The sequence below is a fragment of the Bradyrhizobium sp. Ses1 genome, from assembly GCF_059512365.1.
Genome location: NZ_JCAMOQ010000008.1, coordinates 168290 through 224084 on the forward strand (window position 1 = coordinate 168290; position 55795 = coordinate 224084).

Here is a 55795-nt window from a genome sequence, read left to right on the forward strand (position 1 = left end):
GATCTGTTCACGCTCGACAAGCCGCTGGTCGAGGCGGTGGCCGCCAATGGCGGCGGCTCGGCACAGGGCGAGCTCGCACAATTCGGCAAGCAGTGGGGCTCGGCGGCGATGGCGGAGCGGGGGCGCATCGCCAATGAGAACACGCCGAAACTGCGCACCTTCGATTCCCGCGGCAACCGCCGTGATGTGGTCGAGTTTCATCCGGCCTATCACGAACTGATGGCGCATAGCGCCCATGCCGGTGTGCACAACTCGACCTGGACCGCGCAGGGCAAGCCCGCGGGCGGCGCGGCGGAGGTGGTGCGCGCGGCGAAATTCTACATCGCTGCACAGGTCGAGACCGGACATCTCTGCCCGATCACCATGACCCGCGCCGCCGTCGCGGCGCTGGCGTCGCAGCCGGATCTCCTCGCAAGGACGATGCCGGTGATCGCCACGCGTTCCTATGATCCGAGTTTCGTGCCCTGGTGGGAGAAGCGCGGCATGACGCTCGGCATGGGCATGACCGAGAAGCAGGGCGGCACCGACGTGCGGGCCAACATGACGCGCGCGGCGCGCGATGGCGATGCGTATCGCATCACCGGACACAAATGGTTCATGTCGGCGCCGATGTGCGACGCGTTCCTGGTGCTGGCGCAGGCCGAGGAGGGCCTGAGCTGCTTCTTCATGCCGCGCTTTGCGCCGGACGGGTCCGTGAACGCCATCCGCTTCCAACGCCTGAAGGACAAGCTCGGCAACCGCTCGAATGCGTCGTCGGAGGTGGAATTCCACGGCGCCTATGCCGAGCGCATCGGCGAGGAGGGCAAGGGCATCCGCACCATCATCCAGATGGTGCAACTGACCCGGCAGGATTGCGCGATCGCCTCTGCCGGCCTGATGCGCTCGGGGCTTGCCCACGCGCTGCATCACGCGCGCCATCGCCGCGTGTTCCAGAAGCATCTCGCCGACCAGCCGCTGATGCAGGCGGTGCTGTCGGACATGGCGCTGCATGTCGAGGCGACAGTTGCGCTGGTGATGCGGCTCTGCCGCGCGTTCGACCGCACACCGGATGAGCCTAAGGAAGCCGCCTATATGCGGCTGCTCACGCCCGCGATCAAATACTGGACCTGCAAGAGCGCGCCCGGCTTCCTCTACGAGGCGATGGAGTGCCTCGGCGGCAACGGCTATGTCGAGGAAGGCATTCTGGCGCGGCATTACCGGGAGTCGCCGGTCAATGCGATCTGGGAAGGCTCGGGCAATGTGATGTGCCTCGACGTGCTGCGCGCGCTGTCGCGCGAGGCGGATGCTGCATCGGCGATCCTGCAGGAATTGGCCGGGCAGACGCAGGGCCTGCCCGGCGCAAGCGAGGCGGTGGCCTTCATCGGCAAGGCGTTCCGCAGACCGGATAGCGAGCGCGTCGCGCGGCTTGCAGTCGAAAAACTGGCGCTGCTTGCCGCGAGCGCCGCGCTCAATGCCGTGATGCCGCGTCACGCCGAACTGTTCGCGGCGACACGGCTCGCGACCACGCATGCGGGCATGTACGGCGCGGTGGACATTGCCGAGAGCGACATGCGCGCGCTGCTGGAGCGGGCGCTGCCACATTGAATGACACACACTCCGTCATGCCCGGGCTTGACCCGGGCATCCACGCCTCTCGTGCGACGCAGAGAAAAAGGGACGTGGATGGCCGGGACGAGCCCGGCCATGACGTTGTGGAGGCGACAGGCGCGCAATCGATCGAGAGTTAGCTGATGGATGTCCTCAGTCCCGATAATCCTCCGCTGACCACCGCTCCACCGCCGCCGCGGATCTGGAAATTCTGGGGTACGACGCTGTGGGGATTGTTCGTGTTCGGCGGCATGTTCCTCGGGCAGCTCGCCGTCGTCATCTACTTCATGCAGAAGCAGGACGCCCCCAATATCGCATCGGTCATCCAGACGATCGGCGGGGGCTTGACGATTGCGCTCTCGGTCATCACGGGATTGCCGGGAGTGCTGCTGACGCTCTGGATCGCGATCCGTCCGAGCCGGAGTTCTTTTGCCGATTACCTCGCGCTGCGCTGGACGTCGTGGAAGAACTTCGCCCTCGGCGTAGTCGCGCTGGCGGTATTGGTTGGTGTGTGGGATCTGGTCTCGCGCGCGCTCGGCCGCGAAGTCTCAGTGGGCTTCATGGGCGAGGTGATGAAATCGGCGCAGGCCGAAGGCGCGCTTTGGGTGCTCGTCATCGCGTTCTGCATCGCCGCTCCAGTGTCGGAAGAGCTTCTCGCACGCGGCTTCCTCTATCGCGGCTGGTCAGAGACGTTCCTGCGGCCGGCAGGCGCGATCCTGCTGTCGTCGCTCGTCTGGACCCTGCTGCATCTGCAGTATGACTGGTTCTTCCTGAGCGAGGTGTTTTCGATCGGGCTCGTGTTCGGGTATCTGCGCTACCGCTTTAACTCGACCTGGCTCACGATCGTGCTGCACGGGCTGAACAATCTTGCGGCGACGCTGCAGACATTGTGGCTGGCCGGGCAGTCGTAGCTCCTCGCACCCCACTGGCAGGATGATCGCCGGACGTGCTAGGTAGAGGCTCAGCCCACCTTCGCTGCGACGTTGTCGCGGAAAAATCGATATGTCGGACTTCGAAAAAGCCAAGTCGCCGGCCTCGGTCTCGCCACGGCCGCCGCGAACCTGGGACTTCATGGAGACGACGTTCGTCAGCCTGATCGCTTACGGCGCTTTTATTTTCGCATCGGACTTTTCCTTCAGTATCATATCGGACCTAGCCGGCAAGATATTGTCACCTGCGCAACTTCGAACAGGGGTGATCCAGAATAGTTTGGAAAGCGCCGCCAGCATTCTGGCAAGTCCACCTGCGATCGCGGTGCTTGGGATCGCCATCTGGATGGCCCGCCGGGAGTTCGCCGAATATCTTGCGTTGAAGTGGCCAAATCCAATTGAACTCCGACGTGCTCTCGTAATCACGACCATATTCTTGATGGTGGAGAGTGTGGTCGTTGGTGCCACCAGGGACGCTCCTGTCGATTCTGATTTCCGGGCCGCGGGAGCCGACGGTTTGTTCATTTATTTGATCTCCGCCTGCATTGCCGCGCCGCTAATGGAAGAATTTCTCTTTCGTGGTTTTATGTTTCGTGGCTGGTCGCAATCCTTCCTCGGCCCGACCGGCGCGATTGTTCTGACATCAATAGTATGGGCGATACTCCACACTCAATATGATTGGCTTGGGCGTTTCTGTCTCTTCGTCTCCGGTATTTTTCTCGGTTACTTCCGCTGGCGCAGCAACTCGACTTTGTTGGCAGTGATGGCTCATTCAGCCATGAATATATTCGCCCTCTTCATTTGGATATTATTGTGAGCCTAGCGCCCGCTTGCCGCGAGCGCGATGATAACGGGCATCGTGATCGCAGCCAGTATCGTCTGCAGCGTGATGATCTGCGCCAGCAGCGGTGCGTCGCCGCCCATCTGGCGGGCGAGCACATAAGCTGAAGAGGAAGTGGGGACCGCCGAGCCGACGGCGACGATGACCAGGCTCGGACCGGATAGGCCGAACGCGAGCCCGAGCGTCACGGTGAGTATGGGCATGGCGATCAGTTTCAGGAACACCGTGATGCTGGCGGCGAGGTTCGGACGGAACATGCCTTCGAGATGCAGGCCGGCGCCGGTGACGAGCAGGCCGATCGCAAGCGAGGAGCGGCCGAGCGCGTCTGCGACGTCATGCCAGAGCTTTGGCAGCGGGAAGTGGGTCACGTTCAGAAGGAGCCCGACGACGCAGGCCCAGATCAGCGGGTTCTTCACCACCGTCATGACGATGGCGCCCGCCGACTGCTTTTGCGGCGCGGCGTAGTGCGCGAGCACGGAGACGCTGAACACATTGACCAGTGGAATGATCGCGACCATCGCCACCGAAGCGAGCGCGAGTCCGACATCGCCGTAGAGGGCACCGGACACCGCGAGCGCGACATAGGTCTGCCAGCGGGTGGCGCCCTGGAACACCGAGGTGAAGGCAGGACCGTCGACGCCGCTGCGCGCGAGTAGTGGGCGCAGTGCGAGGCACAGTAGCGACATCGCCAGCGCCGAGAGGAACAGCGCGCCGCCGACACCGGCGATCGGCACCTTTGTCAGGTCGGCCTTCACCAGCGTCTGGATCAAGAGCACGGGGAACAGCACGTAATAGGTCAGCCGTTCCAGGCCCTGCCATTGCATCTCGGGCTTGAGCAGCGTCCGCTTCAGGATGAAGCCGAGCGCGATCAAGAGGAATGTCGGCAAGAGCGCCGCGATGACGACGGCCATGCTTCAGCGCTCGCCCCGCAATTTTGCCAGCCGATCCAGCGCACCTTGCAGGATGAAGATCGCGGCGTGCTCGTCGATCACCTCGGCGCGCTTGGCGCGGCTGACATCCAGGCCGATCAATTCGCGCTCGACGGCCGCCGTCGAGAGCCGCTCGTCCCAGAGCCCGATCGCGAGCGTGGTCAGGTTGGAGAGGTTGCGCGCGAAGGCGCGGGTCGATTGCGCTCGCGGCCCCTCGCTGCCGTCCATGTTGATGGGAAGCCCAAGCACGAAGCCGACCACGTTGCGTTCGCCGGCGATCACCAGCAACCGCGCCGCGTCAGCCTTGAACGCCTTGCGCTGGATGGTTTCGACGCCGGTCGCCAGCCGCCGATCGGGATCGGAGACGGCAACGCCGATGGTCTTGGTTCCGAGATCGAGCCCGATCAACGCGCCGCGCTCGGGCCAGTGCGCGACGGCTTCGATCAGGGGGAGGACAGGGGCGGGCATGAGGATGCGATTAACATGTGGTGCACCGTGGAAGCAAAGCGCTCTCTTCACCTCTCCCCAGCGGGGAGAGGTCGGATCGCATCGCTAGATGCGATCCGGGTGAGGGGGCGCAGGTGCCCATGAGAGACCGTGACCCCTCACCCGGCGCTGTGCGCCGACCTCTCCCGATGGGAGAGGTGAAACCGGCAGCGTGCCTCGGGGCTACCGGATCGCGATGGGGTTGATCATGCTCTGCACGCCGCCGCGCCAGCGCGGCTGTCCGAGCACGAACAGGAACTCATACCCCTTGTCCTTGGCGAGTTCGGCGGTGTCCATGTTCTCCAGGATGTAGGTGCCGTTCTTGGCAAGCAGGATCTGGTGCACCTCGAACACGTTCGGGCTTTCGAACGGGATGGTCTCGACCGCCCAGGTATCGGCACCGACGGCCACCACGCCCTTGCCGGTGAGATAATTGGCGCCCTCGACCCCGAGGCCGGGTTCGCCGGCGGAATAGCGCTTGTCGTCCTTGCCGATCAGGCTGAGCCAACCGGTGTGGAAGATCACGACGTCGCCCTGGCGGATCTCGACACCCTGTTTCTTCGCGACTTCCTCGATCTCCTTGACGTTGAAGGCGGTGCCTTCCTTGACCACGTCGGTGTTGTAGTAGGCGGCCATGTCGAGCAGCACGCCGCGGGCGACCATCGGCGGCACCTTCTCGATGCCGAGCTTCTTCAACCCGGTGGGATCGGCAAAATCGGCGAGCTTGTTGCCGTTGTAGTAGACATGCTCGATGCCGAGATGGCCGAGCCCGTCGAGCTGGCTGCCGATGCCGACCCAGGTATCGATGATATCGTCATTGTAGGTTGCCTTGTTCGGACCGATGCCGGAGCTGCCGGCCTGTCCGGGCTGGACGATGGTGATCTTGAAGCTGCGCGGCGGATAGGCCGGCGTCTTGGTGTCGACGGGAATGCCGAGCGCGTAGGTCTTGCCGGTTTTTACCAATGACGCGGCTTTGACGACGAGCTCGGGCGTCATGTAGTTGGCGGCGCCGATCTCGTCGTTCGGCCCCCATTTCGACTTGGTCCAGTCTTGTGCGCTTGCCGTTCCGACCGTAGCCAACAAGGCAACAGAACAGCACAACACGAATGCGGTGCGCATCGCAGTCCCTCCCAGATGTTGACGTTATGGTTGTTGGTAGAAAGCGCCACATACTAACGTAGACGCGCACAACGATCCAAAAATTTTTGATGACGTGTGCTCGCACCATGCGGGTGCCTGCGCGCGTCAGAGAAACAAGGCTTTGCGAATTTCGCGGAGCGGAACGAGCGGTCAGGCCGCGATGACCTGATCATCCTTGTCGAGACAGGCGGCAAAACTCTGCAGGGCGCTGTATTGATGGGCGCTGCGGCGCTGGATGAAGATGGTTTCGGCCCGCGCATAGGATGGGTCGAGCGTGTGGATGCTGACGCTGGCATGCAACGCGTTGCGTTCGACGACGACGCGCGGCAATAGCGTCACGCCCATATCGGCGGCGACACAGCCCACCATGCCGTCGAGCGTGCCGAGCTCGAACCGTGCGGCCGAGGGCCAGCCGAAGTCGATGAAGATCTGCTCGAGCCGCTGGCGATAGGTGCAGCCGGTGCGGAACACCAGCGCGGTCGGTCCGGATTCCGATGTGCCCGCGCGCAAGGCGGCGAGGCTGGCCCAGCGGCGCGCGGTGATCAGCACCAGCTCTTCGCGGAAGGCGAGGGTGGACGTGAGCTCGGCGTGATCGATCGGGCCGGCCACGAAGGCGCCGTCCAGCGTGCCATCAAGCACGGCGGTCACGAGATCGGTCGTGGTCGCGGTCTTCAGGGTGAGGCGTACCGCCGGAAAGCGGCGATGGAAATCGGCAAGCAGCACCGGCAGGCGGACGGCGGCCGTCGTTTCCATGGAGCCGATCGCGAGCGGTCCCTTCGGCTCGCCATCATCGCGGGCGGCGAGCAACGCTTCGCGCGAGAGTGCGGCCATGCGTTGCGCATAAGGGAGCAGCCGCCGTCCGGCGCCGGTCAACGTCATGCCGCGGCTGTGCCGCTCGAACAGCGCCGTGCCGATCTCGGCCTCGAGCGCTTTGATCCTCTGGGTGACGTTGGACTGCACGGTGTGCAGCTCATCGGCGGCGCGGGTGATGCCGCCGAGACGGGCGACCGTGGCGAAGGTCTGGAGATCGGTGAGTTCCATGATCGCAGCCCGCGTTTCATTATTGAGATGGCAGCGTTCTCGAGTATTCATTTCGAGAGAATGGTAGCTCTGTCTAGTGTGGCTGTCGAGATGGGGTCCCGGGGCAATATCCTACGTTTGCTTTCGTGCTGAATTCATCACGGCTCGATGCTGCCGGTTGATGCGCCCTCGCCCCTTGTGGGAGAGGGCAGCTCCGGCGGGTGCGACCGAACTCGCTTGGGTGAGGGGTTCTCTCCACGAACACGTGCGCCCGTGGAGAGAACCCCTCATCCGGCGCGGATTGCATCCGCGCCACCTTCTCCCACAAGGGGAGAAGGTGTGTTCGACGCATCTCGCCTTGTCCCGTTGTGGGAGAAGGTTACAAGCAACGAGTCAACAAGAGGGCTGAATCATGTGGCCGGACCGCAGAATTATTGATCTGTTCAAGACCGAGTTTCCGATCGTACTGGCGCCGATGGCCGGCGTGATGGATGCAGATCTCGTGATCGCCGCCGCGCAAGGCGGTGCGCTCGGCTCATTGCCCTGTGCGATGCTCACCGCGGAGAAGGCGCGCGAGCAGGTCAACATCATCCGCCAGCGCGTCTCCGCGCCGATCAACATGAACTTCTTCTGCCACCAGCCGGACGATCCGGATCCGCAGCACGAGGCGCGCTGGAAGGCGCGGCTTGCGGCGTATTACAAAGAGCTTGGGCTGGATCCCGCGGCGCCCGTCAACGCCGCCAACCGTGCGCCGTTCGATGACGCGATGTGCGAAGTGGTCGAGGAACTGAAGCTGGAAGTCGTCAGCTTCCATTTCGGCCTGCCGGAGGAGCGGCTGCTGAAGCGGGTGAAGGATGCCGGCGCGATCGTGATGGCGTCGGCGACCATCGTGAAGGAAGCGGTCTGGCTCGAGCAGCACGGCGCCGATGTCATCATCGCGCAGGGCGCCGAGGCGGGCGGCCATCGCGGCATGTTCCTGACCGACAATATCGCCGAGCAGCCCGGGCTCTTCGCGCTGCTGCCGCAGGTGGTCGATGCGGTGAAAGTGCCGGTGATCGCGGCCGGCGGGATCGCGGACGGGCGCGGGATCGCGGCGGCGTTCGCACTGGGCGCCTCCGGCGTGCAGATCGGGAGCGCCTATCTGCGCTGCCCGGAATCCAGGGTGGGGCCGGCGGCGCGTGCCGCGCTGGCGCAGGCGAAGGACGATTCAACCGTGATCACCAATGTGATGACCGGGCGGCCGGCGCGCGGGGTCGCCAACCGCGCGATGTCCGAGATCGGGCCGATCTCGCCGGACGCGCCTGCCTTTCCGCATGCCGCAACCGCGCTGGCGCCGCTGAAGGTGGCTGCCGAAAAACTCGGCAGGGTCGATTTCACCAATATGTGGGCCGGACAGGCGCTGCCATTGGGCCGCGAACTGCCGGCGGACGAGCTGACCCGGACATTGGCCAGCGAGGCGCTGGCGCGGATGGGGGCCTTGGGCCGCTAGCTTCTTTACCTCTCCCCGGCGGGGAGAGGTCGATTTGCGCAGCAAATCGGGTGAGGGGCCGCGGCTCTAATGAGGGACCGTAGCCCCTCACCCGCGCTTTGCGCGACCTCTCCCTTCGGGAGAGGTGAACGGCTGCGGGTTGCGGCTCAAAACCGGCGTCTGCTATACGGCGGGCTGATCTTGCTGCCCAAAGGCCATATATAATGTCAGTCGACGCCACGACCGTCCGCCGCATCGCGCAACTTGCGCGGATCGCGGTCTCCGAGGCTGAAGTTCCCCATCTGCAGGGCGAGCTGAACGCGATGCTCGCCTTCGTCGAGCAGCTTTCGGAGGTGAATGTCGAGGGCGTCGAGCCGATGACCTCGGTGACGCCCATGGAGATGAAGAAGCGCGCCGACGTGGTCAATGACGGCGAGATTGCGGATGATATCGTCCGCAATGCGCCGGCCACCGAGAATCACTTCTTCCTGGTGCCGAAGGTCGTCGAGTAAGCTCCTCTCTCTACTTGTTTTGCGGGAAGTCCGATGTGTCTGCTCTGCGACGATGAAAAGGCCTATCAGGCCTACATGAACTATCTCGACGTGATGGAGCGGCAGGGCAAGGCCGCCGATCCGAATGCGGTGATGCAAACCGTGCTCGATCAGCTCGAGGCCGCCGACAAGGCGCGCGCCAAGAAAGACGATCCCGCCGACGACAAGACCCTGTCTCCGTTCTTCTGTAGCCCGATCAATAAATGACCGATTTGACATCGCTGACGATCGCCGAGGCCCGCGAGGGCCTGACGAACAAGTCCTTCACCGCGCGCGAGCTCACCGATGCGCATCTTGCTGCGATCGAGGCGGCGCGCGTGCTCAACGCCTATGTGCTGGAGACGCCGGATCGCGCGCGCGAGATGGCTGACGCCGCGGACAAGCAGATCGGCAAGGGCGAGGGCGGTCCGCTCGCCGGCATCCCGCTCGGCATCAAGGACCTGTTCGCGACACGCGATATCCGCACCACCGCCTGCTCGAAGATCCTCGGCAATTTCGTGCCGCCTTACGAATCGACCGTGACCTCGCAGCTCTGGCGCGACGGCGCGATCCTGCTCGGCAAGCTCAACAATGACGAGTTCGCGATGGGCTCGTCGAACGAGACCTCCTGCTTCGGCCCGGTGGTCAATCCATGGCGGCGCGAGGGCTCCAACACGCATCTGGTGCCGGGCGGCTCCTCGGGCGGTTCGGCATCCGCCGTCGCGGCATTGCTGTGCATGGGCGCAACCGCAACCGATACCGGCGGCTCGATCCGCCAGCCGGCCGCGTTCACTGCCACCGTCGGCGTGAAGCCGACCTATGGCCGCTGCTCGCGCTGGGGCATCGTTGCATTCGCATCCTCGCTCGACCAGGCTGGTCCGATCGCGCGCACGGTGCGCGATTCCGCGATCCTGATGCGCTCGATGGCGGGGCATGATCCGAAGGACACGACTTCGGTCAATATCGGCGTGCCCGATTACGAGGCTGCGATCGGCAAGTCGGTGAAGGGGATGAAGATCGGCATCCCCAAGGAGTACCGCCTCGACGGCATGCCGGCCGAGATCGAGAAGCTCTGGAGCGATGGCGCGGCATGGTTGAAGGCGGCAGGTGCCGAGCTGGTCGAAGTGTCGCTGCCGCACACCAAATACGCACTGCCGGCATATTACATCGTGGCGCCGGCGGAAGCCTCGTCGAACCTGGCGCGCTATGACGGTGTACGCTACGGCCTGCGCGTGCCCGGCCGCAGCATCGGCGAGATGTATGAGAACACTCGCGCCGATGGGTTTGGCGACGAGGTGCGTCGCCGCGTCATGATCGGTACCTATGTGCTCTCGGCCGGCTATTACGACGCCTATTACCTGCGCGCGCAGAAGGTGCGCACGCTGATCAAGAAGGATTTCGAGGACTGCTTCGCCAAGGGCGTGAACGCGATCCTGACGCCGGCAACGCCGTCGGCGGCGTTTGGCGTCGGCGAGAAGGGCGGCGCTGATCCGGTCGAGATGTATCTCAACGACATCTTCACGGTGACCGTGAATATGGCGGGCCTGCCCGGCATCGCGGTGCCCGCCGGCAAGGATGCGCAAGGCTTGCCGCTCGGCCTGCAACTGATCGGGCGCGCTTTCGATGAAGAGACGCTGTTCTCGCTCGGCGAAGTGATCGAGCAGGCGGCCGGACACTTCACGCCGCCGAGATGGTGGTGAGATGGCGGATTTCCGCGCCAGCCTGAACGACGCCGCGCCGGAGGCTTCGCTGCCGCCGCCGCTGGCGGCGCTGTGGTGGGCGGCGAAAGGCGATTGGGACCAGGCGCACCGCATCGTGCAGGACGAAAGCACCGCCGAGGCTGCCTGGGTGCACGCCTATCTGCACCGCGTCGAAGGCGACCTCGGCAACGCCGGCTATTGGTACCGCCAGGCGGGCCAGCCGGTCGCCAAGGATAGGCTCGATGCCGAATGGGAGCGGATCGTCACCGCGCTGCTCGACTAACCTCTCCAAGTTGTGAAGGCTTTCCGTGGTTCATTTTGACGCGGTTTCTTTACCGGACCGCGCTTCAATTGGCTCGTATAGACATTGCCCTGTTTCCGTGCCACGCGGGCGCCCAGATTGCCCGCGATAGGCTGAGGGGAAGCGTGGCGGGGGCCTGCGGGCAAGAGGGGGTTTGTGGGTAGATCGGGTATAGGGGCGTGGCTGTCGACGGTACTGGCGGCCAGTTTTGCAGTGGCGCTTGCCGGATGCGCAACGGTCTACAATCTGCCGAGCAACGTGCCGCTTGCCAACGCGCTTGCCGATAGCAATCTCGGGGCTGACATTCCACGCTATGATGACGACGTGCTGGTCGCGCTGTCCTTCTCGGGCGGCGGCACGCGGGCGGCGGCTTTCTCGTTCGGCGTGCTCAAGGAGCTCGATCGCTCTCACGGCGGCTCCGGTCAGGCGAAGACGCTGCTCGATCGCGTCGACTTCGTCTCCGGTGTATCAGGCGGTTCGATCACCACCGCCTATTTCGGTTTGAAGAAGCGCGCCGCGCTCGACGATTTCCGCGAACGCTTCCTGTTGCGCAATGCAGAGGAGGGGCTGAGGACCAATGTCTCGCTCGGCAATATCGGCCGTGCGCTCGCCGGCGGCGTCAACAACAGCCAGCTCACCGAGTGGCTGGACCAGAATCTGTTCGACGGCGCGCGCTTCGATGCGCTGCGCGAGGACCGGCGGCCGAAGGTCTGGATCAACGCCTCCGACATCTATAACCGCACGCCCTTCGTGTTCGGAAAGACCTCCTTCGACGCGCTGTGCAGCGACATCCGCTCCTACCGTGTGTCCGAAGCGGTTGCCGCATCGGCGGCGGTGCCGCTGGCGTTCGCGCCGATCGTGCTGGAGACCTATCCCGGCGGGTGCTCGAAGCCGCTGCCGGCCTGGCTCGAACGCGTGCGGCGCGATCCGAATGCGCAGCCATTGCTGCGCTCGTTCGCCGAGGCCAATGCGCGCTACCGCGACGGCTCCATGCGCTACGTGAAGCTGCTGGACGGCGGTCTTGTCGACAATTTTGGCCTGTCCGGTCTCACCATCGGGCTGTTGGCCGCGGAGCGGCCGTACCAGCCGTTGACGGAGCGGCAGGCGGTGAAGCTCCAGCGGATCCTGTTCATGGTGGTCGATGCCGGGCGCGGCATATCCGGCGATTTCGCACAGCGCCTCGAAGGCCCGAGCGGGGCCGAGCTGGTTGCGGCAGCGGCCGACACCGCCATCGATGCCAGCGTGCGCTCGAGCTACGCGGCATTCTCCGGGCTTGCCACCGAATGGTCGGGCAAGCTGAAGCGGTGGCGGTGTGGACTGTCGGCGGCGGATCGCGCCCGCCTTGGCGTCGGCGGCAACTGGCAATGCGGTGACATCCACATCTATGTCGAGCGGCTCGGCTTCGACCAGTTGGGCGAAGAGCGCGCGGGCATCCTGAACGCGATCCCGACGCGGTTCGCGCTGCCGCCGGAACAGGTCGACCTCCTGATCGCAGGCGGGGCTGACGCGCTCCGCCTGAGCAAGTCCTACCAGGCGTTTCGACGCGGGCTTTGATCGCTCAAAACCCTTTGTTTGAGCATGATCCTTTCCGGATTATGCTCTCCGGCTTGACTGGCGCGGTCGGTTGCGCGAAGCCGAAAGCAGTCCCAGATATCAATTGTCCGGAAACCGAGACCAATGAACGCACCTGTCACATCACACAAGCTCATCAAGGGCGCGACCGGCGACTGGGAGATGGTGATCGGCATGGAGATCCATGCCCAGGTCGTCTCCAATTCAAAGCTGTTCTCGGGCGCCTCGACCGCGTTCGGCGGCGAGCCGAACAGCCATGTCTCGCTGGTGGACGCTGCGATGCCGGGCATGCTTCCCGTGATCAACGAGGAATGCGTGCGGCAGGCGGTGCGCACCGGGCTTGGGCTGAATGCCAGGATCAACCTGCGCTCGGTGTTCGACCGCAAGAACTATTTCTATCCGGACTCGCCGCAGGGCTACCAGATCAGCCAGTACAAATCGCCGATCGTCGGCGAGGGCGAGGTCGAACTCGAACTCGAGGGCGGCCGCAGCGTCACCATCGGCATCGAGCGGCTGCACCTGGAGCAGGACGCCGGCAAGTTGCTGCACGATCAGTCGCCGACGATGTCCTATGTCGACCTCAACCGCTGCGGCGTCGCGCTGATGGAGATCGTCTCCAAGCCTGACATCCGCGATGCCGAGCAGGCAAAGGCCTACGTCGCCAAGCTGCGCTCGATCCTGCGCTATCTCGGCACCTGCGACGGCGACATGGAGAAGGGCAATCTGCGCGCCGACGTCAACGTCTCGGTGCGCCGGCCCGGCGGTCCGCTCGGCACCCGCTGCGAAATCAAGAACATGAACTCGGTCAACTTCATCGGCCAGGCGATCGAGTATGAGGCGCGGCGGCAGATCGAGATCCTCGAGGACGGCGGCACCATCGACCAGGAGACGCGGCTGTTCGATCCGGGCAAGGGCGAAACGCGCTCGATGCGCTCCAAGGAGGAGGCGCACGACTATCGTTATTTCCCCGACCCCGACCTCTTGCCGCTGGAGTTCAGCCAGGCGTTCGTCGACGAGCTGAAGTCCAAGCTGCCCGAGCTGCCTGACCAGAAGAAGGCGCGCTTCATTGCCGACTTGGCGCTGTCACCCTATGACGCCGGCGTGCTGGTGGCCGAGCGCGAGAGCGCGGAGTTCTACGAGGCGGTGCTTGCCCGCCTCGCCGATCGTGCGCGCGACGGCAAGCTCGCCGCCAACTGGGTGATCAACGAACTGTTCGGGCGCCTCAACAAGGAAGGCCGGGATATTACGGGCTCGCCCGTCTCCTCCGAGCAGCTTGCCGCGATCATTGAGCTGATCGGCGAGGGGACGATTTCCGGCAAGATTGCCAAGGACCTGTTCGAGATCGTCTGGCAGGAAGGCGGCGATCCCCGTGCGCTGGTCGAAGCGCGCGGCATGAAGCAGGTCACCGACTTGGGTGCGATCGAGAAGGTGGTCGACGACATCGTCGCCGCCAATCCGGACAAGGTGGCGCAGGCGAAAGCGAAGCCGCAGATGATCGGCTGGTTCGTCGGACAGGTGATGAAGTCGTCCGGCGGCAAGGCCAACCCGCAGGCCGTGAACGATCTCCTGAAGGCGAAGCTCGGCCTCTGACACCTCGCGCGCGGACGCGAACGGCATCGCGGCACGCACTCTGTACGATGCGCGGAGGCGTCCGCGGCTCGCTTCTCGCGGCCTTCGATCACCACGTCGGGATCATCGCTTCACCGAATCGGCCGACCGCGATTCGTCCGGAAAGGCCGTTTCGGCGGGCGGAGATGCCGCTGGCAGGGCTTACCCACGAAATTTTTTTTGGCGCCGGAATTAGCGACTCGACGCCTGCGCGAGGTGTTCTCAGCCCGCTCGGTGAGTCTTGTCGACATGTCAGTCAGATCGCGCGCGAAGAAACGACGATTCAAGAAATGCCTGTGGCACAGGCACTTTTTGCATTCGCGATGAGTGTCGATGTCGATCGACTCTGCATTTCCTGCATCAGTGCGTCAGCGCAACGTCGCGCGTGCGCTCGGCGCGCGCATACTTCTCGCGCCTCGTAACATCAACACTTCCTTAAGCTGGACGCTGTTTTTTTCGATGTGTTGGTGTATTCGGGATGCAGTGCATCTCGATTCCCGAGTGCACGCAGCGAAGTATAGCCATCTCATTGGAGGGCAACATGGCGAAGAAAGCGAAGAAGGCGAAGAAGGCGAAGAGCGCAGTGAAGAAGACTGCGAAGAAGACCAAGAAGGTCGCGAAGAAGAAGAAGTAACTCTCGCCCGAGAGAGGATGCCGGCGGGTTGACGCCGGCCCGTCACCCGGACCTTCGGACGATCTGCTTCCTTGAAGCGATCCACCCAGGCGGCTCCGGTTGACGAAAGAGGGTGTCGGCGAGACATCAGGGTCAAACGGCTGGATCGCCTTTCCAAGAAGGGTTCGCTCTTCGAAGTCGGTCCGGCAGAAGAAACAGGTTTCTTCGTTCGGTGCGGACCACTTATCCGGCTCCGCAATTTCACAGGGCCCAAGGCCCATCGTGAGATCTGATCCTGACGTGTTCGCCGACGCCCTCGTTCCAATAGCCGGCCGTTTGGTGCCGGCTTTTTTGTTGCCTGATCTCCCCACATGACGACCGGTTTGCTTCCGCTGCCGTATGGCGGGCGGCGATGCAGCCGTGTCCGGTTGGCGTTTGCGCGCGATGGTTATCGTTCCGCCAACCGCCAGGGTAAACCGAACTTCACCATCGCGCATAAGTCGTTGTGCTGCAGGCACTTCTCCGATTTCGGGAACTCGCCGCACGCCGGGCGTTTACACGCCGTTCATCGCGATACTTAAACTGCTTTTCAAATTTGGCCGGCATGATCTCCCTCAACAAGCCGGCAAACGGCGAGCGCCTGATCCGCCAAGTGTAGGCGGTTTGGCGATCAGATCAGGCGCTCTTTTCATAAGCGGCGCGCGATCGGACGCAAAACCGGATGCCACTTTTGCTGATCGCGCGCTGGGGAAGTAAGGCGTTAGATGTGGACGGGGGCCGCGCTCGGGGGAGGGCGGCCAACAATAAAAAGGGGAGCTACGAGAATGTTTCAGGGACATATCAATCTGGAGACGGCCATTCCGGTGGACGCGACCGCGATCTCGGACGTGCTGTTCGAGCGTGGCCTCTACTGGGCGAGCGGCCGTTCCGGCGTGGTCAACCTGGTCGCGGCGCACAAATGGTTCAACCTTGCCGCCCTGAAGGGCCGCACGGATGCCATGGCGATGCGGCGCGAGATCGCCGAGCAGATGACGGAAGCTGAGATCGCTGCCGCCCAGCGCGAAGCCCGCGCCTGGATGACCGCGCACTAAGGCGGTGGAAGCGCCGCCGCGATCATCCTTGGCCGCGGCGCTGATCGATCCGTCGTGACCGGCTCTGCCGCCGATCTCAGGCGTGCCCGAGATCCTTAAGGTAGGCGCAGAACATATCGGCCATGGCATCGCCATAGGCATCGATCTCTGCGGACGAGCGAAGGGTCTCCGAGAACTGCCTGCCCACCTCGGTTAGCGTCGTCATGATCAACTCGCCGGCCAATGCGCGAGTTGCCTCTGATGCCTCGGGCAACGCCTTCCGCATGAAGGCCTGAACAATGCGCTCTCCCGACGCCATCGCTTCGTGTGCTTCGGGCGCATCGCGATAGAGTGGGGCGGCGTCATTGAGCGCCACACGCATCGCGGCTTCATCACACTCCGAGCGGAGGAAGGCGTGGATCAGGGTGCGCAGCCGTTCGCGCGGCGGTCTCTGGTCGTCTTCAAGGATTCCGCGCAGCAGGTCGCTCGTCTGCCGCCACTCGTCGCTCTGAAGTCGGAAGAGGATCGCCGCCTTGCTCGGGAAATACTGATAGAGCGACCCGATACTGACTCCGGCCTTCTCGGCGACGCGCGCCGTGGTGAAGCGCTGCGCGCCTTCCTTAGCCAAAACCTGAACAGCAGCATCCAAAATCGCGGCGACGAGCTCCGCCGAGCGCACCTGCTTGGGCTGTTTTCGTGAGGAAATTCGAGTACTTCGCCGATCGGTCATGGGGTGGCCTGGCAATGCGAATAGGAAATGCGACGAATTAGTCGTATTTCTGGTTCAGCGCAAGGACGCGCTCATTTCAGACCGGAGACCTGCATGACCACACTGTCCACCACCCCGCTTGCGCCGTTGCTGGATCGCTTGTTCGAAGAGGCTGATGCGGCTTCGCCCGCGGCCAATTCTGCAGTGGGCGATCTCTCAGGCGAGGAACATTCGCGTCTGATGCGAAGCAAGACCGAATACCGCGACTTCTACGGCCGTCTGAAGGATCTTCCGCTCGCCGTCTCGCGAGAAACCGGCGCGTTGCTCTACATGCTGGCGCGTTGCCGCGGCGCGCGAACGATCGTCGAGTTCGGGACCTCGTTCGGCATCTCGACCCTGCACCTTGCCGCAGCCCTGCGCGACAATGGCGGTGGCCGCCTGATCACCAGCGAGTTCGAGCCGTCCAAGGTGGCGCGGGCCCGCGACAATCTGACCGCCGGCGGTCTCATCGACCTCGTGGAGATCCGTGAAGGAGACGCCCTGCAGACGCTGAGCGTCGATCTCCCTGATACGATCGACCTGCTGCTGCTCGACGGCGCCAAGGGCCTCTATCCCGCGATACTGAGCCTGGTGGAAAGTCGCCTCAGGCCCGGTGCCTTCATTGTCGCCGACAACGCCGACTACAGCCCCGACTATTTGGCGCATGTGCGCTCGCCCGCGAACGGCTACATGTCGACGCCATTCGGTGGGGACGTCGAGCTTTCGATGCGGATCGGCTGAACGGTGTTTGGGACAATGGCGTGGATCGGGGATCGCGGGACGATCTCCGGCCGGCCAGCATAGGAGCGATCTTGCTGTGTCACCGCAGCCGCGCTTCGCGATCCATGCAAAGGTATTCAACCACTTTTGTGTGGACCGAGGCGCTGGTCGCGGCGAGCTTGAACCGGATGACGTGATGTAGTGCTTTACCCAAGCTAGCTATTTCATTTCGTAGCCGACGAGGCGGGCTTGTGAGGGCCTCGGGGAAGCCAACGATGACCAAGCAATGGGAATATCAGGTCCGGATCAATCTCGGGGACGAGCTTGCCGGCGTGGCGCGGCGCGATCCCGACAATCCGGCAATCAAGCCGCTTGCGGATATCCTCGCCAAACATCATGCGACGATGAAGTGTCAGTTCGATATCTTCGCCGACTATGTGGCCGAAGCTGAGAAGCGGGGTACCGAAAACTATCCGCTTTACGCATGGACGAAAGCGACGATCGAGGATCCTGAAAAGCAGGCAAAATACGTCAAGTTGTTCGCGCTCTACGTTGACGGCAATGAAGTCTATGCCAAGCCGCTCGCTGACGCGCTGGAATCGGACTTGCAGCCCCTGGTCAGCGGCAAGCTGATCACGCGCCTTTCCAAGCTCGATAGCAATCCGGCGAACTACCCGCAGCCGCCGGAACAATATCGGACGTAAAAGACGCGGCGAGCCGTCACGAGACATGTTCATGATTGCGAGGCGCTCAGAAGATCAGCAAGCGCCTGCCGGGTGGAGACGTTCGCCGCCTTCTTGAGCGCGGGCAACAGTTCTTCCGGCTCCGGTCTGCGCCGCTTCATCGTGCCAGACGGCGCGACGCGGCTTGGAATTTGAAAGGCGCGAGCTGCGCGATGATTTCAGGCGCTGGAAATCTGGTTACGTCTGCCATAGAGCTGCGGGCGCGGATTGCTCTATCCTGACCGTGCACTGTGCAGCTGCCAGTCTTGGGCATCTGGTTATTCGTCAAACCGACAACAGCGCGCAGTCTACGGCCAACTTCACTTTCTGCATCACTCTATTCATACTACCGTGAAGATCTTGGGATGGAGATTTGGCAGCATGGCGAAGATCGTTTTCGGAATGAACCAGTCCTTGGATGGTTATGTCGATCACCAGGAATTTGCGCCAAGTCCCGCGCTCTTTCGTCACTGGATAGAGCACGTGCGCGACCTGACCGGCAGTGTGTACGGTCGCCGCGTGTACGAGGTTATGCGTTATTGGGACGAAGACCGTCCTGAGTGGAATGCGGAGCACCACGAGTTCGCGGCGGCGTGGCGGCGCCAACCGAAGTGGGTCGTGTCGCGCTCGTTGAAGTCAGTTGGCCCCAACGCCACACTTGTCGAGGATAACATCGAGGCGGTGATACGTGGCCTGAAGGCTCGGCTTGTTGGAGAGATTACAGTTTCCGGCCCAGACCTGGCACAAAGCGTAACCGACCTTGGTCTTATCGATGAGTATCGACTCTACTTCCACCCCGTCGTGCTTGGTCGCGGCAAGCCATTCTTCGCCGGTCCCCGACCGCCGCTCCGCCTTGTTGCCACCGATCTCGTTGGCGAGGACACGGTTAGGTTGACATACGTTCCTGCTTAGTCGGCAGACGGACTGCACGACGCGTCAGGTCCGGCCCTCGGTCCGCACGGCATTGGCGTGGAGGTCGTTGGCAATCACGCGGATGTCGTGCGCCACCAGAACGGGGTCGAAGGGCTCGACTGAAAATCCCTGATCCGCGAAGTTCAGCCCTACATCGTAGACGATCCCGCGATACCTCACGACCTACCCGTTCGTTCAACGTCTAGTCTTTGCGGGCCAGGCAGCATTTCTTGGCCTTCTTGCCGCTGCCGCAGGGGCAGGGGTCGTTGCGCCCGACATTCCGCATAGGATTTTTGACCGGCTCCATCGGCATCCAGTCGCGGACGTCGAGCGGCTCGCCGGTGAAGGGATTCTCGTCATCCCAGGATTCGTCGTGATCCCCGCAGTCGGTCAACTCCAGAGCTGCGAGGGTGTCCTCGATCAGACCAAGCCGACGTTCCGTGAAGCGCTCGATATCGTCAGGCCGCTGCTCGGCTTGACGCAAATCCTCATCGAAATTCTCTCTGCTGTACGAGAAATCCGGAACAAGGCCTGCCTTCCAGGCACCCTCGGCTAGTGGTTCGAGCTCGCGCAAGCCGAGCAGTGCGATAGACTCCAACCAGCCGGCCCAGGCCTCGTTGTCCGGTTCGGCGAGCCGGCCCTCGAAGAACCGCACCAGGAAGCCTCGCGTCTGGTCGCGCTTGATCTGGCCATTCCAGGTGAGGAATGTCGCTGCACCGAACAAGGCATCACGGACGTACTGCTCTACGGAAGCGTCGGCGATGACGCCAAAGAGCGCGTCGGCATCGCCGTCGAAAGCGCCGGCAGCAATCCGCGACAAGTCCTCGGTGACGACATCGCCAAGCAGGTCGTCCACTTCACTCTCTGGCCGGCGCAACAGGCGCAGCAGCGGCTGGAAGGCTTGAGTCTGCTGCCCGCCGCCGAGAAGATAGATTCCGCGGACCAGTAACATCTCGTCTTTTTCCGTCAGCGGTTCTGCGCGCGCCGCACGCTCGAGCACGTCGAGCAAGGCGGGCGCGGATTCCTCTATCCTGACCGCGCACTGGGCAACCGCCAAGTCTGGCAGGCGTCGCTCGGTCGCGAGCAGGAAAAGCTGATCCTCAATCGGACCGATGTCGACCTCGCCGGAGCCGTCGCTCAGAATTGCTTCGAGTTCTTCCTTGCGCATGTGACGTTCCCTGGAAACTCTGGTGCAGGATCGTCGTTACGCGGGACAGGGGACGATGAGGCCAACGGTAACGCGACCGAAATGGCTGCCGGAGGCAGCTGGCGGAGACGGAGGGATTCGAACCCTCGATAGGCCTTTACAAGCCTATAACGGTTTAGCAAACCGCCGCCTTCAGCCACTCGGCCACGTCTCCGGCAGCGCCGATATGCACGACGCGCGGGCGAGCCGCAAGCGGCAGATTGAGGGGACACCGGACTGTGCGTCGGCGTTGGCGCCCCGAGGCCCGATTACGCTGTGGATAACATCTGACGTTTAACACGCGACTCGATCGGACAGTATCGATCTTGAAAGCGGGGTTTCGCAATAATTATAGTTATTTCAATGAGTTATAGTAAGGGCGGCTTGCCAAGGGATGGGGCAGGCCGTCACGGCCGGCCTTCGCGGCGCTGAATCCTAACGTTACCGGTGTCGAGGGATAACGCGGACTGTCAGGCGGTTGAAAGCCCCAGGGTTCCCTGTTCCGGCAATTTTGCCTCGGCGCCTATGGCTTGCAGCCCGGCTCAGACGATCTCGCCCTTCTTCGTCCTCACAAATGGCGCTCCGAACCAGCAACACGCCGGGGAGTTCAAATCAGGACGAAAAGAGGGGGCAATGCTCGATAGGGATCGACAAGCCGAACTGAAAGGCGGCGCCCAGCGAAGAAGGGAATGCCAGGTGGGCCGCTTTCTCGCGATTTTGGTTTTTGGCGTGGCCATGCCGACGGAGGTGTGGGCGAAGTGCGAGTGTCAGTGCGTCAACGGGCGGATGCAGCCGATCTGCACAAATCCCGGCGAACTTCTTCCGCCAAATTGTCCAATGACCGCGTGCCCGATGACGGGGCCAACGATCGTGCCGATCCAACCTCCGCAACCGCCGCCGCCCGGGACTTCCGCGTGTTCGCAACAGCAGGGACGCCGCGTCTGTCGTTAAGCGCGCTGCGCGGGACCGCCAACCTGTCCCGCCATTCGCCACTCGCTATTCGCCTATTCGACGCTGGCGCCGCGGTGGAGGTCGGCTTCGATCTGCAGCCGCGTGCCGCCGCCGAACCGGGCGCGATAGACCTGCAGGTTCTCCATGATCCGTTGCACATAGTTGCGCGTCTCGGAGAATGGAATCAGCTCGACCCAGTCGACCGCGTCGACCTTGGGATCGCGCGGGTCACCGTAGCGATCGATCCATTTCCTCACGCTGCCGCGGCCGGCATTGTAGGCCGCGAAGGTGAGGATGTAGGAGCCGCGATAGTCCTCGAGCAACCCGCCGAGCTCGGCGGCGCCGAGCGCGGCGTTGTAGACCGAGTCGGTCTTCATCCGGTTCAGATCGAACGCGACGCCGGCGCGCTTGCAGACATAGCGCCCCGCATCCGGCGTGACTTGCATCAGGCCATAGGCCTGCGCCGGCGAAACCACGGCCGGATTGAATGCGCTCTCCTGTCGCGCGATCGCATAGACGACGCTTCGCTCGACTTCGGGTCCAATCGACCTGAACGACGGAATCCCGTTGATGGGATAGGCGTAGAAATCGAACGGCAGACCACGGTTGAGCGCGGCCTTGCCCATCAACAGCATCCCACGGGCGTCGCTATAGCGCGCCGTCAGCTCGCCGAGCCCGACCAGTGCGTCGGGATCGCCGTTTTCACCCATGTCGGCGAGCAGGGGAACCGCGAACTCGCGCGCGTCGACTTCATAGAGCAATTGCGCCGCGCGCACGATTTCCAATCGCTCGACGCCGCGGCCGCGTGCGCCCGGGACGCCGTTCAGCTCGATCTGCGGCAAGCCAAGCTTGGCCCGCGCGAGCTGGCCGTAATAGCTGGTCGACTGCTCGGCCGCGCGTAGATAGGCCGCGCGCGCCTCCTGGTTGCGACCGGCGGCCTCGGCGGCGCGGCCTTGCCAATAGCCGGCACGCGCCAGCGCGGTTGGATTGACGCTGCCAACGCCGATGCGGGCAAAGTGCTGCGCGGCGAGCCCGGGATCTCTGAGGAAGCGCAGTGCGATCCAGCCGGCGGTGAACTCCTGCTCGGTCTTGTAGATGTCGCGGGCGGGTAGCGCCGCATCGCGCGCGATCAGATAGGCGGAGCGGTTCTCGCCGACGTCGATCATCTTGCGCGCCAGCAGGCGCCGCTCGATCCACCATTCGTCGACATTGAACAGCCTCGCCGGATCCTTCGGCGCGCTCAACATCACCTGCGCCGCTTCCGCGAATTTCTCCTCGCGACGGAGCAACTGGATCCGGGCGAAGAGATAGCCGGTGTCGCCGTGCAGTTCGCGCGGCACCGCCTCCAGCAGCGCCCGCAGGTTGGATGCTTTCTTGTTGGCGGCGATCCGTGCCTTGGCGAGCGCGAGATAGCCCGAACCCAGCCGCTTGGCCGCCCGCAGGCCAGCAGCCTCCTGCTCGGTGCCATAGAGCATGGTGTCCATGCGCGCCTTGTGATCACCGGCGGTGAGCAGAGGGCCGAACATGTCCAGCGCGGTGGTCTCGGTGTCCTCGCTCATGGGATCGCTGCGCCAGGCTTCGCGCACCAGCCGCTCGGCATTGGCGCGGTCGCCGCGCGCGAGCATCGCCTTGGCCAGCGCGAGCCGGCCCTTGGCGGACAAGGGCGACTCGTTTTCGAACCACGCCCAGACTGCTGCATCTTCGCGGCGGTCGTCCCACAGCGCGGCCTCGAGGCGGCGGCGCAGGAAGGTCTGCGAGGGCCAGCTCGGATTGGCCGAGATGAAGGCGCGGTAGCGCTCGACCGAGCCGCCGTTGTTTTCGCTGCGCAGGATCAGCCACTCGGCGAGCTTTCGGGCGACGGGATCGGAGATCGTCGCCGCGACCTCGGTCGCATCGCCGGACTTCTGCTTGCGGACGAGCTCGATGACATTCTCGAGCGCGTCCTTGTCGCTCTGGGAGGTCGATGAGGTCGCGGCCACGGCGGCCGGCACCGTCGGCTTGATCCGGGCCGGCGCCGCATGCTGGCGCGTGGCTGGCGCCAGATGGGGCGGGGGCGGAGCAGGCGTGTTGGACGATGTCGCTTTGGGAGGGGCGGTATTCTTGGCGGCGGCGGTCGCTGGCGCGGTGGTGGCAGGCGTGGTTTTCGGAACCACGCTGCGCGCGATCGGCCGCGGTTTCGGCAAGGGAACATTTGGGCCGGCCGCGGCTTCTGCCATCGCGGACAAGGCGAACGCCAGCACCAGCGATGTTGCCAAGGCGGTCGATCGCAATGCGGCTGCGCGGGGGGAAGGGGTCACGGCTTTCCTCTGCGGCGGCGAATCATCTGATCGCTGAGGCCTTAGCTGTATTTGATTGAATATGTAGACAAATTGCTAAAAGTGTCGCGGGAAGCGAATATTTGCGCCATGACAGCGGCAAAATCGCGGCTCGCAATGGGAGGGGGACTGCGGCCCTTTCGCCCCGCCGCCGGACCCGATATGAATCGGCCTTTCTGACCCGCGCGCCGCAACCCTTAAGTGTTTGGAGGAAGTCCATGGCAGCCAAGACAAAATTTCGCGGCTCGTTCACCGCTTTGGTGACGCCATTCAAGAACGGTTCCGTGGACGAGGTGGCCTTTCGTGGCCTCGTGAACTGGCAGATCGGCGAGGGCACCAACGGCCTGGTTCCGGTCGGAACCACGGGCGAGAGCCCGACGCTCAGCCATGACGAGCACAAGCGCGTGGTCGAATGGTGTGCGCAGGAGGCCAAGGGCAGGGTGCCGGTGATCGCGGGCGCCGGTTCCAATTCGACCAAGGAGGCAATCGAGCTGTCGGAGCACGCCGAGCAGGCCGGCGCCGACGCCGTATTGGTCGTCACCCCCTATTACAACAAGCCGACCCAGGAAGGGCTCTACCAGCACTTCAAGGCGATTAACGATGCGATTGGAATACCGATCATTATCTACAATATCCCGCCACGCTCGGTGATCGACATGTCGGTCGATACGATGACGCGCCTGTGGGAATTGAAGAACATTGCCGGCGTCAAAGACGCCACCGCGAGCATGGTGCGGGTGTCGCAGCAGCGGGCGGCGATGGGGGAGGATTTCAACCAGCTCTCGGGCGAAGACGCGACCGTGCTCGGCTACATGGCCCATGGCGGCCATGGTTGCATCTCCGTGACCTCAAATGTGGCGCCGCGGCTGTGCGCCGAGTTCCACGCCGCCTGGCAGAAGGGCGACGTCGCGACCGCGCTGAAGGTGCACGACAAGTTGATGCCGCTGCACACCAACCTGTTCATCGAGAGCAATCCCGGGCCGGTGAAATACGCGATGTCGTTGCTCGGCAAGCTGGAGGAGCGGCTGCGGCTGCCGATGGTGCCGGTGTCGGAATCCACGCGCGTGGCGGTGCGCAGCGCCATGGTGCACGCCGGCCTCCTCAACTAAAGCCGGACGGGTTGCGCCAATGACTGGTCCGGTTGGCCAGGCGAGGAGAAGGGGCTTCGCATGCTGAAGGAGTTCCAAGAGTTCGCAATGAAGGGCAATGTCGTCGACCTTGCGGTCGGCGTCATCATCGGCGCGGCCTTCGGCGCCATCGTGAACTCCCTGGTCGGCGACGTCATCATGCCGATCATCGGCGCCATCACCGGCGGGCTCGACTTCTCAAACTACTTCACGCCGTTGGCGAAGTCGGTCACTGCCAACAATCTCGCTGACGCCAAGAAGCAAGGTGCCGTATTGGCTTGGGGCAGTTTCCTGACGCTGACCCTGAATTTCCTGATCGTCGCCTTCGTGCTGTTCATCGTGATCCGGCTCATGAACCAGTTGAAGCGCAAGCAGGAAACGGCGCCAGCGCCGCCGAAATTGACCCGTCAGGAAGAACTGCTCACCGAAATTCGCGATCTCCTCAAGAAATCCTGACGTGGCCGAGAAAAACGAACGTCCGATCAAAGTCGTCGCCGAGAACCGCAAGGCGCGCTTTAACTATGCGATCGAGGACACCATCGAGGCGGGCATTGCGCTGACCGGCACCGAGGTGAAGTCGATCCGCGGCGGCAAGAGCACGATCGCCGAGTCCTATGCGGATTCCAAGAACGGCGAGATATGGCTGATCAACGCCAATATCCCGGAATACCTGCAGGCCAACCGCTTCAATCACGAGCCGAAGCGCCCGCGCAAATTGCTGCTTCACAAGAAGCAGATCAGCAAGTTGATGGGCGCGGTCGACCGCGAGGGCATGACGCTGATCCCGCTCAAGCTCTATTTCAACGAGCGCGGTCGCGCCAAGCTGTTGCTCGCGGTCGCCAAGGGCAAGAAGCTGCACGACAAGCGCGAGAGCGAAAAGAAGCGTGACTGGGGCCGCGAGAAGGGCCGCCTGCTGCGCGCGCGGGGATAACGCTTCCATGTCCATCCGTCATTGCGAGCGAAGCGAAGCAATCCATAGCGCCGCAAGCGGAAGGATGGATTGCTTCGTCGCTTTCGCTCCTCGCAATGACGGCGGATGGAGAATAGCCCAATGAACCAGAAGAACCTGCTCGAAGTCGACTGGAGCAAGATCCCCGCGCCGACCGATGATGGCGGCGCCGGGCATCTGAAGGGCATGGCGATCCCGCCGGTCAGCCTGGTGGCGACGGACGATACGTCAGTGTCGCTGTCTTCGCTGAAGGGTCGCACCGTGGTGTTCGCCTATCCGCGCACCGGCGAGCCCGGCAAGATCGCGCTGGTCGACGACTGGGACATGATCCCGGGCGCGCGCGGCTGCACGCCGCAGACCTGCGCCTTCCGCGACCTGTTCGCCGAGCTCAAGGCCGCCGGCGCTGCCCACGTGTTCGGCCTGTCGACGCAGAGCAACGAATACCAGACGGAAATGGCGTCACGCCTGCATCTGCCGTTTCCGGTGCTCTCGGACGAGACGCTCGAGTTGACGCACGCGCTCAGACTGCCGACCATGGAGGTGGCGGGGCTGACGCTGATCAAGCGGCTGGCGCTGATCGTCGACGACGGGCGTATCACCCACGTCTTCTATCCGGTGTTCCCGCCCGACCGGAACGCCGGCGACGTCCTGGAATGGCTGCGGGAAAATCCGGTAGCGGGCTAGCCCAGATCCTTCCGCACCTGCGCAAAGACATCGCGGAACATCTTCGGCGTGAGCACGCCGGTATTCGTATTGTAGCGCGAGCAGTGATAGCTGTCGTAGAGGCGGATGTTGCCGGCCTCGTGCACCGCGGCGTGCGCAAAGGGCGCGGCGGCATTGCGCAGGCCGAGCGCCTTCACCGTCGATTCATGCGCGATGCGGCCGAGCAGGACGATGGCGCGCAGTCTTGGCATGGTCGCGATGGTCGCTGCCAGGAACTTTCGGCAAGTGTTGATCTCGATCGGCAACGGCTTGTTCTGTGGCGGCACGCAGCGCACGGCGTTGCTGATCCGGCAATCGACCAGCCGCAAGCCGTCGTCCGGCCGCGCCTCGTAGACGCCCTTGGCAAAGCCGAACTCCAGCAGCGTCGCGTAGAGCAGGTCACCCGCATAGTCGCCGGTGAAGGGGCGCCCGGTGCGGTTGGCTCCCTGCAGCCCGGGTGCCAGCCCGACGATCAGCAGCCGCGCCTCGGCATCGCCGAAGGATGCCACCGGCGAATTGAACCAACCCGGCTGCTTGGCACGCGCCTCGGCGCGAAACTCGGCGAGCCGCGGACAGAGCGGGCAGTTGCGGTCGGGTTCGGTGGAGGCGGGAAGGAGGCTAGTCGTCGAAATCGTCGTCATCGGCCCGGGGCGCCGTGGTCGTGGCGCGCTGCAGGAATTGCGGCGCGTGGTGGCGAGACTCGCCGCGCTCGCGCGGGGCCGGGCGCTCGGACGGGTCGCGGCCGAGCTTGGATTGCAGTTCCACCAGGTCGGTGAAGACGTCGGCCTGGCGGCGGAGTTCGTCGGCAATCATCGGCGGCTGGCTTGCGATGGTCGAGACTACGGTTACCCGGACGCCGCGCCGCTGCACCGCCTCGACGAGCGAGCGGAAATCGCCGTCGCCGGAGAACAGCACCATCTGGTCGATATGTTCGGCGAGTTCCATTGCATCGACCGCGAGCTCGATGTCCATGTTGCCCTTCACCTTGCGGCGGCCGCTGGCGTCGATGAACTCCTTGGTGGCCTTGGTGACGACGGTGTAGCCGTTGTAGTCGAGCCAGTCGATCAGCGGCCGGATGGACGAATACTCCTGATCCTCGATGATCGCCGTGTAGTAGAACGCGCGGAGCAGGGTGCCGCGGCTCTGGAATTCCTTCAGCAGGCGCTTGTAGTCGATGTCGAACCCGAGCGTCTTGGCGGTTGCATACAGATTGGCTCCATCGATAAAGAGCGCGATCTTGTTGGAAACGGGTGACGACATCAAAGTTTCTCGCCTTTTGTTAGCTTCTCGGCGCAGCGGCGACGAGCCGCGCACCTTAATTCTGCGTTGCAGCCTAAAGTCCGGTGAATCTTCCCCCAACGACAGTCACCATCGCAATTATGGTGAGGCGAGGGCGAAATACCTACACTTTTGACGATGCAATGAAGTGAGTTACTTGTCCACAACGGCGTCCCGCCGCGTTACGGACGCTCCGGCCTTCTGGCCCCGTCACGGGTTAGCAGAGGTTTGGGCGAAGGCAAATCACAAATTTAATGTTGCGAAACCCCGCCTCGCCCTATAACTAACGCACAATAATCAGCAAATTCTGTCCCACTTAACGGAGCGACAGCATATGGCGCGCGTCACCGTCGAAGATTGCATTGATAAGGTCGACAACCGGTTCGATCTGGTCCTGTTGGCTGCCCATCGCGCTCGGATGATTTCCTCGGGATCACAACTCACGGTTGATCGAGACAACGACAAGAACCCGGTGGTATCGCTCCGCGAGATCGCCGACCAGACCATTTCCCCGGAGGACCTGCGCGAGGAACTGGTGCACTCGCTGCAGAAGTTTGTCGAGGTCGACGAGCCGGAGCCCGACACCGTGCCGCTGATCGGTTCGGCTGGCGCCAGCGTCGATGCTGATGATACCGAAGTGGCGATGGAGCGGATGACCGAGGAAGAGCTGCTGAAGGGCCTCGAGGGCCTCGCGCCGCCGGAGGAGCAGCCCGAAGAGGACGAATAGGTCCTCGCTGCGGTCACCCAACACGGTTGAATTGGCTGAAGGCCTGGGCACTGCCCGGGCCTTTGCTTTTGTTGACATTCTGGTCGCGAGATGCGTCCCTGAAGCCTTGACGGAAATTGAACGATTTTCGGCTCGAACAGGCTAAAGCTTGGTTCGAAATCGCACTAGATTAGAGCCGCAAGCTCAGTCGGCTCGATAGTTGAGGCAGCAATTCCATGGCGTATTGGCGCCGCACACCCCGCCAGATGCAGGCTGCGACCGACGCGGTCGCGGTGGCGCCTGACTCCACGGTGGTGCAGAAGCCGCTCAAGCCGCGCGCCCGCATGATGCGGCAGTACGACCTGGTCGAGCGCGTCCGCTCCTACAATCCCGATACCAACGAAGACCTTTTGAACCGCGCCTATGTCTACGCCATGAAGGCGCATGGCACCCAAACCCGGGCGTCGGGCGATCCCTATTTCTCGCACCCGCTCGAAGTGGCGGCGATCCTGACCGGCCTCAAGCTCGACGACGCCACCATCGTCGCGGCGCTGCTGCACGACACCATCGAGGATACCGAGGCGACGCGGGCCGAGATCGACCAGGTGTTCGGCCACGAGATCGGCGCGCTGGTGGAGGGGCTGACCAAGTTGAAGCGGCTCGAGCTCGTCTCGCGCGAGGCCAAGCAGGCGGAGAACCTGCGCAAGCTCCTGCTCGCGATCGCCGACGACGTCCGCGTGCTCTTGATCAAGCTCGCCGACCGCCTGCACAACATGCGCACGCTGGAGTTCGTGCCGCCGGCCTCACGCCGCCGCATCGCCGAGGAGACGCTGGATATCTACGCGCCGCTCGCCGGCCGCATGGGTATGCAGGAGATGCGAGAGGAACTCGAGGACCTCTCGTTCCACGTGCTCGATCCGGAAGCTTATGCGGTGGTCAAGCATCGGCTGGATGCGCTCGCCGAGCGTAACCGCAATCTGATCGGCGAGATCGAAAGCCAGCTTTCGAAGAACCTGCAGAAGAACGGCCTCAGCGCACGCGTCTACGGCCGGCGCAAGCAGCCGTTTTCGATCTGGACCAAGATGGAGCGCAAGTCGGTCGGCTTCGAGCAATTGTCCGATATCTACGGCTTTCGGATCGTGCTTGCCGACGTCGAGGCCTGCTACCGCGCGCTCGGCGTCGTGCACACGACCTGGCCGGTCGTGCCCGGGCGTTTCAAGGACTACATCTCGACGCCCAAGCAGAACGACTACCGTTCGATTCACACCACCGTGATCGGTCCCGGCAAGCAACGCGTCGAGTTGCAGATCCGCACCGAGGAGATGAACCAGATCGCCGAGTTCGGCATCGCGGCGCATGCGTTCTACAAGGATGGGACGGGTTCGCCGACCGAGCGGCTGAAGCACGAGTCCAACGCCTTTGCCTGGCTGCGTCACACCATCGGCATTCTCTCCGAGAGCGCCAATCCGGAAGAGTTCCTGGAGCACACCAAGCTGGAGCTGTTTCACGATCAGGTGTTCTGCTTCACGCCGAAGGGCAAGCTGATCGCGTTGCCGCGCAACGCCAATGTGATCGACTTCGCCTATGCCGTTCACACCGATGTTGGCAACAGCGCGGTCGGCTGCAAGATCAACGGCAAGTTTGCGCCGCTGTCCTCCGAGCTGCAGAACGGCGACGAAGTGGAGGTCCTGACCTCGAAGGCGCAGTCCGCGCCGCCGTCGGCCTGGGAAGCGCTCGCGGTCACTGGCAAGGCGCGCGCCGCGATCCGGCGCGCCACCCGCGCCGCGGTGCGCGACCAATATGCCGGGCTGGGCCGCCGCATCATCGACCGCCTGTTCGCCCGCGCCAAGATCGAATACGCCGACGACAAGCTGAAAGGCGCATTGCCGCGGCTGGCGCGCACCTCGATTGAGGACGTCCTGGTTTCCGTCGGCCGTGGCGAACTGAAAGCTTCCGACGTCGCGCGGGCGATGTATCCGGACTACAAGGAAGAGCGGCTGGTGCGCTACGGCACCAAGAAGGCGCTTGCCGCCAAGGCGCAGACGCCGCCGCATCCGGCCCGCGCAGCTTCGGTGATCCCGGTGCGCGGCATCAATTCCGAATTGCCGGTCAAGTTTGCGCCGAACGGCGGCGCGGTGCCGGGCGACCGCATCGTCGGCATCGTGACGCCGGGCGAGGGAATCACGATCTATCCGATCCAGTCACCGGCGCTGAAGGATTTCGAGGACGAGCCCGAGCGCTGGCTCGATGTGCGCTGGGACATCGACGAGACCATGCCGCAGCGTTTCCCGGCGCGGATCCTGGTCCACAATGTCAACGAGCCCGGCAGCCTCGCGCAGATTGCGACCGTGATCGCCGAGCATGACGGCAACATCGACAACATCCACATGTCGCGGCGCTCGCCTGACTTCACCGAGCTGACCATCGACCTCGAGGTCTATGACCTCAAGCATTTGAGCGCTATTCTCGCCCAGTTGCGCGCGAAGGCCGTGGTCGCACGGGTCGAGCGCGTCAATGGGTAGGTCATCGTCATTGCAGGGCAATCCATCTTTTCAAGAAGATGGATGCGCGGGTCGAGCCCGCGCATGACAGTCTAGGTTTCTGGCAGCGAGTTACATCATGCCTGTTCCGCCGCTCCGCCTTGGGGTCAATGTCGATCACGTCGCGACGCTGCGCAATGCGCGGGGCGGGGCGCGGCCCGATCCGGTACGCGCGGCGCTCTTGGCCATCGAGGCCGGCGCCGACGGGATCACCGCGCATCTGCGGGAGGACCGGCGCCATATCCGCGATGAGGACATGGCACGGCTGAAGGCGCAGCTATCAAAGCCCCTGAACTTCGAGATGGCGGCGACCGACGACATGCTGCGCATTTCGCTCGCCACCAAGCCGCATGCCGTGTGCCTGGTGCCGGAACGGCGGCAGGAGCTTACCACCGAGGGCGGGCTGGACGTCGTCGGCCAGCACAATGCCCTGGCCCCGTTCATCGCGCGGCTCAGCGACGCCGGCATCCGGGTGTCGCTGTTCATCGGCGCCGACCCCAGGCAGATCGAGATGGCGGCGAAGTTGAAGGCGCCGGTGATCGAGATCCACACCGGCGGCTGGTGCGATGCTGTCGTGGACGGTCATCGGGAAAAAGCGGAAGCCGAATGGCGGCGCATTGTCGAAGGCGCCAAGCTGGCGCAGGCGGCCGGGCTCGAGGTCCATGCCGGCCACGGGCTCGACTATGACACCGCCGAGACGATTTCGGCGCTGCCCGAGATCAGGGAACTCAATATCGGCTACTTCATGATCGGCGAGGCGATCCTGGTCGGCTTGAAGGAGACCGTCCGCGCGATGCGCGCGGCGATGGACCGTGGCCGGAAGGCGATCGAGGGTGCGGGCGCGGCATGATCCTCGGCATCGGCTCCGACCTGATCGACATCACCCGGATCGCCAAGGTGATCGAGCGCCATGGCGATCGTTTCCTCGATCGCATCTTCACCGACGTCGAGCGCGCCAAGGCGCTGCGCCGCGCCAACAGCGAGAAGATGGTGGTCGCGACCTATGCCAAGCGTTTCGCCGCCAAGGAGGCCTGTGCCAAGGCGCTCGGCACCGGGATCATGCGCGGTGTCTGGTGGCGCGATATGGGCGTGGTGAACCTGCCCGGAGGGCGTCCGACCATGCGGTTGACCGGCGGGGCACTGGAGCGGCTCAGGCAAATCACCCCTGATGGCCTCGAGGCGCAGATCGACCTTTCGATCACCGACGACTGGCCGCTCGCGCAGGCCTTCGTCATAATTTCGGCGGTCGCACCGGCCAAACCTTGAGGTCGGTGGACGGTGCGGCGCTCCGGAATCGGGTAAAACTAAAAAATCATTGATTTTTCAATTGATTATGAAGTTTTAACGCGGCGCTTGATTGCGCGCCCCGTAACAACCGTCTAAAACGCCGCAGGGTAAACCGAGCCAGGGCAAATTCGGGTTCGCGCCGGGACTTGCTCTCTACACCAGACGTAGGAACCATCTTCGTGACGCGAGCGCGGAAAACGCGATTCGCGTGAGGAGCGCGTTCTGCCACCGCGCAGTTAAGGCAGTTGCGGGAATTGGGAAAGCGATGAGCGTGACCACAGGGACGAAATCCGAAAGCGGCCTAGGCGAGACAGTCCGGGTCGTCATCCATGCGCTGATCATCGCGCTCGTGATCCGTACCTTCCTGTTCCAGCCCTTCAACATCCCGTCCGGCTCGATGAAGGCCACGCTGCTGGTCGGCGACTACCTATTCGTGTCGAAATATTCCTACGGCTACAGCCACTACTCGATCCCGCTTTCGCCGCCCTTGTTTTCCGGCCGCATCTTCGGCTCGGAGCCGAACCGCGGCGACATCGTCGTCTTCCGCCTGCCGAAGGATGATTCGACCGATTACATCAAGCGCGTGATCGGGCTGCCCGGCGACCGCATCCAGATGAAGGAGGGGCTGCTCTACATCAACGACGCCCCCGTCAAGCGCGAGCGGCTCAGCGATTTCATCGGCGAGGACCCCTGCGGATCTGACGCGACCGCACGCGTCAAGCGCTGGAAGGAGACGCTGCCCAACGGCGTCAGCTATGAGACGCTGGATTGCGTCGACAATGGCTTCTACGACAACACCAATGTCTACACCGTGCCGGCCGGCCACTTCTTCATGATGGGAGACAATCGCGACAATTCGACCGACAGCCGCGTGCTGTCGGCGGTGGGTTACGTGCCGTTCGAGAACCTCGTTGGCCGCGCGCAGATGATCTTCTTCTCGATCGGCGAGGGCGAGCACGCCTGGATGTTCTGGCGTTGGCCGACCGCGGTACGCTGGAATCGCCTATTCACCATTGTGCGATGAAAGACGATACGCCTGTCATTCAGAGTCTTCCGACTGCCGGCGAGCCGAGCGAGCAGCCCGACGCGGTCGGCACCGCTGCGCCGAAGAAGAAGCGCAGCAAGGCCAGCAAGGCGGCCGCCGAGAAGGAGGCGGTTGCTGCAACCGAGGCGCGCATCGGCTACAAGTTCTCGGATCCGGCGCTATTGATGACGGCGTTCACGCATGTCTCCGCGCTGAAGCCGGCTACCCGTCACCGCGCCGACAGCTACCAGCGGCTTGAGTTCCTCGGCGACCATGTGCTCGGATTGATCATCTCCGACATGCTCTATCGCGCCCATCCGCGCGCGGACGAGGGCGAATTGTCGAAGCGTCTCGCCGATCTCGTGCGCAAGGAAAGCTGCGCCGACGTCGCCGAGCAGCTCGGCCTGCTCGACGACATCAAGCTTGGCATGGTCAAGGCGGTCGAGGGGGCGCGGTTGCGCAAATCCGTGCTGGGCGACGTCTGCGAGGCCGTGATCGGCGCGATCTTCCTCGACGGCGGCTACGAGGCCGCCGCGAAATTCGTCGAGCGGAACTGGATCGACCGGATGCGCAAGCTCCGCCGGCCGCTGCGCGATCCCAAGACCATGCTGCAGGAATGGGCGCAGAGCAGGGGCCTGCCGACGCCCGTCTACCGCGAGGTCGAACGCACCGGGCCGCATCACGATCCGCAATTCCGCGTTGCCGTCGACCTGCCGGGCCTGGCGCCGGCGGAAGGCGTCGGCCCGAACAAGCGCGCGGCGGAGAAGGCGGCGGCGTCCGCAATGATCGCCCGCGAAGGTGCCGGCAGCCATGACGGCTGAGTCGAGGGCGGAGGCCGATCCGGCCGGGACACGTTGCGGCTTCGTCGCCCTGATCGGGGCGCCGAACGTCGGCAAGTCGACGCTTGTCAACGCGCTGGTCGGCTCGAAGGTCACCATCGTCTCGCGCAAGGTGCAGACGACGCGTGCGCTGATCCGCGGCATCGTGATCGAGGGCAATGCACAGATTATCCTGGTCGACACGCCCGGCATCTTTGCGCCGCGGCGGCGGCTGGACCGGGCCATGGTGTCGACTGCCTGGAGCGGGGCGCATGACGCCGACCTCGTCTGCGTGCTGCTTGACGCCAAGTCGGGCATCGATGCGGAAGCCGAGGCGATCTTCGCCAAGCTCGATAGCGTGGCCCATCCGAAGATCCTGGTGCTGAACAAGATCGATCTGGTGCCGCGCGAAAAGCTGCTGGCGCTGGCGAAGGCCGCCAATGACCGCCTGCGGTTCGAGAACACTTTCATGATCTCGGCGTTGTCAGGCGACGGTGTGGACGATCTGCGCAGGGCGCTGGCAGGCATGGTGGCCGCCGGGCCGTTCCTCTATCCCGAGGACCAGATGTCGGACGCGCCGATGCGGCACCTGGCGGCGGAGATCACGCGGGAGAAGATCTATCAGAAGCTCCACCAGGAGCTGCCGTACCAATCGACGGTCGAGACCGATAGCTGGACCGAGCGCAACGACAAGTCGATCCGCATCGAGCAGACAATCTTTGTCGAGCGCGAGAGCCAGCGCAAGATCGTGCTCGGCAAGGGCGGCGCCACGATCAAGTCGATCGGCGCGGAGGCGCGGAAGGAGATCGCCGAGATCATGGGCGTCCCCGTGCACCTGTTCCTGTTCGTGAAGGTGCGCGAGAATTGGGGCGACGATCCCGACCGCTACCGGGAAATGGGACTGGAGTTTCCCAAGGAATGATCGGGCTCTTCCGATGAAAGTACCCAGAAACGTGCTTCTGTTCGAGGTGCTGCTGTATCTGTCGCTGACGCTGGACGCGCTGTCGGTGGCGTTCCAGGACCGCACCCCGGGTGGCGAGATGACCGAGCAGATGATCACGGTCGTCACCTGGCTGCAGGCCGGCCTGATCCTGCTCCTAGTCTACTTCGTTTACCTGGCGGCACAGCACCGCAAGAACTGGCCGCGCTGGGTGCTGGCGGCGGTGCTGTTGCTGTCGGTGATCTCGCTGTTGCAGGTGATCGGCACCACCGGCATCCAGCTCGACAGCGGCGTCGAGGTGATCTCCTGCGCGCTGACGGCCGCGGGACTCTATTTCTCCTTCACCGGCGACGCCCACGGCTGGTTCAACGCGTAGGGCCGAGTGGTCGCGTAGGGTGGGCAAAGCGAAGCGTGCCCACCACCTCTTGCACCGATCGTGAATGGTGGGCACGCTACGCTTTGCCCACCCTACATGCTACTCTCCGCGTCATGGAGTGGACCGACGAAGGCATCGTGCTCGGGGTGCGGCGGCATGGCGAATCTTCCGCCATTGTCGAGCTCCTGACGCGCGAGCACGGCCGCCATCTCGGCCTGGTGCGCGGCGGGGCCAGCGCGCGGATGCGGCCGCTGCTGCAGCCCGGCAACAGTGTCACCGCGATGTGGCGGGCGCGGCTCGACGAGCATCTCGGCTATTACCAGCTCGACGGTACGCGGCTGCGTGCGGCGAACCTGCTGGCGTCGTCGCATGCCGTTTATGGCGTCACCCATCTGGCTTCGCTGGCGCGGCTGTTGCCGGAACGCGATCCGCACCAGGACATCTACGAGATGCTGGCGCAGACGCTGGATGATTTCGAGGATGCCGGCGGTGCCGCTATCCATCTCATCCGCTTCGAGCTGGCGATGCTGACCGAACTCGGCTTCGGACTCGACCTCTCGAATTGCGCGGCGACGGGCGCGACCTCCGAACTGGTCTACGTCTCGCCGAAATCGGGCGGCGCAGTCTCGCGCGCCGCCGGTGAACCCTGGCGCGATCGCCTGATGCGGCTGCCGCCGTTCCTGCGCGAGGACGATGACGGCGCCGGCACCTGCTCGGACCAGGACCTGCTCGATGGCTTTGCGCTCACCGGCCGCTTCCTCCTGCGCAATGTGCTGGAGCCGCGCGGGCAGGAGCACTCCGACGCGAGGGAAGGCTTCATCAATGCGGTGGTGCGCCGTCGGGCCCGGATCGCTGCCCCGCCCTGACGGCAATGCGCGCCGAAATTGCCAACCCACACATGGTGGTTCTATTGCGTGCAACCCTCGGCCCGTTCCATGCCGCATGGCCCGAAACTTGCCTGAAAAATCTCAGGGCAAACTCATGACGGGGAGCATGCAATGAGTACGCAAATCACCTACAGCGAATCCGATTCGGTCGGTTTCTTTCCTATCGTCCTTGCGGTCGTCTGCGGCGTGGCGACCGGCGTGTTGTGGGCCTACGCCAATCCGATCCAGCTTGTGCCCGGCGTGATCCAGTGGCGCATCTTCGCGTTCCTGCCGCCGTTGATCGGGCTGCTGCTCGGGCCGAAGAGCGGGTTCATCTGCGGCTATATCGGCACCATCGTCTGGTCGCTGCTCGCCGGCACCTTCATTCCCGCGCATTCGCTCATCGTGGACGGCATCATGGTCGGGCTCACCGGCGCCGTACCGCCGCTGCTGGTCAATCTGCGCAAGACCAATTTCGACCTGTCGATGCCGGTGCTGCTCAAGATTGCGGTGATCTGCGCGGTGGTCGGCATCATCATGGTGGCGGCGGTGTCGGCGAGTCTGGCGGTGCTCGGCATTTTCCCGTTCTGGTATGCGATGCTCTATATCGGCCTGTCGGACATCGTGCCGATGGTGATCGGAACGCCGCTGCTGGTACGTCCCGGCGCCAGGCTGCTTGCCGGCATCAGCCGGGGCACGCTGCACCGGTTCTGACCGCCTTGGGGAGCGCTACTTGATGCTTGATCTGCGTGGAGTGAGCGTCGGCTTTCGGGCCGACGCTCACGTGCTGTCCGATATCAATCTCCGTCTCGAAGCCGGCAGCACCACGATCGTGACGGGGGCGGGCGGTTCGGGAAAATCGACGCTGCTTGCGGCCGCGGCCGGTCTCATTCCGAAGCTGATCCGGCCGCAGCGCATGGAGGGCGCGGTGTCGCTCGACGGCACCGATCTCGGCGCGATCGCGGGCAGCGAGTTGTTTCGTCGCGTTGGCCTCGTGCTGCAATCGGTCGAGGACCAGGTTTGGGATCTTTCGGTCGAGGACCTGATCGCCTTTCCGCTGGAGAACCGCGGCGTGCCGCAGGCGGAAATCCGCGCGCGCGTCGGCGCCGTGATCGCGCAGATGAACATTGGGCGGCTGATCGGTCGCACCGTGCGCACGCTCTCGGGTGGCGAACGCCGGATCGCGGCGCTTGCCTCAGCGCTGGTCTGGCAACCGGACGTGCTGATCCTGGATGAGCCGACCAGCGGACTCGATCCCGATGCGCGGCTGCGCATGATCGGCATCCTGCGCGAGCTTAGGAAAACGAAGCTGACGCTGTTGATCGCCGAGCAGGATCTCGCCTGGTTCGATGGCGTGGCCGATCGTGTGGTGTTCTTGAAGGAGGGCGGCATCGTCGACGATCTGTCCTGGCAGGCGGCCGTTCGCGCCACGACGCCCTATGCGGTCGCCGGCATCGAGCCGCCCTTTGCGGCGCCGGCGCCGCGGCCCGTGGTGCGGCCGGCACAGTCGGGCCCGGCGCTCTCGGTCCGGCAGCTTTCGAGCACGCTGCGCCGTCCGAACGGCGAGCCGGTGCTGCGGTCGATTGAGCTCTCGCTCGGAAAAGGCGAGGTAGCGGGGCTGATCGGCAGCAACGGCGCCGGCAAGACCACGCTGATGCGTACGCTGCTCGGCCTGCAGAAGGCGGCCGGCGGCGCGATCGAGATCGGCGGCCGCGATAGCGCCGGCTGGACCATCGCGCAGCGGGCGCGCGAGATCGGTTACGTCGCGCAGAATTTGCGGCGGATGTTCTTCCTGCTCTCGGTCGTGGAGGAGGTCGTGTTCTCGCTGTCCGGCGGCGATGCCGGCGCCAAGGCCGTTGCTGCGCATCGCGAACGGGCGATCGAACTTTTGCAGGGCGTCGGTCTCGCCGACCGCGCCGAGCTTTCGCCATTCGCGCTGTCGGCGCGCGAGCAGTTGATGCTGGCGCTGGTCTGCATCGAGGCGACGGCGCCGTCGGTCGTGATCCTGGATGAGCCGCTGATCGCCTGCGACAGCGTCTCACGTGCCGGCGTGCTGGCCTTCCTCGACCGCTGCCGCGCTCGGGGTTGTGCGGCGCTGCTGGTCTCGCACGACCTGCAGCTTGTCGACCGCGCCACCGACCGCGTACTGATCCTGGAGGATGGCCGGCTGGCCTTCGACGGGACGACCGAGGCGGCCTGGTCCTCGGACGTATTTGCGCGCCGCGGCTGGCCGCGCCCGGACCAGAACGTCACAACATCAGGAGGAGGCCAGCGTGCATCGGCTTGATCGCATCAACCCGTTCGTCAAATTGCTGGCGGCGCTGGTGCTGTCATCGCTCGGCTGGGTCGCCGGCAGCGCGGTGACGGCTGGCGTGATCGCCGCGATCGTGCTGGCGGCCGTGATCGCCTGCCGGCTGCCGCAAACCAGAGGCTATCTCAAACTGATGGCGCTGGTCGGCGGCCTGGTGACGCTGAGCTGGACCTTGAGTTTCGTCTGGAACGGGACGCCGCTCGCCGCGGCGATCGATGATGCGCTGCGCATGGCCTTCCGCCTGATCGCCACCACCGCCAGTTTCTTCGTCGCGATCGAGACTACGTCGGCCGGCACGCTGCTTGCGGCCTGCAGCCGGCTGCGCTTGCCGGGCTCGTTGACGCTGGTGCTGGTGCTCGTGATCGGCATGATCCCGCTGATGCGCGAGGAGTTCAGGAGCATCGGCGAGACCCAGCGGGCGCGCGGCCTCGAACTCGACCGCGGGCCCTTTCCGCGGCGCGTCCTCTATGCGCTGGCGCGCGGCGTGCCGCTGATGGTGCAGACGTTCCGCATGGCCGAGACGATCGCGCTGGCGCTGTCGATCTACGGCTTCGATCCGAAGATGGCGCGCACGAGCTGGCGCGACATCGGCTGGCTCACCATCCAGACCGACTTTCCTTTGACAAATCCGGGCAGGACCACATGAGCGCACTCACCCCCGCCACCTATACTGTCGACATCGGCGGCGAGCCGACGGAGCTGCCGCTCGTCGCCATCAACGAGCGCCTGGCGATTTCGCTTCTGATGGTGATCGACATGGGCGTCGGCTTCGGTGAGCGGATCGGAAAGGCGCTGGCCGCGCGGCTGAAGGGGAAGGAGCCGGACATCGTGGTTGGCGCGGCGACGCTCGGCATTCCCGTCGCCATCGAGGTCTCGCGCCATCTCGGGCTCGACCAATATGTCATCGTGCAGAAATCGCCGAAGATTCATTTGGGCGACGCGTTGGTCGAGTATGTGCAATCGGTGACCTCATCCGGCTCGCAGCGGCTGCTGCTCGACCGCCGGGCGATCCCGCTGCTGAAGGGCAGGCGGGTCGTCGTGGTCGATGACGTCGTGGCGACCGGCTCGAGCCTGGCTGCGACCTTGAAGCTGGTGCGGCAGGCCGGCGCCGAGGTCGCCGGCGTCGGCGTGATCCTGACCGAGGGGCACGAGTGGAAGAAGGTGCTGGGCGCCGATGCCGATCTCGTGACCGGGCTCGGCCATATCCCGCAATTCAACATCACCAATGGCCATGCCACGCCGAACCCGGCGACCCTGGCGGGTGCAGGCTGAAAAATCGGGCTTTTTCTGCGGGGTATGGTGCCGAATCGATTCTTGCCCGATTCGCCCGGAGCGGTTAACCCGTCGGCATGGGAAAAGCACTGATTCCGCCGGAACCGCCGGAGATCCACGAGGTACCGCTGCGCGATGCGCTGGAAGAGCGCTATCTCGCTTACGCGCTATCGACCATTATGCATCGTGCGCTGCCGGACGCCCGCGACGGGCTGAAGCCGGTGCACCGGCGCATCCTTTACGGGATGCGGCTGCTGCGCCTCGATCCGGGCTCGCCGTTCAAGAAATCGGCAAAGATTGTCGGCGACGTGATGGGCTCGTTCCATCCGCATGGCGACCAGGCGATCTACGACGCCATGGTGCGCCTCGCGCAGGATTTCTCCTCGCGCTACCCGCTGGTCGACGGCCAGGGCAATTTCGGCAATATCGACGGCGATAACCCCGCCGCCTACCGCTACACCGAAGCGCGCATGACCGATGTCGCGCGGCTGCTGCTCGAGGGCATCGACGAGGACGGCGTCGAGTTCCGCGCCAACTATGACGGCCAGTCGAAGGAGCCGGTGGTTCTGCCCGGCGGCTTCCCGAACCTGCTCGCCAACGGTTCTCAGGGCATCGCGGTCGGCATGGCGACGTCGATCCCGCCGCACAATGCCGCCGAGCTCTGCGACGCGGCACTGCACCTGATCGAGAAGCCCGACGCCAAGTCGAAGGCGCTCTTGCGATGGGTGAAGGGCCCGGATTTCCCGACCGGCGGCATCATCATCGATTCCAAGGAAGCGATCACCGAGGCCTACAGCACCGGCCGCGGCTCGTTCCGCACGCGTGCGCGCTGGAAGCAGGAAGAGGGTGCGCGGGGCACCTGGGTGATCGTGGTCACTGAGATCCCGTGGCTGGTGCAGAAATCGCGCCTGGTCGAGAAGATCTCCGAGCTCATCGACCAGAAGAAATTGCCACTGGTCGGCGAGGTCAGGGACGAGTCGGCGGATGACGTTCGGCTGGTGATCGAGCCGAAGTCGCGCAATGTCGATCCCGAACTGATGATGGAGTCGCTGTTCCGGCTGACCGAGCTGGAAAGCAAGATTTCGCTGAACCTCAACGTGCTGGTGAAGGGGAAAATCCCCAAGGTGGTCGGCCTCGCCGAGTGCCTTCGCGAATGGCTCGACCACCTGCGCGATGTGCTGGTGCGCCGCTCGAATTATCGCAAGGGTCAGATCGAGAACCGGCTGGAGATCCTCGGCGGCTACCTCATCGCCTATCTGAACATCGACAAGGTGATCAAGATCATCCGCACCGAGGACGAGCCGAAGCCGGTGCTGATGAAGACGTTCAAGCTCACCGAGGTCCAGGCCGACGCCATCCTTAACATGCGCCTGCGCTCCTTGCGCCGGCTCGAGGAGATGGAGATCCGCACCGAGGACAAGGACCTCCGCAAGGAATTGAAGGGCATCGAACAGCTGCTCCGCTCCGAGACCGAGCAATGGGCCAAGGTCGGCGAGCAGGTGAAGAAGGTCCGCGACATGTTCGGGCCGAAGACGCCGCTCGGCAAGCGCCGCACCACCTTTGCGGATGCGCCTGAGCATGATCTCGCCGCGATCGAGGAGGCCTTCGTCGAGCGCGAGCCGGTCACCGTCGTGATCTCCGAGAAGGGTTGGGTGCGCACGCTCAAGGGCCATGTCGCCGACCTCTCGGGCCTTGCCTTCAAGACCGACGACAAGCTCGATCACGCCTTCTTCGCCGAGACCACCTCGAAGCTCCTGCTGTTCGCCACCAACGGGAAATTCTACTCGCTCGATGTGGCGAAGCTGCCGGGCGGTCGCGGCCATGGCGAGCCGATCCGCATGTTCATCGACATGGAGCAGGATGCGGCGATCGTGTCGCTGTTCGTCAACAAGGGCGGCCGCAAATTCCTGGTCGCCAGCAGTGAAGGACAGGGCTTCGTCGTCAACGAGGACGACTGCGTCGGCACCACCCGCAAGGGCAAGCAGGTGCTGAACGTCGACATGCCGAACGAGGCGCGCGCGCTCGCAACCGTCGCAGGCGACACCGTCGCGGTGATCGGGACCAATCACAAGATGGTGCTGTTCCCGCTCGATCAGGTGCCGGAAATGGCCCGCGGCCGCGGCGTGCGGTTGCAGAAATACACCAGCGCCTCGCTGTCCGACGTCGCGGTGTTCGATTCCAAGGCGGGCCTGACCTGGAAGGATTCCGCGGGCCGCGAGCACGGCATGAGCATCAAGGAGCTCGCCGACTGGCGCGGCAACCGCGCCGACGCTGGCCGCCTCGCGCACGGCCTGCCGAAGTCGAACAAGTTCAACCGCGGCGTGGAGTAGTTACGTAGGGCGGATTAGGCGCAAGCCGTAATCCGCCATCTTGCCGCGAAGCGGCGGATTACGCCTTCGGCTAATCCGCCCTACGCTTTCCGCGCTGTAATAGTATTCGCAAATCGACGCGCTATAAATTCTTCCCATGGCGCATCATCATCACGATCAGTCCCATGCGCATGATCATGCCGGGCACAGCCATGCCCCGGATGATTTCGGCCGGGCCTTTGCCATTGGCGCGTCGCTCAACACCGCCTTCGTGATCGCCGAGCTGGTGTTCGGCTATGCCGCCAATTCGCTGGCGCTGATCTCCGATGCCGTCCACAATCTCTCGGACGTGTTCTCGCTGCTGCTGGCATGGGGGGCGGCGTGGCTTGCGGGGAGGCGGCCGACGGAGAGGCACACTTACGGCTATCGCCGCGCCTCGATCCTCGCCGCATTGTTCAATGCCGGGCTCCTGCTGGTCGCGGTCGGCGGCATCGCGGTGGAGGCGGTCAATCGGCTGCGCGCGCCGGCCGAGGTGGCGAGCTGGACAGTGGTCTGGGTCGCGGCGCTCGGGATTCTCGTCAACGGCTTCACGGCATTATTGTTCATGCGCGGGCGGCACGGCGACCTCAACATTCGCGGCGCCTATCTCCACATGGCGGCGGATGCCGGCGTCTCGTTCGGCGTCGTCATCGCCGCGCTGCTGATCATGTCGACGGGATGGCTATGGATTGACCCGGCGATCAGCCTCGTCATCGCCCTCGTCGTGCTGGTCAGCGGCTGGGGCCTGATGCGCGACAGCGTCAACCTCGCGCTCGACGCGGTGCCCCGCGGTATCGAGCTCGTCGAGGTGAGGGAGTTTCTGCGCACGCTCGACGGCGTCTCCGAGGTCCACGATCTGCACATCTGGGCCATGAGCACCAACGAGACGGCGCTGACCGCGCACCTGGTCCGGCCCGGCGGACATGACGATGCCTTCCTGCATCACGTCTGCGCGCAGCTCTCGCACCGCTTCAAGATCCATCATGCGACGCTGCAGGTCGAGGCCGACGGCGCCGCCTGCAAGCTGGCGCCGGAGGAATTAGTCTAGAGCTTCGGTTCTGACTGAATCAGAACCGAAGCTCTAGATTCTTATTTTGACGCGTTTTTTTCACGCGAACCGGTGTCCACCCTCGGATCAAGTCCGAGGGCATGCTTCGCTTGAAAACGCTCTAACGGCCGTCCGTCGCAATCGCTATATTCGACGAGCGGACTATCCGGAGATGAACCATGCACTCGCATTCGATCGAACAGTGGACCCACGATCACGTCTTCCTGGGCGCGACGCACGCCCATAACGAACGGCGTACCTGGCTCGTGGTGGCCTTGACCACGGTCATGATGGTCGGAGAGATCGCGGCGGGCTGGTGGTCCGGCTCGATGGCGCTGCTCGCCGACGGCTGGCACATGGGAACGCATGCGGCGGCGCTGGGCATTGCTGGGCTGGCCTATCTGTTCGCACGGCGGCAGGTGGGCAACGCGCACTTCAGTTTTGGCACCGGCAAGTTCGGCGATCTCGCCGCCTTTGCCAGCGCGATCATTCTGGCGATGATCGCTATGCAGATCGCCTGGGAAAGCGTGGACCGGCTGTTCCATCCGGTGTCCATTGCCTACGGGGAAGCGATCTCGGTTGCCGTGCTCGGACTTGCCGTCAACCTCATCAGCGCCTGGCTGCTGCGCGACGACCACGACTATCATCACGGTCATGGCCATTCTCATGACCATGACGACGACGACGATCATCATCACCACCACCACGACAACAATCTTCGCGCGGCTTACGTCCACGTGATGGCGGATGCCGCAACCTCCATCCTCGCCATTGCGGCGCTGCTGGTTGCGATGTCCGCGGGATGGGTCTGGGCCGATCCGGTAGTCGGGATCGTCGGCAGCGCTGTGATCGCGAGTTGGGCCTTTGGCCTGATCAAGGCGTCAGGCGCGATCCTGCTCGACGTCAGCGCCGACAAGAAGCTCGAGGCGGTCATTCGCGACCGGCTCGAGACCAAGGGCGACCGCATCACCGATCTGCATCTGTGGCAGGTCGGTCCCGGCCATCGCGCGGCGGTGATCTCGGTTGTCTCCGACCATCCGCTGCCGCCCGCGACCTACAAGCGCCGTCTCAGCGGTCTGCACGGTCTCAGCCATGTCACGATCGAGGTCGAGACCTGTCCGCATCACGAGCCGGCGCACGCGGCTTGAGAGATCAAAAGACCGTCAATGGCGACGATTGCCGCCGGCGATGACGTAATATTCCTTCCTCGAACGTTGGGGGCGATTAGTCGAGGGAGCGGAACGTGAAGACAATAATCGGTGTTGCGGTGGCGCTGCTGTCGGTTGCGGCGGCTGCGGGTCCTGCGCGCGCCCAATCGGAAAAGCCGGGCGTCGAGAAGCTCTATATCCTCAATTGCGGCGAGGGCGTTGCGGGCGACATCTCGCGCTGGTCGCCCGGTGTCAACGAAGGCAAGTCGATGGATTTCGTCGACAACTGCTATCTGATCAAGCACGCGCAAGGGTGGTTCCTGTGGGACACCGGCATTCCCGAGGCGGTGGCGAGCATGCCGGACGGGCTCGTGCCGTCGGATCCGAAAGCGGTGATCTGGCGGCGTCCCAAGACGCTGGCCGCGCAGTTCGGCCAGATCGGCGTGAAGCCGTCCGACATCAAGGCGATGGCGGTCTCGCATACCCATCCGGACCACATCGGCAATGTGGAGATGTTCCCGACCGCGATGCTCTATGTGCAGAAAGCCGAATATGACTGGCCCGGCGCCAACAACCAGCCGCGCTTCAAGGCGGAGCATCCGGTGACCAAGCTGGACGGCGACCGGGATGTGTTTGGTGATGGCAATGTAATGATCCTGTCGACGCCCGGGCACACGCCGGGCCACCAGTCGCTGTTGGTGAAACTGCCGAAGACCGGGGCGGTCGTACTTTCCGGCGACGCCGTCCACTTCAGGGACAACTGGGATAACCGCCGGGTGCCGTCGATGAATGCCAGCAAGGAGCAGACGACGGCCTCGATGCAGAAGATCGCGGAGACGCTCACGAAAGAGAAGGCGCAACTCTGGATCAATCACGACAAGGCCCAGCGCGATAGCCTGAAGACGGCACCGGCGTTTTATGAGTGATGGGGCAGATGGAATGGCTGCCTATTGCGGTGCTGGCTTGTTGTCGCGCACCAGGAGCAGCGCCCCCAATGCCGCAAGACTGAGTGCGGAGGAGACGATCAGGATGCCGCTGCCCATGCGTTCGAGCAACAGCCCGAACAGCAGCGGGGCCGCCGCCTGCGCCATCCGGGCCGGGGCGCCGATGATGCCGAGGCGGTAGGCGTAGTTCTGCGAGCCGAAGATCGCGAGCGGCAAGGTGCCGCGCGAAATGGTCAGGATGCCGTTGCCGGCGCCGTGGCAAAGCGCGAAGACGCTTGCCGCGCCACCGCCGGCGATCGCCACGATCGCGGCGCCGATCGGGTGGCCGAGACAGGCCAATTCGGTCGAGAGCAGCGGATGGTAGCGGCTGAGCAACCACGCCTCGACCACGCGCGCGCCGACCTGCGCCGGCCCGATCAGGGCGCCGGCGGCAATTGCCTGCACCGGGGTCGCGCCGGCCGCTTCCAGGATGCGTGGGAAGTGCGCCGCCATCGCGCCGGTGACGGTCCAGGCGGTCGCGAACGCAAACGCCAGCAGGATCATCGGCCGGTCGATCGGGATATGCGGCTTCACCGCATTGGCGGCCGCGGCCTTGGCGCCGGGGATCGGCGGCAGCATCAGCCAGTTGAGCGGCAGGCCGATCAAGAGCTGTGCCGCCGCCCAGGCAAAGCAGGTGTTGCGCCAGCCGATCGTCTCCAGCCCCCACGCGCTCAGCGGCCAGCCGACGGTGGAGGCAAAGCCCGCCATCAGCGTGATGCCTGTGATCGGGCGCCGCGCCGCCTCGCCATAGATACGGCCGAGCGCACCGAAAGCGGCATCATAGAGGCCGTATCCCATGCCGATCCCAAGGAAAAGCCATGCGAGCAGCAGCAGAGGAATCGATTGCGTGAGGCCGAGCAGCACCAGTCCTGCGGCCAGCGTCAGATTGGAGATCGACAGCACGGACCTGCCGCCGACCAGGTCGATCTGGCGGCCGATCCGCGGGCCAAGGAGGGCCGAGAGCACGAGCGAGGCGGAGAAGGCAGCGAAGATCCAGTTGGGGCCGATGCCGAGATCTCTGGCGATGGGATCGGCGAGCACCGCGGGCAGGTAGTAGCTCGAGGCCCAGGCCAGGGTCTGGGTGGTGCCGAGCGCCAGAATGATCGGAAGCTGCCGGGCGCTCATCGGACCGTCGCGTTTCTGTCTTGTCTCGTTATTCCCGACATTTGCCGCTGTCACGGAACTGTCGTCAAGTCGCGCCCAGGGCCGCCAACCGATCTTTCGCGCGACACGATTGCCCGGCATAATCCGCGCATGGAACTGACGCCCCGCCTGCGCCTGATGAACTGGCTGGTCAGACAGGGTCTGACCGGCGTGCCCGAAAACGATCTGCTGCGCGGTTTCTGCGAACGCTGCCGCGCGGCCGGAATGCCGCTGTCACGTGCAATCGTCTTCATCGATACGCTGCACCCGATCTTCGAAGGCCACGGGTTCCGCTGGAGCGACAGCGAGACCAATGAAAGCGACGCTTTCGAATACGGCTCGACCTCCAGCGGTGATGCCAACCAGAATTGGCGGCGTTCGACCTTCTACCACATGCTGCAAAATGGGCACGAAGAGATGGTGATCGACCTGGCCGATTGCGCCACGCTCGATTTCTCCATGATCAACGACCTCGCGGAAAAGGGCCACAAGCATTTCGTCTCCTTTGTGCACCGGTTCGGCGAGGCCGGCACGATCGGCGAGATGGACTGCTTCTACTCCTCCTGGACCACCCGCCAGTCCGAAGGATTTGGCGAGCATCACATGGCGGCGCTGCGCGATCTGGTGCCGGTGCTGGGCTTGGCGGTGAAGTCAGCGGCGCAAGTCGACATCGCGCGCACCTTGGCGCGGGTCTATCTCGGGCGCGAGACCGCCGAGCAGGTGATGCGCGGCCGCATCTCGCGCGGCGTCACCGAGCGCATCAAGGCGGTGTTGTGGTATTCGGACGTGCGCGGCTCGACCGCGATCGGCGAGCGCATCGGGCCGGACGAGATCATCCCGTTCCTCAACGATTATGCTCAGGCCTCGATCGACGCGATCCACGATGCCGGCGGCGAGGTGCTGAAGCTGATCGGCGACGGCGTGCTGGCGATGTTCACGCAGGAGAACATGGGAGGCGCAAAACGGGCTGCGCTTCGGGCCGAGCATCGCTTGCGCCGCAATCTGAATGCGCTCAACGTCCGCCGTGCCGGCGAGGGTCGGCCGACCACCTCAGCCTATGTCGGGCTGCATGTCGGCGAGGTGTTCTATGGCAATATCGGCAGCGAGGACCGGCTCGATTTCACCGTGGTAGGGCCGGCGGTCAACGAAGTCAGCCGGATCGCTTCGATGTGCAGCTCGGTCGATCGGGAACTGCTGACCTCGCAGGCGTTCCGGGATGGCCTGGATGGAGCAGGGCGGAACTATCTGGTTTCGACCGGGCGCTTCGCGCTGCGCGGCATCAGCCGGGCGCAAGACCTCTATACGCTCGATCCCGACGTTGCGGCGGACGAAGTCGTGGCCGGAAAATACGAGCGCTATCTCGCGAGCTAGCCCTGCTTGGCCCGTAGCGCGTATAGGCCGACCGCTATCAGTGAGAACGCGGTCAGCACCACGCCGAGCCCGAACATTGCCTCATGCGACACGATTGCTGCGAGCCAGACTCCGATCGCCGCGTTCATCATTTGCCAGAAGCCGAGCAGTGCGGAAGCCGCACCGGCCTTTTCGCCGAACGGTGATAGCGCCTGCGCGACGCCGAGTGGGTTGACGATGCCCATGCCGAGCAGGAACACGCTCATCGCAGTCAGGAACGGCAGGAAGCTCGGGGTGAAGAGCGAGACCAACAACATGGCGGCGCCGCCGATGGCTGCCGCCAATAATGCACCCTTGATCGAGCGGTCGAGGCCAAACCGCGGCGCAAGCCTTGTCGCGAGCCAGCCGGAGGCGAACACGATCAGCACCGTGCCGGCGAAGAACAGGCCGAGCTCGATCGGTGAGAAATGCAGCGCCTCGATCAAGATCCGGGGCGCGGCCGAGAACATCGCAAACAGGCCTCCCATGATCAGGCTGACGGTCGCCGTCGGCACAACGAAGCGGCGATCTGCGATCAGACCGAGATAGGTGCTGATGACGGCGAGAGGGTTGAGCGGGATCCGCGTCGAATGGTGGGTTTCTCCGAGCGTGGCGCCATAGGCGAGCGCGCCGAGAGCCGCAAAGGCCGCGACGAGCACGAATTCCGAGCGCCAGCCGAAATAGTGATCGAGCGCGCCGCCGAGCAGCGGCGAGAAACCCGGCGCGGCCGCCATCGCGATCATGATCAGCGCCATCGCGCGTGCCAATGCGGCACCGGTGAACAGGTCGCGGGCTATGGCGCGCGACAATACCGAGGTTGCGCAGGCGCCGGCGGCCTGGACGACGCGGCCGATCAAGAGGTTCGGGAGATCTTCTGCCAGGCTGCACCAGACGCTGCCGGCAAAGAACACGGCGAAACCGATCAGAACCGGCCAGCGACGGCCGAAGCGATCCGAGATCGGACCAACTATGAGCTGGCCGAGCGCGAACACGGCGAGAAAGATCGTGATGGCCGACGTGACCGCCGCGGTCGTCACATTCAGCGAAGCCGCCATCTGCGGCAGCGACGGCAGCAGGATGTTGGTGGCCAGCGTGCCGGTCGCCGCAAGCGCGGCCAGAACCGCGATCTGCAGGGCGCCGGAGGAGGATTCGGGGCGAGATGCGGCGGCGTCAATGGTTGCAGTCTGATCGGTCATGGTGCTCCCGCTCGGCTATTGGATGACGTGTATCATACAAAGCGGGAAAGACCAGCCACTAATTTGGCCGTCGTGGCCGGCCCTCGGCTATGACGCAAAACATTCTCCGATCGCAGATCAGATCAGTTGAATTTTTCTCTCATCAACATCCCGCCGGTTCGCTGACCATGTCGGGTTGTCTGACGAGGGAGACCGCCGGCGACAGCAGGATCACCAGCGCCTGCGCGGCGAAAATTGCCGCGGCAAGGCAGAGGCAGGTCTCGGCGCCGAAAAGCCCGCCGACGATCGCACCCAGTGCGGAGCCGAGCGGGCGCGCGCCGTAGCTCATGATGTTGATGGCGGAGACACGGCCGAGCAGCGAAGGCGGCGTCACCGATTGCCGGAGCGTGGTCGTCGAGATCACCCACAGGATCGGGCCGACGCCGAGCAGGAAAAAGCTCAGGCCCGCAAGCAGAGGCGTAGGGACAATTGTCGTCAGCGCCATGATGGTGGAGGCGATGAAGCCGGTCACCGGGCCGAGCCCGATCACAGTGCCGAACGCAAGACGTCGCATCACCCGCGTTGCCGCAAGCGCACCGACCACCATGCCGACACCGTACATCGCGAGCGTGGTGCCGACGCCGGTTGCGGAGAGGCCGAGATGCCTAACGGCATAGGGCACGAACACCGCGAGTAGCAGGAAGGAAGCGGTGTTGAAGATGAACTGCGTGATGAACACCGGTCGCAGCAGCTCATGACGGAACACGAACACGGCGCCTTCCTTGATCTCCAGCAGCGGATGTCGGCGCGGTGCCGGCGCGCGGGCCGGCTCGTGGATACCGGCCAGCAGCACCACGGCGATCATCGAGAGCGCGGCGGCAAATCCGAAGGCCGGCGCGGCACCGACCCATCCGACCAGCACGCCGCCGAGCGCAGGCCCGCTGGCGAAAGCGACGGTGCGGGCCAGTTCGATCCGCGCATTCGCCGTTGGCAACTGATCTGGCGTCACCAGCGACGGCACCAGCGCCGGCGCGGCGACGCTGTAGGCAACGGTCCCGCACACGGCGATGAAGCCGAGCACGGAGAGCAGGGGCAGCGTCAACAGGCCGAGCCAGATCAGGAGCAGCGTTGCGGCCAGCGCCGCCGCACGCAACGCTTCGGAGCCCGCCATCAGGACCCGCCGCGAGAAGCGGTCGGCGAGCAGGCCCGCGGGGATCGCAAACAGGATGAAGGGCAGTGTCAGCGCGGTCTGCAGCAGGCCAGTCTGGCCCTCGCCGACGCCGAGCAGGAGCACCGCCACGATGGGAGCGGCTGCCAGCGCGATCTGCTCGGCCGATTGTGCGGCGAGGTTCGACCAGGCCAGACGGCCGAAGGTCGGAGGCAGGTGAGGGGCCTTGAGGGCGGACATGGCAGAAATTCCTCGGAATGTCGTTTGTCGACATTGTCTGACCCGAGGACGGCCAAACCCACCCGCTTTCCGACAGCGCCGGCGTGACAGGCCGCCGCGGTGCTTTCAAACTGGCGATAGACCGTGGACAAGTTCGCCCACGGTCAGGATCAATAGACCGCTGTTCTCAGCCGGTCAGAAGTTCCGCTGGGCGCGAAGCTGCAGGTGGAACGTGTCCTGATCGCTGAACTCGTAGCGCGCGGTAGGCTTCGGAGCCGAAGCTCCAAGGACCGCGGAGCCCTGGAATTTCTGGTCGAGGTGGAACCACATGAATTCGGCGGAGAAGGTCAGGTTCTTGACCGGGGTCCAGCGGGTGATGACACCGAGCTGCGACAAGTTGAAGTCGGGGTTGCAGACGTAGTCCGCACTGACCGCTTTGCCGGGCGTGGTGTAGTTCGCGCAGATAAAGGCCTTGGCCGCGCCGTCATAGCGGACGCCCACATACGAGCCGAAGAGGCTCGACGACCAATATGGGTCCCAGTTGTGGTTGAACGCACCGCGAATGCCAAAGGCCTCCGTCAGATGCAGCGAGCCATCGCCGCCGGCTGCGACCGGCAGATAGACGGCATCGGTCGTCGCCCCGAACCCGATGCTCTGATAGGCGCCAAAAGTGCTGGAGCTGCCGAACATGGCAAAGCTCGGCGAGGTTGAAGCCGACGAGATGATGTATTTGGTCGCTCCCTTGGAATAGCTCGCGTCCATCTTGATGTCGTCACCGGTACCGGTCGGGATATTCTTGATCTGTAACGCCGCCATGACCGCGCCGCCCCAGGAGGTGTCGGGATGTCCGGAAAGCTCGGACGCTCCGGTCGGCGCCGCGCCTGGCAGGCCGACGGCGCCCGCTGGCGCTCCAAGGGCGTTCAGGACATTGTAGGAGGCGTTGACCTCATGCGCCGCGGCGGAAATCTGGAACAGACCCCAAGCCTGGTCGACGCGGATGTTGCCGACCACATCGGGCGCGTGGACGCCGGCATAAGCGTTGCCCGTGTTCAGCGTGGCGTTCAGCGGCAGCGACAGGTTGTAGACGGCGGTGCGGTCCCATACCGTCGGATCGTCGAGGCCGATGGTGCCGGTCACTCCGTTGCCGAAATCCGCAGTGTATTGGATGTTGTTGACGCCGGTATCATTGTTCTGGCCGCCGAGCAGGAAGTCCGAGATGTTGCCGGGGAAGCCCTGCCAAGGCGAGGAATAGGCCGACGCCGACTGACCGAAGGTGAAGCCTGCGAACTGGATAAAGAGGAATTGGATGGTAGTAACGCCGCCGCCGGGAGTGTCGAGCAGCTGCGAGTTTGCGACCGGCAGCGAGCCGTTGATCGAGTTCGGGTTGAAGGTGTTGTTGCCGAGCGTAGAGAACTGAAACCGGCCCTGCCCGAAGGTGCGGACCACGCCATAGTCGGTGGCTGTGCGGGTATCGATTGACAACAGCATACGGGAGCGGGCGGCGAAGTAGTCGAAGTAGCGGTTATGTTGTCCTGCGTCGCCGTTCCAGGCCGGCGAGCCCTGCACGCCGCCATCGAATGTGGTGTCGACCCGGAGGTAGCCGCCGATCTTCATGCAGGTGTCGGTACCGGGGATGAAGAAGAAGCCGGGACCGTAAGCCGAGCAAATCTTCACATATTCGATGGGCTTCGCCTTGATCGGAAGATCGGCCGCATGCGCACCGCCGGCTGCCATCAGTCCCGCGGCGGTGCCGAGGATCAAGGTTCTCATTGTCGCCATTGCTGGCCTCCACTGTGAACTGCACGCCCCATACCCACCTAGCGAGCCCTAACGCGGGACTTTATGTCGCAGTGTGACGACCGCGTTACACGCGCGGGGTTCGTGCAGCAGTGTGACTTTGCCGCAACGCAGCAAGACGCGCTCCGAGGGCCGCGGCAGCGGCGCCTGAGGATGTGGCCTGATGACTTCCCAGATGCAGTTGCAAATGAGTTGCAACAAAAAATGTTTTCCGGCATTGTGGCATCATGGATGCCCGAACGCCCCGATTGATCCCCGACACCGCACCGCAGGTGCTGCCGACCTCCACCGGATGGCGCGCCGACGCGCCGGATACGCGAAGCCTCCCCGAGGTGAACGCGACGGTCGAGGTTCCGACGGCGGGCCGGTGGTGGCGCCGGCTGCTTGCCTTCGCCGGACCGGGCTATCTGGTGTCGGTCGGCTATATGGATCCCGGCAACTGGGCAACCGACATCGCGGGGGGCTCGAAGTTCGGCTACACGCTGCTTTCGGTCATCCTGCTGTCCAACCTGATGGCGATCCTTTTGCAGGCGCTCGCGGCCCGGCTTGGCATCGTCACCGACCGCGACCTGGCGCAGGCCTGCCGGGCGACCTATTCGCGCCCGGTGAACTTCCTGCTTTGGATCGCCTGCGAGGCCGCGATCATCGCCTGCGATCTGGCGGAGGTGATCGGCACCGCGATCGCGTTGAAGCTCCTGTTCGGCATTCCCCTGATCGGCGGTGCGCTGCTCGCCGCGCTCGATGCCTTCCTGCTGCTGCTCCTGATGAATCGCGGCTTCCGCTTCCTGGAAGCCTTCGTCATCGCGCTCCTGATCGTGATCGCGACCTGCTTTGCGATCCAGGTTGCCGCGGCGGCCCCGCCGGTTGCTGCGCTGCTGCGCGGCTTTGCGCCGTCGAGCGAGATCTTCACCAATCCCGAGATGCTCTACATCGCGATCGGCATCATCGGCGCGACCGTGATGCCGCATAATCTTTATCTGCACTCGTCCATCGTGCAGACCCGCGCCTATGAGCGCACCGAAGAGGGACGGCGGGACGCGATCAAATGGGCGACAACCGACTCCACGATCGCGCTGATGCTGGCGCTGTTCATCAATGCGGCGATCCTGGTGGTCGCGGCCGCGACCTTCCATCGGAGCGGCCATTCCGATGTCGCGGATATCAGCCAGGCCTACGAACTGCTGTCGCCGTTGCTTGGCCTCAGCATCGCCTCGACGCTGTTCGCGGTGGCGCTGCTTGCCTCCGGCCTCAACTCGACGGTAACGGCGACGCTGGCTGGCCAGATCGTGATGGAAGGCTTCCTCAGCTTGCGGCTGCCGAGCTGGGCGCGGCGGCTGCTGACGCGCGGCATCGCGATCGTCCCCGTCATTGTCGTCACCGCGCTTTATGGCGAGCGCGGCACCACCGACCTGCTGGTGTTCAGCCAGGTCATCCTCTCGATGCAGCTTCCGTTCGCGGTCATTCCGCTGGTGCGGTTCGTGTCCGACCGGCGCAAGATGGGCAAGTTCGCGATATCGATGCCGGTCGCCGGGGTCGCCTGGCTGGTGGCTGGCGTCATCGTCATCCTGAATGTGAAGCTGCTGTTCGATACCCTCTTCGGCTGAGGGCCGGTCAGTCCTGCGGCTCCGCGGCCATGTCGCCGGCCGCATCGACCCGGAGCCAGCCGCTCGGGGCGAGGCGCTGCTGCGGCAGGAAGCGGGCCTTGTAGTCCATCTTCTTGGAGCCGTCGATCCAGTAGCCGAGATAGACGTATGGCAGTCCGAGCCGGCGCGCGCGGGCGATGTGGTCCAGGATCATGAAGGTGCCGAGCGAGCGGTTCTCGAGCGACGGCTCGAAGAAGGAATAGACCATCGACAGGCCGTCGCTCAGCACATCGGTGAGGGCCACTGCGATCAACTCCTCGCCGCGTCCGGTGATGCCGCTGTCGATGCCGCGCTTGCGATACTCGATGATCCGGGTCTCGACATGGCTATCCTCGACCATCATCGCATAGTCGAGCACGGTCATGTCGGCCATGCCGCCGTGGCGGTGGCGCCTGTCGAGATAGGCGCGGAACACGGAATATTGTTCGGAGGTCGGCACTGCGGAACGCTGCTCGCCGACGAGGTCGGCGTTGCGGGCCAGGACCTTGCGGAAGCTGCGCGAGGGCCGGAATTCGTTGGCGATCACGCGCACCGACACACAGGCCCGGCATTGGTCGCAAGCCGGCCGGTAGGCGATCGACTGGCTGCGGCGGAACCCGCCATGGGTGAGCAGATCGTTGAGATCGCCCGCTTTGTCGCCGACCAGATGCGTGAACACCTTGCGCTCATGGCGACCCGGCAAATAGGGGCAGGGCGACGGCGCCGTCAGGTAAAACTGCGGGGTATCACGCGAATGCTGGGTCACGACAAGTCGTCAGGCCTCCAAAACAGCCTCCCAGCATCGCGCCCCGGAGGCTAGCGGTCAATCATCTTGCTGGGCTCAATTGGCTGGCTCAATAAGTGTGCGCTGCGGATGCCGCGTGAGCGCGGGCCGAGCTGTTGATGATAACGGTTCCGAGCACGATGTCGTGCAGCAAACGCCGCCGGCTATTGAAGAGGCCGAACAGCAGCACAAGCGGCGAGAGGAACGAGACGGACAGCCAGAACAGCACCGCATGCATGGCGCCGAGCACGAAATAGCCTGGCGCCCCGTACCAGGTGCGCAACTCCAGATCCATCACCCGCATGCCGACGGTCGCCGACGAGGCGCCGCCGATCGATGCGCCGTAATAGACGATCGCCCAGACAATCGTCGCCGGCCACGCCAGCCAGAACAGCGCCCAACCGAGCCCAAGGGTGATCAGGCCGAACACGGCGATGAAAAGATACCCAAGGATGACGGGGACCGAAAGCACAACCAGGTCAATCAGGAAGGCAAATACCCGCCGGGGGAGCACGCCGCGGAACAGCTCCGGCTCCAATCGCGGATCGAACGCATGCGGCGGCACGCCGCCGTCGTTACGCCAGGCACCATAGTTACCCGAACCGCCGTAAGACATAATCTCCCCTCCGACTGGGACCTATCCCGGGCAGGACATGGGAACGGGCTGCCCGGGTGCCAAGGTCCGGAACCCCAGCAAGCGCAAATATTCGGCGATTCGGAGGCGCAATGCCGTGAGCCTAAGTCCGGTAGGGTGGGCAAAGCGAAGTGCGTCCACCATTCACGATCGGAGCAAGAGCGGGGTGGACACGTTTCGCTTTGCCCTACACTACGATTGCCCCTTCAGCTTCTCCGCGGCTTGCGGCGCAAAATACGTCAGGATGCCGTCGGCGCCGGCGCGCTTGAAACCGACCAGGCTCTCCATCATCGCGCGCTCGCCGTCGATCCATCCATTGCGCGCGGCGCCCGCGATCATCGCGTATTCGCCTGATACCTGGTAGACGAAGGTCGGCATCGCAAACGTGTCCTTCACCCGGCGCACGATATCGAGATAGGGCATGCCGGGCTTCACCATCACCATATCGGCGCCTTCGGCGATATCGAGCTCGGCCTCGCGCAGGGCTTCGTCCGAATTGGCGCTGTCCATCTGATAAGTGCGCTTGTCGCCGGTCAGCGTCTTGGCCGAGCCGATAGCGTCGCGGAACGGGCCGTAGAAGGCGGAGGCGTATTTCGCCGCATAGGCCATGATCTGCACGTCGCCAAAGCCCTCGGCGTCGAGTGCTTCGCGGATCGCGCCGACCCGCCCGTCCATCATGTCCGACGGCGCGATGATGTCGCAGCCGGCCTCGGCCTGCACCAGCGCCTGCTTCACCAGCACCGCGACCGTCTCATCGTTGAGGATCCTGCCGTCCTCGATCAGTCCGTCATGG

54 protein-coding genes and 1 tRNA gene (2 of these 55 cut by a window edge) are annotated in these 55795 nt (G+C 64.2%); 37 read left to right on the top strand and 18 right to left on the bottom strand.

Annotation, left to right across the window (positions count from 1 at the left end):
• The 3 genes from AC5ZG5_RS12815 to AC5ZG5_RS12825 form a co-directional block, all read left to right on the top strand.
• Positions 1-1584, top strand: partial view of an isovaleryl-CoA dehydrogenase gene (locus AC5ZG5_RS12815; RefSeq protein WP_456644165.1) — the 3' portion only. 63 nt of this gene lie to the left of the window's left edge; the window shows 1584 of its 1647 coding nt (coding positions 64-1647); the start codon falls outside the window, past its left edge; it ends in the stop codon at positions 1582-1584.
• Positions 1585-1730: 146 nt separating this feature from the next.
• Positions 1731-2498: a CPBP family intramembrane glutamic endopeptidase gene (locus AC5ZG5_RS12820; RefSeq protein WP_456644164.1), complete on the top strand. Its 768-nt coding sequence runs from the start codon at positions 1731-1733 to the stop codon at positions 2496-2498.
• Between the two features lie 91 nt (positions 2499-2589).
• A complete protein-coding gene (locus AC5ZG5_RS12825; RefSeq protein WP_456644163.1) occupies positions 2590-3333 on the top strand; it encodes a CPBP family intramembrane glutamic endopeptidase in 744 nt (247 codons plus the stop codon).
• 2 nt (positions 3334-3335) lie between these two features.
• On the opposite strand, the gene AC5ZG5_RS12830 is transcribed toward AC5ZG5_RS12825, so the two are convergent.
• The 4 genes from AC5ZG5_RS12830 to AC5ZG5_RS12845 form a co-directional block, all read right to left on the bottom strand.
• Entirely contained in the window at positions 3336-4268 is a 933-nt protein-coding gene (locus tag AC5ZG5_RS12830; RefSeq protein ID WP_456644162.1) for an AEC family transporter, read from the bottom strand.
• A 3-nt stretch (positions 4269-4271) separates the two neighbouring features.
• Positions 4272-4754: a Holliday junction resolvase RuvX gene (gene ruvX, locus AC5ZG5_RS12835; RefSeq protein WP_130228448.1), complete on the bottom strand. Its 483-nt coding sequence runs from the start codon at positions 4752-4754 to the stop codon at positions 4272-4274.
• Between the two features lie 201 nt (positions 4755-4955).
• Complete coding sequence (locus tag AC5ZG5_RS12840; protein WP_456644161.1) at positions 4956-5891, bottom strand: cyclase family protein; 936 nt, start codon at positions 5889-5891, stop codon at positions 4956-4958.
• Between the two features lie 171 nt (positions 5892-6062).
• Positions 6063-6953, bottom strand: a complete 891-nt coding sequence (locus AC5ZG5_RS12845; protein ID WP_456644160.1) for a LysR family transcriptional regulator — start codon at positions 6951-6953, stop codon at positions 6063-6065.
• Between the two features lie 391 nt (positions 6954-7344).
• Between AC5ZG5_RS12845 and AC5ZG5_RS12850 the strand changes: the two genes are divergently transcribed.
• From AC5ZG5_RS12850 to AC5ZG5_RS12885, 8 genes are all read left to right on the top strand, one after another.
• Positions 7345-8421 carry an NAD(P)H-dependent flavin oxidoreductase gene (locus AC5ZG5_RS12850; RefSeq protein WP_456644159.1) on the top strand — a complete coding sequence of 359 codons (1077 nt, stop codon included), beginning with the start codon at positions 7345-7347 and terminating at the stop codon, positions 8419-8421.
• A gap of 203 nt (positions 8422-8624) precedes the next feature.
• Complete coding sequence (gatC, locus tag AC5ZG5_RS12855) at positions 8625-8912, top strand: Asp-tRNA(Asn)/Glu-tRNA(Gln) amidotransferase subunit GatC (RefSeq protein ID WP_028166675.1); 288 nt, start codon at positions 8625-8627, stop codon at positions 8910-8912.
• A gap of 33 nt (positions 8913-8945) precedes the next feature.
• On the top strand, positions 8946-9158 hold the full coding sequence (locus AC5ZG5_RS12860) for a hypothetical protein (protein ID WP_028166674.1): 213 nt from the start codon (positions 8946-8948) through the stop codon (positions 9156-9158).
• A complete protein-coding gene (gene gatA / locus AC5ZG5_RS12865) occupies positions 9155-10630 on the top strand; it encodes an Asp-tRNA(Asn)/Glu-tRNA(Gln) amidotransferase subunit GatA (RefSeq protein ID WP_028166673.1) in 1476 nt (491 codons plus the stop codon). The genes AC5ZG5_RS12860 and gatA overlap by 4 nt, the downstream gene beginning before the upstream one ends.
• A gap of 1 nt (position 10631) precedes the next feature.
• Entirely contained in the window at positions 10632-10913 is a 282-nt protein-coding gene (locus AC5ZG5_RS12870; protein WP_456644158.1) for a hypothetical protein, read from the top strand.
• A 174-nt stretch (positions 10914-11087) separates the two neighbouring features.
• On the top strand, positions 11088-12485 hold the full coding sequence (locus AC5ZG5_RS12875; protein WP_456644157.1) for a patatin-like phospholipase family protein: 1398 nt from the start codon (positions 11088-11090) through the stop codon (positions 12483-12485).
• 123 nt (positions 12486-12608) lie between these two features.
• The gene (gene gatB, locus AC5ZG5_RS12880; protein WP_456644156.1) at positions 12609-14093 is read left to right on the top strand and encodes an Asp-tRNA(Asn)/Glu-tRNA(Gln) amidotransferase subunit GatB; all 1485 of its coding nucleotides are present in this window, start codon (positions 12609-12611) and stop codon (positions 14091-14093) included.
• Positions 14094-15548: 1455 nt separating this feature from the next.
• The gene (locus AC5ZG5_RS12885; protein WP_028166669.1) at positions 15549-15815 is read left to right on the top strand and encodes a hypothetical protein; all 267 of its coding nucleotides are present in this window, start codon (positions 15549-15551) and stop codon (positions 15813-15815) included.
• A 76-nt stretch (positions 15816-15891) separates the two neighbouring features.
• Here the strand turns inward: AC5ZG5_RS12885 and AC5ZG5_RS12890 are convergent, their stop codons facing one another.
• Entirely contained in the window at positions 15892-16524 is a 633-nt protein-coding gene (locus AC5ZG5_RS12890; protein WP_456644155.1) for a TetR/AcrR family transcriptional regulator, read from the bottom strand.
• Between the two features lie 93 nt (positions 16525-16617).
• Between AC5ZG5_RS12890 and AC5ZG5_RS12895 the strand changes: the two genes are divergently transcribed.
• The 3 genes from AC5ZG5_RS12895 (at position 16618) to AC5ZG5_RS12905 (ending at position 18896) form a co-directional block, all read left to right on the top strand.
• The gene (locus AC5ZG5_RS12895) at positions 16618-17283 is read left to right on the top strand and encodes an O-methyltransferase (RefSeq protein ID WP_456644154.1); all 666 of its coding nucleotides are present in this window, start codon (positions 16618-16620) and stop codon (positions 17281-17283) included.
• Positions 17284-17537: 254 nt separating this feature from the next.
• Positions 17538-17966 carry a hypothetical protein gene (locus AC5ZG5_RS12900; protein WP_456644153.1) on the top strand — a complete coding sequence of 143 codons (429 nt, stop codon included), beginning with the start codon at positions 17538-17540 and terminating at the stop codon, positions 17964-17966.
• 399 nt (positions 17967-18365) lie between these two features.
• A complete protein-coding gene (locus AC5ZG5_RS12905) occupies positions 18366-18896 on the top strand; it encodes a dihydrofolate reductase family protein (protein ID WP_456644152.1) in 531 nt (176 codons plus the stop codon).
• A gap of 24 nt (positions 18897-18920) precedes the next feature.
• On the opposite strand, the gene AC5ZG5_RS12910 is transcribed toward AC5ZG5_RS12905, so the two are convergent.
• The 4 genes from AC5ZG5_RS12910 to AC5ZG5_RS12925 all read right to left on the bottom strand — a co-directional run bounded on the left by AC5ZG5_RS12910 (position 18921) and on the right by AC5ZG5_RS12925 (position 23330).
• Positions 18921-19076: a hypothetical protein gene (locus tag AC5ZG5_RS12910; protein ID WP_165435492.1), complete on the bottom strand. Its 156-nt coding sequence runs from the start codon at positions 19074-19076 to the stop codon at positions 18921-18923.
• A gap of 22 nt (positions 19077-19098) precedes the next feature.
• A complete protein-coding gene (locus AC5ZG5_RS12915) occupies positions 19099-20064 on the bottom strand; it encodes a DUF1186 domain-containing protein (RefSeq protein WP_130229107.1) in 966 nt (321 codons plus the stop codon).
• Between the two features lie 99 nt (positions 20065-20163).
• Positions 20164-20257 (bottom strand) — tRNA-Ser (locus AC5ZG5_RS12920).
• An 829-nt stretch (positions 20258-21086) separates the two neighbouring features.
• Positions 21087-23330 carry a lytic transglycosylase domain-containing protein gene (locus AC5ZG5_RS12925; RefSeq protein ID WP_456644151.1) on the bottom strand — a complete coding sequence of 748 codons (2244 nt, stop codon included), beginning with the start codon at positions 23328-23330 and terminating at the stop codon, positions 21087-21089.
• A gap of 236 nt (positions 23331-23566) precedes the next feature.
• Here AC5ZG5_RS12925 and dapA point away from each other — a divergent pair, with 236 nt between their 5' ends.
• From dapA to AC5ZG5_RS12945, 4 genes are all read left to right on the top strand, one after another.
• Positions 23567-24457 carry a 4-hydroxy-tetrahydrodipicolinate synthase gene (dapA, locus tag AC5ZG5_RS12930; protein WP_456644150.1) on the top strand — a complete coding sequence of 297 codons (891 nt, stop codon included), beginning with the start codon at positions 23567-23569 and terminating at the stop codon, positions 24455-24457.
• Between the two features lie 60 nt (positions 24458-24517).
• Positions 24518-24931 (top strand): large conductance mechanosensitive channel protein MscL, encoded by a 414-nt coding sequence (mscL, locus tag AC5ZG5_RS12935; RefSeq protein WP_028166662.1) that lies wholly within the window; start codon positions 24518-24520, stop codon positions 24929-24931.
• A gap of 1 nt (position 24932) precedes the next feature.
• Complete coding sequence (smpB, locus tag AC5ZG5_RS12940; RefSeq protein WP_028166661.1) at positions 24933-25406, top strand: SsrA-binding protein SmpB; 474 nt, start codon at positions 24933-24935, stop codon at positions 25404-25406.
• 120 nt (positions 25407-25526) lie between these two features.
• Entirely contained in the window at positions 25527-26108 is a 582-nt protein-coding gene (locus AC5ZG5_RS12945) for a peroxiredoxin (RefSeq protein ID WP_456644149.1), read from the top strand.
• Here AC5ZG5_RS12945 and AC5ZG5_RS12950 read toward each other — a convergent pair.
• Both AC5ZG5_RS12950 and AC5ZG5_RS12955 read right to left on the bottom strand, forming a co-directional pair.
• Positions 26105-26767 carry a uracil-DNA glycosylase gene (locus tag AC5ZG5_RS12950; RefSeq protein ID WP_456644148.1) on the bottom strand — a complete coding sequence of 221 codons (663 nt, stop codon included), beginning with the start codon at positions 26765-26767 and terminating at the stop codon, positions 26105-26107. The genes AC5ZG5_RS12945 and AC5ZG5_RS12950 overlap by 4 nt on opposite strands.
• Positions 26745-27386: a LabA-like NYN domain-containing protein gene (locus AC5ZG5_RS12955; RefSeq protein ID WP_028166658.1), complete on the bottom strand. Its 642-nt coding sequence runs from the start codon at positions 27384-27386 to the stop codon at positions 26745-26747. The genes AC5ZG5_RS12950 and AC5ZG5_RS12955 overlap by 23 nt, the downstream gene beginning before the upstream one ends.
• Positions 27387-27738: 352 nt before the next feature.
• Between AC5ZG5_RS12955 and rpoZ the strand changes: the two genes are divergently transcribed.
• The 17 genes from rpoZ (at position 27739) to AC5ZG5_RS13040 (ending at position 45014) form a co-directional block, all read left to right on the top strand.
• The gene (gene rpoZ / locus AC5ZG5_RS12960) at positions 27739-28131 is read left to right on the top strand and encodes a DNA-directed RNA polymerase subunit omega (RefSeq protein ID WP_027583153.1); all 393 of its coding nucleotides are present in this window, start codon (positions 27739-27741) and stop codon (positions 28129-28131) included.
• A gap of 215 nt (positions 28132-28346) precedes the next feature.
• Entirely contained in the window at positions 28347-30632 is a 2286-nt protein-coding gene (locus tag AC5ZG5_RS12965) for a RelA/SpoT family protein (RefSeq protein WP_456644147.1), read from the top strand.
• A gap of 97 nt (positions 30633-30729) precedes the next feature.
• Positions 30730-31500 carry a pyridoxine 5'-phosphate synthase gene (locus AC5ZG5_RS12970; protein ID WP_456644146.1) on the top strand — a complete coding sequence of 257 codons (771 nt, stop codon included), beginning with the start codon at positions 30730-30732 and terminating at the stop codon, positions 31498-31500.
• The gene (gene acpS, locus AC5ZG5_RS12975; RefSeq protein WP_028166655.1) at positions 31497-31916 is read left to right on the top strand and encodes a holo-ACP synthase; all 420 of its coding nucleotides are present in this window, start codon (positions 31497-31499) and stop codon (positions 31914-31916) included. Before AC5ZG5_RS12970 ends, acpS begins: the two co-directional genes overlap by 4 nt.
• Before the next feature lie 286 nt (positions 31917-32202).
• A complete protein-coding gene (gene lepB, locus AC5ZG5_RS12980) occupies positions 32203-32961 on the top strand; it encodes a signal peptidase I (protein ID WP_028166654.1) in 759 nt (252 codons plus the stop codon).
• A complete protein-coding gene (gene rnc, locus AC5ZG5_RS12985; RefSeq protein WP_028166653.1) occupies positions 32958-33782 on the top strand; it encodes a ribonuclease III in 825 nt (274 codons plus the stop codon). Before lepB ends, rnc begins: the two co-directional genes overlap by 4 nt.
• Complete coding sequence (gene era, locus AC5ZG5_RS12990) at positions 33772-34701, top strand: GTPase Era (protein ID WP_130229103.1); 930 nt, start codon at positions 33772-33774, stop codon at positions 34699-34701. The genes rnc and era overlap by 11 nt, the downstream gene beginning before the upstream one ends.
• A 13-nt stretch (positions 34702-34714) precedes the next feature.
• Positions 34715-35095 (top strand): hypothetical protein, encoded by a 381-nt coding sequence (locus AC5ZG5_RS12995; protein ID WP_028166651.1) that lies wholly within the window; start codon positions 34715-34717, stop codon positions 35093-35095.
• A gap of 113 nt (positions 35096-35208) precedes the next feature.
• Positions 35209-35961, top strand: coding sequence for a DNA repair protein RecO (recO, locus tag AC5ZG5_RS13000; RefSeq protein WP_456644216.1), 753 nt, complete (start codon positions 35209-35211; stop codon positions 35959-35961).
• A 132-nt stretch (positions 35962-36093) separates the two neighbouring features.
• Positions 36094-36675: an aminotriazole resistance protein gene (locus AC5ZG5_RS13005; protein ID WP_456644145.1), complete on the top strand. Its 582-nt coding sequence runs from the start codon at positions 36094-36096 to the stop codon at positions 36673-36675.
• A gap of 22 nt (positions 36676-36697) precedes the next feature.
• Positions 36698-38248 (top strand): ABC transporter ATP-binding protein, encoded by a 1551-nt coding sequence (locus AC5ZG5_RS13010; RefSeq protein ID WP_456644144.1) that lies wholly within the window; start codon positions 36698-36700, stop codon positions 38246-38248.
• A complete protein-coding gene (locus AC5ZG5_RS13015; RefSeq protein ID WP_456644143.1) occupies positions 38235-38918 on the top strand; it encodes an energy-coupling factor transporter transmembrane component T in 684 nt (227 codons plus the stop codon). The genes AC5ZG5_RS13010 and AC5ZG5_RS13015 overlap by 14 nt, the downstream gene beginning before the upstream one ends.
• Positions 38915-39544: a phosphoribosyltransferase family protein gene (locus AC5ZG5_RS13020; protein ID WP_130230997.1), complete on the top strand. Its 630-nt coding sequence runs from the start codon at positions 38915-38917 to the stop codon at positions 39542-39544. The genes AC5ZG5_RS13015 and AC5ZG5_RS13020 overlap by 4 nt, the downstream gene beginning before the upstream one ends.
• Before the next feature lie 77 nt (positions 39545-39621).
• Positions 39622-41874 (top strand): DNA topoisomerase IV subunit A, encoded by a 2253-nt coding sequence (gene parC / locus AC5ZG5_RS13025; protein WP_456644142.1) that lies wholly within the window; start codon positions 39622-39624, stop codon positions 41872-41874.
• Between the two features lie 136 nt (positions 41875-42010).
• A complete protein-coding gene (locus tag AC5ZG5_RS13030) occupies positions 42011-42940 on the top strand; it encodes a cation diffusion facilitator family transporter (RefSeq protein WP_456644141.1) in 930 nt (309 codons plus the stop codon).
• Positions 42941-43119: 179 nt separating this feature from the next.
• Complete coding sequence (dmeF, locus tag AC5ZG5_RS13035) at positions 43120-44088, top strand: CDF family Co(II)/Ni(II) efflux transporter DmeF (RefSeq protein WP_456644140.1); 969 nt, start codon at positions 43120-43122, stop codon at positions 44086-44088.
• 104 nt (positions 44089-44192) lie between these two features.
• Positions 44193-45014, top strand: coding sequence for an N-acyl homoserine lactonase family protein (locus tag AC5ZG5_RS13040; protein WP_456644215.1), 822 nt, complete (start codon positions 44193-44195; stop codon positions 45012-45014).
• 21 nt (positions 45015-45035) lie between these two features.
• Here the strand turns inward: AC5ZG5_RS13040 and AC5ZG5_RS13045 are convergent, their stop codons facing one another.
• Positions 45036-46196: an MFS transporter gene (locus AC5ZG5_RS13045; RefSeq protein WP_456644139.1), complete on the bottom strand. Its 1161-nt coding sequence runs from the start codon at positions 46194-46196 to the stop codon at positions 45036-45038.
• Positions 46197-46325: 129 nt separating this feature from the next.
• On the opposite strand from AC5ZG5_RS13045, the gene AC5ZG5_RS13050 reads away from it, so the two are divergent.
• Positions 46326-47585: an adenylate/guanylate cyclase domain-containing protein gene (locus AC5ZG5_RS13050; RefSeq protein WP_456644138.1), complete on the top strand. Its 1260-nt coding sequence runs from the start codon at positions 46326-46328 to the stop codon at positions 47583-47585.
• Here AC5ZG5_RS13050 and AC5ZG5_RS13055 read toward each other — a convergent pair.
• The 3 genes from AC5ZG5_RS13055 to AC5ZG5_RS13065 all read right to left on the bottom strand — a co-directional run bounded on the left by AC5ZG5_RS13055 (position 47582) and on the right by AC5ZG5_RS13065 (position 51944).
• Positions 47582-48799, bottom strand: coding sequence for a multidrug effflux MFS transporter (locus AC5ZG5_RS13055; RefSeq protein ID WP_456644137.1), 1218 nt, complete (start codon positions 48797-48799; stop codon positions 47582-47584). The genes AC5ZG5_RS13050 and AC5ZG5_RS13055 overlap by 4 nt on opposite strands.
• Before the next feature lie 142 nt (positions 48800-48941).
• Entirely contained in the window at positions 48942-50186 is a 1245-nt protein-coding gene (locus AC5ZG5_RS13060) for an MFS transporter (RefSeq protein WP_456644136.1), read from the bottom strand.
• A gap of 174 nt (positions 50187-50360) precedes the next feature.
• Positions 50361-51944 (bottom strand): porin, encoded by a 1584-nt coding sequence (locus AC5ZG5_RS13065; RefSeq protein ID WP_496165448.1) that lies wholly within the window; start codon positions 51942-51944, stop codon positions 50361-50363.
• A 245-nt stretch (positions 51945-52189) separates the two neighbouring features.
• On the opposite strand from AC5ZG5_RS13065, the gene AC5ZG5_RS13070 reads away from it, so the two are divergent.
• A complete protein-coding gene (locus AC5ZG5_RS13070; RefSeq protein ID WP_456642204.1) occupies positions 52190-53566 on the top strand; it encodes an Nramp family divalent metal transporter in 1377 nt (458 codons plus the stop codon).
• Positions 53567-53573: 7 nt separating this feature from the next.
• On the opposite strand, the gene AC5ZG5_RS13075 is transcribed toward AC5ZG5_RS13070, so the two are convergent.
• From AC5ZG5_RS13075 to hemB, 3 genes are all read right to left on the bottom strand, one after another.
• A complete protein-coding gene (locus AC5ZG5_RS13075; protein ID WP_028162898.1) occupies positions 53574-54350 on the bottom strand; it encodes an arginyltransferase in 777 nt (258 codons plus the stop codon).
• A gap of 88 nt (positions 54351-54438) precedes the next feature.
• Positions 54439-54984: an RDD family protein gene (locus AC5ZG5_RS13080; RefSeq protein WP_456642205.1), complete on the bottom strand. Its 546-nt coding sequence runs from the start codon at positions 54982-54984 to the stop codon at positions 54439-54441.
• A gap of 210 nt (positions 54985-55194) precedes the next feature.
• Positions 55195-55795 carry the 3' portion of a porphobilinogen synthase gene (gene hemB, locus AC5ZG5_RS13085; protein WP_456642206.1) on the bottom strand. 458 nt of this gene lie beyond the right edge of the window, so 601 of the gene's 1059 nt are visible here — the last part of the coding sequence; its start codon lies beyond the right edge, outside the window; the stop codon is at positions 55195-55197.

Coding starts and splice junctions, on each gene's coding strand:
- AC5ZG5_RS12820 (WP_456644164.1), top strand. CDS start 1,731: ATGGATGTCCTCAGTCCCGATAATCCTCCGCTGACCACCGCTCCACCG.
- AC5ZG5_RS12825 (WP_456644163.1), top strand. CDS start 2,590: ATGTCGGACTTCGAAAAAGCCAAGTCGCCGGCCTCGGTCTCGCCACGG.
- AC5ZG5_RS12830 (WP_456644162.1), bottom strand. CDS start 4,268: ATGGCCGTCGTCATCGCGGCGCTCTTGCCGACATTCCTCTTGATCGCG.
- ruvX (WP_130228448.1), bottom strand. CDS start 4,754: ATGCCCGCCCCTGTCCTCCCCCTGATCGAAGCCGTCGCGCACTGGCCC.
- AC5ZG5_RS12840 (WP_456644161.1), bottom strand. CDS start 5,891: ATGCGCACCGCATTCGTGTTGTGCTGTTCTGTTGCCTTGTTGGCTACG.
- AC5ZG5_RS12845 (WP_456644160.1), bottom strand. CDS start 6,953: ATGGAACTCACCGATCTCCAGACCTTCGCCACGGTCGCCCGTCTCGGC.
- AC5ZG5_RS12850 (WP_456644159.1), top strand. CDS start 7,345: ATGTGGCCGGACCGCAGAATTATTGATCTGTTCAAGACCGAGTTTCCG.
- gatC (WP_028166675.1), top strand. CDS start 8,625: ATGTCAGTCGACGCCACGACCGTCCGCCGCATCGCGCAACTTGCGCGG.
- AC5ZG5_RS12860 (WP_028166674.1), top strand. CDS start 8,946: ATGTGTCTGCTCTGCGACGATGAAAAGGCCTATCAGGCCTACATGAAC.
- gatA (WP_028166673.1), top strand. CDS start 9,155: ATGACCGATTTGACATCGCTGACGATCGCCGAGGCCCGCGAGGGCCTG.
- AC5ZG5_RS12870 (WP_456644158.1), top strand. CDS start 10,632: ATGGCGGATTTCCGCGCCAGCCTGAACGACGCCGCGCCGGAGGCTTCG.
- gatB (WP_456644156.1), top strand. CDS start 12,609: ATGAACGCACCTGTCACATCACACAAGCTCATCAAGGGCGCGACCGGC.
- AC5ZG5_RS12885 (WP_028166669.1), top strand. CDS start 15,549: ATGTTTCAGGGACATATCAATCTGGAGACGGCCATTCCGGTGGACGCG.
- AC5ZG5_RS12890 (WP_456644155.1), bottom strand. CDS start 16,524: ATGACCGATCGGCGAAGTACTCGAATTTCCTCACGAAAACAGCCCAAG.
- AC5ZG5_RS12895 (WP_456644154.1), top strand. CDS start 16,618: ATGACCACACTGTCCACCACCCCGCTTGCGCCGTTGCTGGATCGCTTG.
- AC5ZG5_RS12900 (WP_456644153.1), top strand. CDS start 17,538: ATGACCAAGCAATGGGAATATCAGGTCCGGATCAATCTCGGGGACGAG.
- AC5ZG5_RS12905 (WP_456644152.1), top strand. CDS start 18,366: ATGGCGAAGATCGTTTTCGGAATGAACCAGTCCTTGGATGGTTATGTC.
- AC5ZG5_RS12915 (WP_130229107.1), bottom strand. CDS start 20,064: ATGCGCAAGGAAGAACTCGAAGCAATTCTGAGCGACGGCTCCGGCGAG.
- dapA (WP_456644150.1), top strand. CDS start 23,567: ATGGCAGCCAAGACAAAATTTCGCGGCTCGTTCACCGCTTTGGTGACG.
- mscL (WP_028166662.1), top strand. CDS start 24,518: ATGCTGAAGGAGTTCCAAGAGTTCGCAATGAAGGGCAATGTCGTCGAC.
- AC5ZG5_RS12945 (WP_456644149.1), top strand. CDS start 25,527: ATGAACCAGAAGAACCTGCTCGAAGTCGACTGGAGCAAGATCCCCGCG.
- AC5ZG5_RS12950 (WP_456644148.1), bottom strand. CDS start 26,767: ATGACGACGATTTCGACGACTAGCCTCCTTCCCGCCTCCACCGAACCC.
- AC5ZG5_RS12955 (WP_028166658.1), bottom strand. CDS start 27,386: ATGTCGTCACCCGTTTCCAACAAGATCGCGCTCTTTATCGATGGAGCC.
- rpoZ (WP_027583153.1), top strand. CDS start 27,739: ATGGCGCGCGTCACCGTCGAAGATTGCATTGATAAGGTCGACAACCGG.
- AC5ZG5_RS12965 (WP_456644147.1), top strand. CDS start 28,347: ATGGCGTATTGGCGCCGCACACCCCGCCAGATGCAGGCTGCGACCGAC.
- AC5ZG5_RS12970 (WP_456644146.1), top strand. CDS start 30,730: ATGCCTGTTCCGCCGCTCCGCCTTGGGGTCAATGTCGATCACGTCGCG.
- acpS (WP_028166655.1), top strand. CDS start 31,497: ATGATCCTCGGCATCGGCTCCGACCTGATCGACATCACCCGGATCGCC.
- lepB (WP_028166654.1), top strand. CDS start 32,203: ATGAGCGTGACCACAGGGACGAAATCCGAAAGCGGCCTAGGCGAGACA.
- rnc (WP_028166653.1), top strand. CDS start 32,958: ATGAAAGACGATACGCCTGTCATTCAGAGTCTTCCGACTGCCGGCGAG.
- era (WP_130229103.1), top strand. CDS start 33,772: ATGACGGCTGAGTCGAGGGCGGAGGCCGATCCGGCCGGGACACGTTGC.
- AC5ZG5_RS12995 (WP_028166651.1), top strand. CDS start 34,715: ATGAAAGTACCCAGAAACGTGCTTCTGTTCGAGGTGCTGCTGTATCTG.
- recO (WP_456644216.1), top strand. CDS start 35,209: ATGGAGTGGACCGACGAAGGCATCGTGCTCGGGGTGCGGCGGCATGGC.
- AC5ZG5_RS13005 (WP_456644145.1), top strand. CDS start 36,094: ATGAGTACGCAAATCACCTACAGCGAATCCGATTCGGTCGGTTTCTTT.
- AC5ZG5_RS13010 (WP_456644144.1), top strand. CDS start 36,698: ATGCTTGATCTGCGTGGAGTGAGCGTCGGCTTTCGGGCCGACGCTCAC.
- AC5ZG5_RS13020 (WP_130230997.1), top strand. CDS start 38,915: ATGAGCGCACTCACCCCCGCCACCTATACTGTCGACATCGGCGGCGAG.
- parC (WP_456644142.1), top strand. CDS start 39,622: ATGGGAAAAGCACTGATTCCGCCGGAACCGCCGGAGATCCACGAGGTA.
- AC5ZG5_RS13030 (WP_456644141.1), top strand. CDS start 42,011: ATGGCGCATCATCATCACGATCAGTCCCATGCGCATGATCATGCCGGG.
- dmeF (WP_456644140.1), top strand. CDS start 43,120: ATGCACTCGCATTCGATCGAACAGTGGACCCACGATCACGTCTTCCTG.
- AC5ZG5_RS13045 (WP_456644139.1), bottom strand. CDS start 46,196: ATGAGCGCCCGGCAGCTTCCGATCATTCTGGCGCTCGGCACCACCCAG.
- AC5ZG5_RS13050 (WP_456644138.1), top strand. CDS start 46,326: ATGGAACTGACGCCCCGCCTGCGCCTGATGAACTGGCTGGTCAGACAG.
- AC5ZG5_RS13055 (WP_456644137.1), bottom strand. CDS start 48,799: ATGACCGATCAGACTGCAACCATTGACGCCGCCGCATCTCGCCCCGAA.
- AC5ZG5_RS13060 (WP_456644136.1), bottom strand. CDS start 50,186: ATGTCCGCCCTCAAGGCCCCTCACCTGCCTCCGACCTTCGGCCGTCTG.
- AC5ZG5_RS13065 (WP_496165448.1), bottom strand. CDS start 51,944: ATGGCGACAATGAGAACCTTGATCCTCGGCACCGCCGCGGGACTGATG.
- AC5ZG5_RS13070 (WP_456642204.1), top strand. CDS start 52,190: ATGGATGCCCGAACGCCCCGATTGATCCCCGACACCGCACCGCAGGTG.
- AC5ZG5_RS13080 (WP_456642205.1), bottom strand. CDS start 54,984: ATGTCTTACGGCGGTTCGGGTAACTATGGTGCCTGGCGTAACGACGGC.